General features: G+C 41.3%; 51 protein-coding genes (1 of these 51 running past the window's edge). 25 read left to right on the top strand and 26 right to left on the bottom strand.

Translation table 11 applies throughout. From position 1 onward, the window contains the following. Window positions 1–1,087 carry the 3' portion of a protein kinase domain-containing protein gene (locus AB4128_RS15710; protein WP_372038233.1) on the top strand. Its footprint begins 746 nt before the window's first position, so only the last 1,087 of its 1,833 coding nucleotides appear in the window; its start codon lies off the left edge, out of view; the stop codon is at window positions 1,085–1,087. A 61-nt stretch (window positions 1,088–1,148) separates the two neighbouring features. Here AB4128_RS15710 and AB4128_RS15705 read toward each other — a convergent pair whose 3' ends face one another. The 3 genes from AB4128_RS15705 to AB4128_RS15695 form a co-directional block, all read right to left on the bottom strand. Further along, window positions 1,149–3,527, bottom strand: a complete 2,379-nt coding sequence (locus AB4128_RS15705; protein WP_372038232.1) for a zinc-dependent metalloprotease — start codon at window positions 3,525–3,527, stop codon at window positions 1,149–1,151. A 59-nt stretch (window positions 3,528–3,586) separates the two neighbouring features. Next, window positions 3,587–7,297 (bottom strand): response regulator, encoded by a 3,711-nt coding sequence (locus AB4128_RS15700; protein WP_055022694.1) that lies wholly within the window; start codon window positions 7,295–7,297, stop codon window positions 3,587–3,589. Window positions 7,298–7,616: 319 nt separating this feature from the next. After that, window positions 7,617–9,011 carry a PhoH family protein gene (locus AB4128_RS15695; RefSeq protein ID WP_055022695.1) on the bottom strand — a complete coding sequence of 465 codons (1,395 nt, stop codon included), beginning with the start codon at window positions 9,009–9,011 and terminating at the stop codon, window positions 7,617–7,619. Window positions 9,012–9,356: 345 nt separating this feature from the next. Between AB4128_RS15695 and rapA the strand changes: the two genes are divergently transcribed. Both rapA and AB4128_RS15685 read left to right on the top strand, forming a co-directional pair. Beyond that, a complete protein-coding gene (gene rapA / locus AB4128_RS15690; protein WP_080914878.1) occupies window positions 9,357–12,263 on the top strand; it encodes an RNA polymerase-associated protein RapA in 2,907 nt (968 codons plus the stop codon). 82 nt (window positions 12,264–12,345) lie between these two features. Continuing rightward, window positions 12,346–13,212, top strand: a complete 867-nt coding sequence (locus AB4128_RS15685; protein ID WP_055022697.1) for a DUF3530 family protein — start codon at window positions 12,346–12,348, stop codon at window positions 13,210–13,212. A 50-nt stretch (window positions 13,213–13,262) separates the two neighbouring features. Here AB4128_RS15685 and AB4128_RS15680 read toward each other — a convergent pair whose 3' ends face one another. Together AB4128_RS15680 and AB4128_RS15675 are read right to left on the bottom strand one after the other, a co-directional pair. Then, complete coding sequence (locus tag AB4128_RS15680) at window positions 13,263–13,763, bottom strand: YqhA family protein (RefSeq protein ID WP_055022698.1); 501 nt, start codon at window positions 13,761–13,763, stop codon at window positions 13,263–13,265. 146 nt (window positions 13,764–13,909) lie between these two features. Then, the gene (locus AB4128_RS15675) at window positions 13,910–14,716 is read right to left on the bottom strand and encodes a crotonase/enoyl-CoA hydratase family protein (RefSeq protein WP_372038230.1); all 807 of its coding nucleotides are present in this window, start codon (window positions 14,714–14,716) and stop codon (window positions 13,910–13,912) included. Between the two features lie 374 nt (window positions 14,717–15,090). On the opposite strand from AB4128_RS15675, the gene AB4128_RS15670 reads away from it, so the two are divergent. After that, window positions 15,091–16,086 carry a response regulator gene (locus AB4128_RS15670; protein WP_055022700.1) on the top strand — a complete coding sequence of 332 codons (996 nt, stop codon included), beginning with the start codon at window positions 15,091–15,093 and terminating at the stop codon, window positions 16,084–16,086. 62 nt (window positions 16,087–16,148) lie between these two features. Further along, window positions 16,149–17,114, top strand: coding sequence for a sensor domain-containing diguanylate cyclase (locus tag AB4128_RS15665; RefSeq protein ID WP_055022701.1), 966 nt, complete (start codon window positions 16,149–16,151; stop codon window positions 17,112–17,114). Window positions 17,115–17,287: 173 nt separating this feature from the next. Here AB4128_RS15665 and rraB read toward each other — a convergent pair whose 3' ends face one another. The 6 genes from rraB to AB4128_RS15635 all read right to left on the bottom strand — a co-directional run bounded on the left by rraB (window position 17,288) and on the right by AB4128_RS15635 (window position 21,884). Then, entirely contained in the window at window positions 17,288–17,677 is a 390-nt protein-coding gene (gene rraB, locus AB4128_RS15660) for a ribonuclease E inhibitor RraB (protein ID WP_055022702.1), read from the bottom strand. Window positions 17,678–17,733: 56 nt separating this feature from the next. Continuing rightward, window positions 17,734–18,465 (bottom strand): 1-acylglycerol-3-phosphate O-acyltransferase, encoded by a 732-nt coding sequence (locus AB4128_RS15655; protein WP_055022703.1) that lies wholly within the window; start codon window positions 18,463–18,465, stop codon window positions 17,734–17,736. 208 nt (window positions 18,466–18,673) lie between these two features. Next, a complete protein-coding gene (locus AB4128_RS15650) occupies window positions 18,674–19,444 on the bottom strand; it encodes a metal ABC transporter permease (RefSeq protein ID WP_055022704.1) in 771 nt (256 codons plus the stop codon). 3 nt (window positions 19,445–19,447) lie between these two features. Next, on the bottom strand, window positions 19,448–20,356 hold the full coding sequence (locus AB4128_RS15645; RefSeq protein ID WP_055022705.1) for a metal ABC transporter solute-binding protein, Zn/Mn family: 909 nt from the start codon (window positions 20,354–20,356) through the stop codon (window positions 19,448–19,450). Beyond that, a complete protein-coding gene (locus tag AB4128_RS15640) occupies window positions 20,340–21,554 on the bottom strand; it encodes a hypothetical protein (protein WP_372038228.1) in 1,215 nt (404 codons plus the stop codon). Before AB4128_RS15640 ends, AB4128_RS15645 begins: the two co-directional genes overlap by 17 nt. 90 nt (window positions 21,555–21,644) lie before the next feature. Next, the gene (locus tag AB4128_RS15635) at window positions 21,645–21,884 is read right to left on the bottom strand and encodes an ABC-type zinc uptake system zinc chaperone (RefSeq protein WP_372038226.1); all 240 of its coding nucleotides are present in this window, start codon (window positions 21,882–21,884) and stop codon (window positions 21,645–21,647) included. A gap of 270 nt (window positions 21,885–22,154) precedes the next feature. Here AB4128_RS15635 and AB4128_RS15630 point away from each other — a divergent pair, with 270 nt between their 5' ends. Next, the gene (locus AB4128_RS15630; protein ID WP_259651232.1) at window positions 22,155–22,280 is read left to right on the top strand and encodes a hypothetical protein; all 126 of its coding nucleotides are present in this window, start codon (window positions 22,155–22,157) and stop codon (window positions 22,278–22,280) included. Here the strand turns inward: AB4128_RS15630 and AB4128_RS15625 are convergent. After that, entirely contained in the window at window positions 22,277–22,600 is a 324-nt protein-coding gene (locus AB4128_RS15625) for a hypothetical protein (RefSeq protein WP_055022707.1), read from the bottom strand. The genes AB4128_RS15630 and AB4128_RS15625 overlap by 4 nt on opposite strands. 107 nt (window positions 22,601–22,707) lie before the next feature. Here AB4128_RS15625 and AB4128_RS15620 point away from each other — a divergent pair, with 107 nt between their 5' ends. Then, window positions 22,708–24,333 carry a mechanosensitive ion channel family protein gene (locus AB4128_RS15620; protein ID WP_055022708.1) on the top strand — a complete coding sequence of 542 codons (1,626 nt, stop codon included), beginning with the start codon at window positions 22,708–22,710 and terminating at the stop codon, window positions 24,331–24,333. A 78-nt stretch (window positions 24,334–24,411) separates the two neighbouring features. Here AB4128_RS15620 and AB4128_RS15615 read toward each other — a convergent pair whose 3' ends face one another. Both AB4128_RS15615 and AB4128_RS15610 read right to left on the bottom strand, forming a co-directional pair. Next, the gene (locus AB4128_RS15615; protein WP_372038224.1) at window positions 24,412–25,281 is read right to left on the bottom strand and encodes a MaoC/PaaZ C-terminal domain-containing protein; all 870 of its coding nucleotides are present in this window, start codon (window positions 25,279–25,281) and stop codon (window positions 24,412–24,414) included. Window positions 25,282–25,437: 156 nt separating this feature from the next. Then, complete coding sequence (locus AB4128_RS15610) at window positions 25,438–26,352, bottom strand: TraB/GumN family protein (protein ID WP_372038223.1); 915 nt, start codon at window positions 26,350–26,352, stop codon at window positions 25,438–25,440. A gap of 49 nt (window positions 26,353–26,401) precedes the next feature. On the opposite strand from AB4128_RS15610, the gene AB4128_RS15605 reads away from it, so the two are divergent. Next, window positions 26,402–26,713: a hypothetical protein gene (locus AB4128_RS15605; protein WP_055022711.1), complete on the top strand. Its 312-nt coding sequence runs from the start codon at window positions 26,402–26,404 to the stop codon at window positions 26,711–26,713. A 221-nt stretch (window positions 26,714–26,934) separates the two neighbouring features. After that, a complete protein-coding gene (locus tag AB4128_RS15600) occupies window positions 26,935–28,677 on the top strand; it encodes a GGDEF domain-containing protein (RefSeq protein ID WP_372038222.1) in 1,743 nt (580 codons plus the stop codon). A 46-nt stretch (window positions 28,678–28,723) separates the two neighbouring features. Here AB4128_RS15600 and AB4128_RS15595 read toward each other — a convergent pair whose 3' ends face one another. After that, a complete protein-coding gene (locus AB4128_RS15595; protein ID WP_065109766.1) occupies window positions 28,724–29,254 on the bottom strand; it encodes a DUF3016 domain-containing protein in 531 nt (176 codons plus the stop codon). A gap of 315 nt (window positions 29,255–29,569) precedes the next feature. Here AB4128_RS15595 and AB4128_RS15590 point away from each other — a divergent pair, with 315 nt between their 5' ends. Next, on the top strand, window positions 29,570–29,890 hold the full coding sequence (locus tag AB4128_RS15590) for a hypothetical protein (protein ID WP_055022714.1): 321 nt from the start codon (window positions 29,570–29,572) through the stop codon (window positions 29,888–29,890). 65 nt (window positions 29,891–29,955) lie between these two features. Here AB4128_RS15590 and AB4128_RS15585 read toward each other — a convergent pair whose 3' ends face one another. Next, window positions 29,956–30,465 (bottom strand): DUF4240 domain-containing protein, encoded by a 510-nt coding sequence (locus tag AB4128_RS15585; protein ID WP_055022715.1) that lies wholly within the window; start codon window positions 30,463–30,465, stop codon window positions 29,956–29,958. Window positions 30,466–30,569: 104 nt separating this feature from the next. On the opposite strand from AB4128_RS15585, the gene AB4128_RS15580 reads away from it, so the two are divergent. From AB4128_RS15580 to AB4128_RS15560, 5 genes are all read left to right on the top strand, one after another. Then, window positions 30,570–30,977 (top strand): hypothetical protein, encoded by a 408-nt coding sequence (locus tag AB4128_RS15580; protein WP_055022716.1) that lies wholly within the window; start codon window positions 30,570–30,572, stop codon window positions 30,975–30,977. 91 nt (window positions 30,978–31,068) lie between these two features. After that, on the top strand, window positions 31,069–31,866 hold the full coding sequence (locus AB4128_RS15575; RefSeq protein WP_055022717.1) for a response regulator: 798 nt from the start codon (window positions 31,069–31,071) through the stop codon (window positions 31,864–31,866). A 188-nt stretch (window positions 31,867–32,054) separates the two neighbouring features. After that, a complete protein-coding gene (locus AB4128_RS15570) occupies window positions 32,055–32,327 on the top strand; it encodes an HU family DNA-binding protein (protein ID WP_055022718.1) in 273 nt (90 codons plus the stop codon). 295 nt (window positions 32,328–32,622) lie between these two features. Beyond that, complete coding sequence (locus AB4128_RS15565) at window positions 32,623–33,315, top strand: TorF family putative porin (RefSeq protein WP_055022719.1); 693 nt, start codon at window positions 32,623–32,625, stop codon at window positions 33,313–33,315. 350 nt (window positions 33,316–33,665) lie between these two features. After that, the gene (locus AB4128_RS15560; protein ID WP_055022720.1) at window positions 33,666–33,848 is read left to right on the top strand and encodes a hypothetical protein; all 183 of its coding nucleotides are present in this window, start codon (window positions 33,666–33,668) and stop codon (window positions 33,846–33,848) included. Window positions 33,849–33,878: 30 nt separating this feature from the next. Here the strand turns inward: AB4128_RS15560 and AB4128_RS15555 are convergent, their stop codons facing one another. The 8 genes from AB4128_RS15555 to metB form a co-directional block, all read right to left on the bottom strand. Continuing rightward, window positions 33,879–34,274, bottom strand: coding sequence for a hypothetical protein (locus tag AB4128_RS15555; RefSeq protein ID WP_144430107.1), 396 nt, complete (start codon window positions 34,272–34,274; stop codon window positions 33,879–33,881). 51 nt (window positions 34,275–34,325) lie between these two features. Beyond that, entirely contained in the window at window positions 34,326–35,690 is a 1,365-nt protein-coding gene (locus AB4128_RS15550; protein WP_055022722.1) for a sodium:alanine symporter family protein, read from the bottom strand. 304 nt (window positions 35,691–35,994) lie between these two features. Continuing rightward, entirely contained in the window at window positions 35,995–36,525 is a 531-nt protein-coding gene (locus AB4128_RS15545; RefSeq protein ID WP_055022723.1) for an SRPBCC family protein, read from the bottom strand. Between the two features lie 81 nt (window positions 36,526–36,606). Next, window positions 36,607–36,876, bottom strand: a complete 270-nt coding sequence (locus tag AB4128_RS15540; RefSeq protein ID WP_119967698.1) for a cysteine-rich CWC family protein — start codon at window positions 36,874–36,876, stop codon at window positions 36,607–36,609. 302 nt (window positions 36,877–37,178) lie between these two features. Then, window positions 37,179–38,228, bottom strand: coding sequence for a c-type cytochrome (locus AB4128_RS15535; RefSeq protein ID WP_372038221.1), 1,050 nt, complete (start codon window positions 38,226–38,228; stop codon window positions 37,179–37,181). A 9-nt stretch (window positions 38,229–38,237) separates the two neighbouring features. Next, window positions 38,238–38,957, bottom strand: a complete 720-nt coding sequence (locus AB4128_RS15530; protein ID WP_372038220.1) for a cytochrome c — start codon at window positions 38,955–38,957, stop codon at window positions 38,238–38,240. A 302-nt stretch (window positions 38,958–39,259) separates the two neighbouring features. After that, complete coding sequence (locus AB4128_RS15525; RefSeq protein WP_055022726.1) at window positions 39,260–41,653, bottom strand: bifunctional aspartate kinase/homoserine dehydrogenase II; 2,394 nt, start codon at window positions 41,651–41,653, stop codon at window positions 39,260–39,262. Window positions 41,654–41,706: 53 nt separating this feature from the next. Further along, window positions 41,707–42,867 (bottom strand): cystathionine gamma-synthase, encoded by a 1,161-nt coding sequence (metB, locus tag AB4128_RS15520; protein WP_372038219.1) that lies wholly within the window; start codon window positions 42,865–42,867, stop codon window positions 41,707–41,709. Between the two features lie 222 nt (window positions 42,868–43,089). Between metB and metJ the strand changes: the two genes are divergently transcribed. Together metJ and AB4128_RS15510 are read left to right on the top strand one after the other, a co-directional pair. Next, window positions 43,090–43,407 (top strand): met regulon transcriptional regulator MetJ, encoded by a 318-nt coding sequence (metJ, locus tag AB4128_RS15515; RefSeq protein ID WP_055022728.1) that lies wholly within the window; start codon window positions 43,090–43,092, stop codon window positions 43,405–43,407. A gap of 109 nt (window positions 43,408–43,516) precedes the next feature. Continuing rightward, window positions 43,517–44,257, top strand: a complete 741-nt coding sequence (locus tag AB4128_RS15510; RefSeq protein ID WP_080914860.1) for a sulfite exporter TauE/SafE family protein — start codon at window positions 43,517–43,519, stop codon at window positions 44,255–44,257. A 43-nt stretch (window positions 44,258–44,300) separates the two neighbouring features. On the opposite strand, the gene AB4128_RS15505 is transcribed toward AB4128_RS15510, so the two are convergent. Then, window positions 44,301–45,527: a conjugal transfer protein TraF gene (locus AB4128_RS15505; protein WP_192022065.1), complete on the bottom strand. Its 1,227-nt coding sequence runs from the start codon at window positions 45,525–45,527 to the stop codon at window positions 44,301–44,303. Between the two features lie 120 nt (window positions 45,528–45,647). After that, on the bottom strand, window positions 45,648–46,556 hold the full coding sequence (locus tag AB4128_RS15500) for a LysR family transcriptional regulator (RefSeq protein WP_192022064.1): 909 nt from the start codon (window positions 46,554–46,556) through the stop codon (window positions 45,648–45,650). Window positions 46,557–46,748: 192 nt separating this feature from the next. On the opposite strand from AB4128_RS15500, the gene AB4128_RS15495 reads away from it, so the two are divergent. The 8 genes from AB4128_RS15495 to AB4128_RS15460 form a co-directional block, all read left to right on the top strand. Continuing rightward, window positions 46,749–47,468 (top strand): SDR family oxidoreductase, encoded by a 720-nt coding sequence (locus AB4128_RS15495; protein ID WP_055022732.1) that lies wholly within the window; start codon window positions 46,749–46,751, stop codon window positions 47,466–47,468. Window positions 47,469–47,883: 415 nt separating this feature from the next. Continuing rightward, window positions 47,884–48,213: a c-type cytochrome gene (locus AB4128_RS15490; protein ID WP_055022733.1), complete on the top strand. Its 330-nt coding sequence runs from the start codon at window positions 47,884–47,886 to the stop codon at window positions 48,211–48,213. A gap of 161 nt (window positions 48,214–48,374) precedes the next feature. Then, complete coding sequence (locus AB4128_RS15485; protein WP_372038218.1) at window positions 48,375–50,117, top strand: DUF3373 domain-containing protein; 1,743 nt, start codon at window positions 48,375–48,377, stop codon at window positions 50,115–50,117. Window positions 50,118–50,161: 44 nt separating this feature from the next. Continuing rightward, window positions 50,162–51,565: a tetrathionate reductase family octaheme c-type cytochrome gene (locus tag AB4128_RS15480; RefSeq protein WP_055022735.1), complete on the top strand. Its 1,404-nt coding sequence runs from the start codon at window positions 50,162–50,164 to the stop codon at window positions 51,563–51,565. A gap of 318 nt (window positions 51,566–51,883) precedes the next feature. Continuing rightward, on the top strand, window positions 51,884–53,557 hold the full coding sequence (locus tag AB4128_RS15475; protein ID WP_372038217.1) for an ABC transporter transmembrane domain-containing protein: 1,674 nt from the start codon (window positions 51,884–51,886) through the stop codon (window positions 53,555–53,557). Further along, window positions 53,554–55,650, top strand: coding sequence for a peptidase domain-containing ABC transporter (locus AB4128_RS15470; RefSeq protein WP_372038216.1), 2,097 nt, complete (start codon window positions 53,554–53,556; stop codon window positions 55,648–55,650). Before AB4128_RS15475 ends, AB4128_RS15470 begins: the two co-directional genes overlap by 4 nt. After that, window positions 55,643–56,968 (top strand): HlyD family type I secretion periplasmic adaptor subunit, encoded by a 1,326-nt coding sequence (locus AB4128_RS15465; protein WP_372038215.1) that lies wholly within the window; start codon window positions 55,643–55,645, stop codon window positions 56,966–56,968. The genes AB4128_RS15470 and AB4128_RS15465 overlap by 8 nt, the downstream gene beginning before the upstream one ends. A gap of 8 nt (window positions 56,969–56,976) precedes the next feature. Beyond that, window positions 56,977–57,671, top strand: a 695-nt coding sequence (locus tag AB4128_RS15460; RefSeq protein ID WP_372038214.1) for a hypothetical protein, incomplete at its 3' end; no start/stop codon positions are given.

Below are 57,671 nucleotides of genomic sequence, written 5' to 3'. Positions count from 1 at the left end.
TGCGTTGGCATCAGGGCAGATTAGCCGCTTTGGAAGCAAAGTGATTCCTGCCAGTAGCCTTGGTTTACCCATTGAACTTGCCCGCACTTTGGATGGCATGTTGAGTGACGATCTTGAGCGACGCAACCTTGCGGGCGACTACTTTTTAAAAAGTATGCGGCATAACCATCGTATGCATCTACCAAACATTACCACCCACCCGGTACATGAAGACATTCCGTTGTGGGTATTACCTAAACAAAAACAAGTAGAGACGGTAAGTTACAGCTCAAGGAAGTCATTCCTTAAAGAGCATAACACTCAAGATCCCATCGCTAAAATGGACGATGTGCAGCTTGAAAAATATTACCGTAACTTCCTCGCTGGCATGGGCGATACAGAAAAAGGGTTTGTCGCTGCCGTTGGAAAATTAGCTCAATATCCCATTGTTGGCGGGCTGGCTATTCATTGGCGAAAGAGTGGTGTGTATATTGATTCAAACCTTGCGATTTATGATCCTGAAACCAAAGATGTGCTCATTAAAGCAGTCAATAATATGGTGACTTTGGCGAGGGGAATTAAACGAATAGGGGTGTTTAAAGCCTGCTTTTTTAACGCAAAGGATACCTTACACCTTGAACGCCAACATGCATCAGAACCCTATCAAATGGTGAATGATGCCCAGCTAAGCTTCGAAGTGGGAGATGTTCCTGCCTCAGAAGGTCGCTCACGGTTACACTCCTACTTTGAAGACGGTAAAGACCCTGAAGAAAACTTAGAACTGCCAACCGAAATCATGACTGAATTGGGCTGGATCAACCAAATTCATCATACTGGCTGCATTATTTTTGAAGCCTTACCCAATCACTTAAAGATCCATAGCTATTTACGTTTACTAAACCCACGTAAGCAAGCTGCATTTAGGGCGTCTTTAGATCGAATTTTACATCACGCCACTAAGATACAAGGCCATGGCGTATCAGGATTTATGAAACTGCCTTATAAAAATACTCGTCAGTTTTCACATATCGATCGTAAAAGTGACCACTTTTATCCTAAAAACCCTAAACAAGCAGCGTTAAGCCCAGCTCAAAATGAGACGCCATAAAGCACCTTAGCAAAATTAAAAAGCCCAACGATGTTCGTTGGGCTTTTTGGTCGTTCGCATGTTAAATAGGTGAACCTGGCGGCATGTTAAGCGGTGATTCAATAAACCTAAACTCGTTTGAAGCGATGCCTTTAGCCACTCCTTGTAGAAGCCAGTCAAAATGAGCAGCTTGATAATTACTTGCTCGGTTACTACGACGTTTCAACTGTTTTTCAACATATTGCAGCCTTGCAAGCAATTGCGCTTTAACCTCAGGGGCCGTTTTTTCATGGTGATAGCTAGCAAGAATTTCGTCTAACACGACAGTATTAACGCGCATTTGCACCGCTAATAACTGGCCACGCTGCAGATCTTGATATACCGTTTTCGCTAATAATTTATCGACTAGGTTCACCACTGATAATTGCTCTGAGTCAGTCATAAACCCTTGATTAACCCTATTTAAACGCTCTGGAGCCAATAAACGGTTAGCAATTTGTCGACTTAAGACTTCTGCCATACCTATCGGATCAGTCAGCACGCCTAAAGCAGAATCGAAACTTTCACGAGTCTTACGATAGTTACCCGCTTTAGGCACCAAGATATCGGTAATCTCAGAAGGTACAGACAAACTTTGGGCTGAGATAACATTCAATAAAGCATCTAATGCACTGCGTTGTAATTTAGGCGACAAATAATGCCATCGCTCAGCAGAGCCTTGCTGTTGATAACTATAATCACTGCCGCCAATCCATTTAGCAGCGGCATCAATTTGGTATCGAGTCATAAAGTATACTGGCACAAACACGTCACTTAGCTCACCTAAAGGTTGCTCGCTAAGCAGTGCTTGAGCATTAAATTGCTCAATAGCCACTCTACGAACTTGCTCTAAACGAGTAAGCTCATCTGCTGCAGATGCACCATTGTCCCATAAGCTCGCATAGGCATGGCTTGAAGCCGGTGAACGGGAATCAGCTTCTCCAATATAACGTAGACCTTGTGTTCTCGCTTGGCGAACCAACTCTGTTAAATTCGCTTCATTGCCGTAACCGTAGGCAATGGTAAACTTATCCCACTCCCCTATTCCTTCTGAATAAGGCGCTGAGATATCAATTTTGTCGCCATTTAACGTCGCCTTCGGATGAGGGTAATCCATGACAGAGGCATTATCGTTCGTAGAAGCTGCAAAGTTATGGTCAAGCCCGATGGTATGGCCAATCTCATGAGCTGATAACTGGCGAATACGTGCCAATGCTAGGTTCATCGATGCTTGTTTAGCTGCATTTCTATCTTCCCAGCCTGCGGTTAATCCTCTGGCAATTAAATGATCTTGTTTTACTCGCAAACTACCTAAGGTCACATGACCTTTGATAATTTCACCTGTGCGAGGATCTTTAATGGATGCACCATAAGACCAGCCTCTTGTTGCTCTATGCACCCATTGGATCATGTTATAGCGAATATCTTGAGGATCTGCATCCTCTGGTAACATTTCCACTTTGAAGCCATCAATAAATCCAGCAGCAGTGAATGCATCCTCCCACCAACGAGCACCATCCAATAATGCAGTGCGGATAGGTTCTGGTACACCAGGGTCAAGATAATAGGTTATTGGTTTAATCACTTCACTTGGTTCAATACCAGGCGTGACCTTTTCTAAACGATGTCTCAGTAGATATTGTTTACTGACAGGTGAGTCTATTGGGGCTGAGTAATCATAATATTCACCCGAAAGGTAACCACTCATCGGCTCATAAGCTCGAGGCTGATAGCCCGGCTCTGGTAATGCTACAAACGAATAGCGCATCCTAACTGATACAAACTTGCCATCAGGCGTAACTTGTCTCACTTGCTCGCCTGGCTTGCTACTATTAAAAGTCAGTAACACATCAACATCAGCATTTTTTTCGAAGGACTTCACCCCTTCAGGTAAAATGACAGAACGTGAACTATCAAGATTATAGCTACCTTGTTTGGTGTCAGCTAACCGCTGGCCCACACCATGAAGATCGTTTAGCACTAATTGATTAACGGCCACAAGTGGCGTTTTACCTTCGACCACTTTACCCCGCCATAATACAGATTCTGCAAAGGCTTCTTTTACCGCTAATTGCTCAGCAGGGTTATCACTGCTTGCTCTATAAAAAGTATTTAATTGCTTTAATAAAATGTACGGGCCTTGACGCTCAAACTGAACCATACGAGTTTCGCCAAGTTGACCACGGTCTAAGCCAATGTCATTAGAACCCACACCATGTGGCAAGCTTGTGATGAGTAAAAATGGCTGGTTAAGTTTATTGGCCTCTAAATACAATTCACCAGACTGACTTTGATAATAGAAATTAATAAATCCGGTCGCTTTTTCACTTTGCTTAATCACAGTTTGGGCAGGTGTTGCCGCATATGCGATAACGGGGATGGCACTTAATGCCAATGCAAGTGCAATGCTGTGGCGGTTCATTTAACATTCTCCATTGTGTCAGTCAGCCAAATTTAACGGCTCGTCTTGAGCCGTTAACCTTACGAGGCGCTATGTTTATTTTTATAATCAATCCAATGTTCTAAGGTATCAAACAACTCATTAAGCACAATTGGTTTAGTAATATGAGCGTTCATACCCGCTTGCAGACTCTTCTCTCTATCACCTGACATTGCATGAGCCGTCATCGCAATAATAGGAAGCTGCTCGGTGCTAAAGCGTTTTCTCAGCTCTTTCGCCGCAGTTAATCCATCCATTACAGGCATTTGAATATCCATTAATACGGCATCAAAAGGTTTACTGTCGATAATATCTAACGCAATTTGACCATTATCGGCCATCACGACTTCATAACCTGCACTTTTTAATAGCTCAGTCGCAACCTGCTGGTTAATAAAATTATCTTCAACTAATAAGACTAAACCAGCATCTTTGGTTTGCTCTGGATCTTCTTCAACGACAGGCGCCACATTCAATTTAGGTTCGGCAGCAAATGCGCCAATAATCTCATCGAATAAGGCTGACGCTTTAAACGGCTTTTGCAAAATAGCAAATACACGGCTTTCATCAAACTCAGCCTCAAGTGGCTCTGCTGAATAGGCGGTCATTAGAATAATCACCGGACGTTTTTTAAGGCGTCCATCAGCAACCATTTCATCAATAATATCGATAACATCTGCGCCATCCATTTCTGGCATCATCCAGTCAAGTAGCAATAAATCGACGTCACTGTGAGCTAATACTTCTAATGCCTCTGCGCCACTTTGTGCTGTTTTGACACCAAAGCTAAAGTCACGCATTACTGTTGAATATATCTGTAAAGCGCTAGGGTTATCATCCACTACTAAGGTTGTTAGGTTATTCAGTTGTTCTGGGACAACGAGCGGTTCAACGACATTCTCTTCAGCGATTTCAAAGCTAATATTAAAACTAAAGGTACTGCCCTGATTAGTCTCTGATTCCACTTGCATGGTACCGCCCATCAAGGACACAAGGTGTTTACTGATCGATAAGCCTAAGCCTGTGCCGCCATATTTACGGGTGGTTGAACCATCAGCTTGCGAGAAAGCATCAAACAATTTAGCTTGTTGCTCTTGGCTAATCCCAATACCAGTATCACGCACCCAGAATTTAAGTGTTATACGGTGGTCTCGCTCACCCACATCTTCGCAACCTAATTCAATTTCACCATTTTGAGTGAACTTAACCGCATTGGATAATAAGTTCACCAAAACTTGGCCTAAACGTAATGGGTCACCATTGAGGATAAGTCCTGCAGTGACTGGTGCATAAAGTAACAGCTCAACGCCTTTTTCTTGCGCTTTTTGAGCGTTCATATCAATGACATGATCAAGCACTTTATCTAACGGAAACGACACTCTTTCGAGTTCTAGCTTACCCGCCTCAATTTTAGAGAAGTCCAAAATATCATTAATAATGCGCAATAAAGACTGAGCAGAGAAACCTGCCTTATTAAGATAATCCTGTTGCTGCGGATTCAATTGAGTGCGCTGTGCAAGCTGCAACATACCAATAATTGCATTCATCGGTGTGCGAATTTCGTGACTCATGTTGGCCAAGAATTCACTCTTATACATATTGGCTAATTCAGCATCTTGCTTAGCTTCTAGCAAGGCAACTTCATTACTTTTTTGACGCGTAATATCTTTATGAGTACCGAGCATACGTTTGGATTGGCCGTCATCGGCAAACTCAACCGCTCGACCACGTGATAATACCCAATGGTATTCACCCGATTTAGCCCGCATACGATATTCAATTTCGTAAGTGCCAATTGGCTGCTTAGCATAGCCACTTCGGTACTCTTCAACTCGCATACGATCATCAGGATGAATAAGTGCATCGGTTGATGAAATAAGTGCAGGGAATTCATTAGGTTTATAACCTAGCATAGAATAAAACGCTGGATTACAAATCAATTGTTCAGAATCTAAGTACCAATCCCACAGACCATCTTCTACCGCATCCATCGCTAAATGATAACGTTCTTCAGAAAGACGTAACTGCTCGGCAGATTCATATTCACGAGTGACATCACGCCACACAGAAATCAACCCCAGTAACTCACCACGGCGGTTATAAAACGGCAGTTTTAAGGTATCGAGCAAGACGGTTTTCCCGCCAATGTCCATTTTCTCTTGGTAACGTAACAGTGAGCGATCACTCAAGACTTTTTGGTCTTCCTCTCTGATACGCTCCCCTTGTTCATGGGTGCTGGCTAAAGAGTATTGCCCTATCATCTCGCTTTCTTTACAGCCCAGCATATACTCAGCAGATTTATTACAGCCTAAATATTTACCTTCTTTATCTTTATAAACGATTGCCTCAGGAATGGAGTCAATCAAAGAGCGTAATAATGCAAACTCTCGTTCACGTCGCTCTGTAGTATCACGCAAACGTTGAGTCCGTCGTGCCACTAAGTTATCCAATCGTTTATTTTGCTCTGCCAAATGACGGGTATATTGCTTGTTCTCTTCAAAAATACGGCTTACGAGTAAGAACCAAGGTTCCCAACCTTCAGTGATTTTCTTTGGCGGTGAAATCGGATCGCGTGAGCACTCTTCTAAGTGAGTTAATAAGCGGGATGCTGGATTGACGAATGAACGGCGAGTTTGCCAATGCACAATCGTCACCAACACAGATAAAGCCAAAACCACTAGCAAGAAAGTCAGCTTTAACTTATCCCACGCATCTTGGAACAATACATCTTCATCTTGTAGGTACAGTAAACGCCAAGGTGGGTTTTGTAATGCCACTGAGTGAATGTAATAGCCGTTTCGCAAGATACCATCATGTGCGTCAAACAGTTCTGACTCAGGTAAGGAATGCAGCTCTGAAGGAATACGTTGGCTAATATGATAAACCCGATTCATATCGCTAGCTTCAAAGTCACTGTGAGACAAAATATTGTTGTATTGGTCTAATAAAATCACTGTCCCAGGCATCTTAAAATACATGCGCATTTGCTTGGCTAAAGACGCAAGGGTCATATCCAAGTTAATCGAGCCAATAAAGTCATCTTCTAAATACACTGGTAGACCAAGTGTGGTTAATAGACCACGTTCAGCAAGGTCTACATAGGCTTCACGCCAAAATACACTTCGCTGTGGATTCATTGCTGGCGTCGCCAACTGGAATTGCTTTTTATTGAGTAGCTCTTCTCTAAAGCGAGTTTCGTTGTTAGACCATGGAAACGATGACATGATCCTTTGCTTTGAAATGTAATAAATAGATGAGGCTTTCGGCGCTGCTTCTTTCGCTACAGGAAAAGATAATGACAGCTCAAACAGCATTTCTAATTCCTGATAAAAGGTGTCACTTCGACCATCTAACGACCCCATACCAGTGATCCGTCCCATATTGGTAAAAGGTTCACCACTTTGAGCATAACTGGGTTCTAAGGTAAAAAACTGACCATCTTCATTGAACTTTTCATACTGAGGTAAACGGTCTTTTCGAACTAGCTCCCCCAAGCGTAAATTATCGACAGCCACGTTACGTAAGCTTTTAACCGCACGGATACTCGACTCGAGTAATAAATCAATCTGCAACACATGGCGAAGAACTTGCTCTTCACGTTCTTTGATCAATTGTGTTTTTTGGCGTTCAAATAACGTCCAAGCCGACAATAATGCCATCACAATTACACCGATATATGTATAAAAAACGGCTCGGTTATATTTTCTTTGAATCAGTGCTTTTAAGTGTAATTCTGGCTCTGTCGATTTCATTGAAATCCCTTTGTTTACTCATAGCGTCGATTAATAAAAGACATAAGGAGAAACGCTATGATGGCTCATTGATGCATATTATCAGGAAGGTATGCTTTATCACATAAATAACCTGCATCAATCGTTATAAATTGTGTCATTTTATCGTGTTTATTAACTGCCTCTAAAACATAGCAAATTATCATCATAGATTCATGGTCATTTAGTCAAATAGACAAGGAATTTTCAATATTGTTATCGCTCAATATCGGCGCAATAAAAAAGCCACTTTGCAGTAGCTTTTGCAACAGACCTAATTATGCTTCATCAAGCCAATTAGCTATAAATGCTCCTCGGCAAATTCAGCTAACCTTGAGCGCACGACACCATTTAAATAGATGTTGGCACTGCCATCAAAATCCTTAAAGCGTTCCACAATATAGGTTAGCCCTGACGTGACTGCGGTCAGATAAGTTGAGTCAATCTGCGCTAAGTTACCGCAGCAAATCAACTTAGTGCCTTCTCCCATACGGGTGATCATGGTTTTAATTTGTGATGCCGTTAGATTTTGGCATTCATCCAATAAGACTACTGAGTTTTGAATTGAGCGCCCACGCATAAAATTGACTGACTTAAACTGCACATTCGCTTTTTCCATGATGTAATTCATGCTCCCAGTTGGGTTAACATCATTTTTATGCAGCACTTCCAAAGTATCTGTAATTGCCGCTAACCATGGCGCCATTTTCTCTTCTTCGGTGCCAGGTAAAAAACCAATAGATTCAGCTATCTCAGGCGTGTTTCGAGTGACAATGACTTTTTCGTATTGCTTTTTCTCTACCACAAGCTCAAGCGCTGCTGCCATAGCAATTAAGGTTTTACCACAACCTGCTGGACCGGTGAGAATCACTAAATCAATCTCAGGATCTAATAAAGCATTAAGCGCCATGCCTTGATAAATGTTCTTTGGCTTAATGCCCCATGCTTGCAGATGCTCAAGTCGATCTCGGCCATAATCGATTATCGATAAATGAGTATCAGTTCGGCTTTCGACCTTGCCACAAAACTCAGTTTCTTGATCAATTAAGTACTGATTTTTGTAAAAAGGTTCATTACCCACCTCATCAAGGCTCACTTGATGCAAGGTTTTTCCACCCACTCGGTCAGTTGATACTTTTTCCACGTTCGCCCAAAAGTCACCGTCAAACTGATAAAAACCTTTTGCCAAAAAGCGAATATCGTCAATCAGCTGGTCAGTTCGATAATCTTCAACCCGTTCAATCCCCGCCCCTTTGGCTTTAAGGCGCATATTGATATCTTTTGTAACCAACACAACTTGGCGAGCTTGATTGAGGTTTTGTAAATGCAGTGCGGTATTAATGATGCGGTTATCGTTATTGTCGCCAGGTAACGCCCCTGTGGTGAAATCGATTTGATGGTCAGGGAAAATGGATAAACTGCCGGATACATCAGAGTGTCCTTCCCTACTGGGTAGAGCGACACCATTGAGTATTTGTTCTGGAGAGGTTTTCCCTCCGAGGATATCTTCTAACGCTCTAATAGCAACCCGGGCATCGCGGCTGATATCGTGCTTTCTGTCCTTAATATTATCTAACTCTTCTAACACTGTCATTGGGATTGTTACGTCATGTTCCTTAAACGAATATATCGCTAAAGGTTCATGAAGTAACACATTGGTATCCAGTACAAACAACTTTCTGTTGTCATGTTCCATGGCGCCTCCAGAGTGCTCAATGCAAAGGGTAAACTAAGGGATTAATCCAATATAAACTCCTGAAATAAATAAACTTACATATAATTATAGGTGAACAATTTCGTAAATTGCACAATTAAACTATGCCAGTAAATTTATCGACGCTCAATAGTTAATCAGATGTTCACTGTGTCAGTTTACGAGAAAGAAGATGACATTGAGATGACAGAACTGTGTCAAAGTTAGCCTTGATTACATAAAATTGCCGATCATGAATATTTAAATCGCTGCTAGAATTTAAATCTACTAGCGTTTGTTATAACATACGCGCCCTTTGTTTTAATCAGCCCCAAATGAGAGTCAAAAATGCCGTTTGCTTTAGGTCAACGTTGGATTAGTGATACCGAGTCAGAGCTTGGTTTAGGTACTGTCGTCGCCGTTGAAGGTCGCATGGTAACAGTGTTATTTCCTGCCGCCGATGAGAACCGTCTTTTTTCACGCGATGAAGCACCATTAACACGTGTAATCTTTAATCCAGGTGACTCAATTGAAAGCCACGAAGGCTGGAAACTCACTGTCAGCGAAGTCGAAGAAAAAGATGGGCTAGTTACCTATATCGGTATCCACAGTGAATCTGAAGAAACGGTACGTTTACGTGAGACTTTACTCAATCACAATATCCGTTTTAATAAACCTCAAGACCGTTTATTTGCAGGGCAAATTGATCGCTTAGACCGCTTTGGTATGCGTTACCAAAGTCAGTTACTGCGCCATAAGTTAGCAACATCAGATTTATTGGGGCAACAAGGACCACGGGTAGGCTTAATTCCACACCAACAATGGATTGCTCATGAAGTTGGCCGCCGCTATGCTCCACGTGTTTTACTGGCCGATGAAGTGGGTTTAGGTAAAACCATTGAAGCAGGTTTGATTATTCACCAGCAGCTACTTACTGGCCGTGCTGAGCGTATATTAGTGATTGTGCCTGACACATTACGCCATCAGTGGTTGGTCGAAATGCTACGCCGCTTTAACTTAAAGTTTTCAATCTTTGATGAAGACCGCTGTGTTGAAGCTTATGCGGATAATGACAATCCATTTTACACTGAGCAATTAGTCATATGCTCACTTGAGTTACTTCGTAAAAAACGTCGTTTAGAACAAGCCATTGATGCCGATTGGGATTTAATGGTGGTTGATGAGGCACATCATCTGGAGTGGAGCGAAACAGCCCCAAGCCGTGCTTATCAAATCGTTGAAGCCTTAAGTGAAGAAGTGCCAGGCGTACTGCTACTTACTGCCACCCCAGATCAACTTGGCCACCAAAGTCATTTTGCACGTTTACGTTTACTCGATCCTGATCGTTTCTACGACTACAACGCATTTCTAGAAGAAGAGAAAAGCTATCAAAGTGTTGCTGAAGCTGCTGAAGCACTGACCGCCAACACTAAACTGGCCGATAGCGCCATTAATAGCTTAACTGAGCTTTTGAGTGAAAAAGATATCATGCCAAGCATCAATATTATCCAAGCAGATGATATTGAAGATGATACTAAACAATCTGCTCGAGAAGAGTTATTACAAGAATTACTCGACCGACATGGTACTGGCCGTATTTTATACCGCAATAGCCGTGCTTCAGTCAGCGGGTTTCCGAAACGCTTTTTCAATCCGCAACCATTAGCCATGCCGCAGGAATACATTACTGCTGAACGTGTTAATGCAATGATGGGATCGAAAAAATCACCACAAGATCAAGCTAAGCAATCATTAAGCCCTGAGAAACTTTATCAAGCATTTGAAACTGATAGTGCAAGTTGGTGGAAGTTCGATCCTCGTGTTGACTGGTTAATTGATTTCCTTAAAGAACACCGCAGCAAAAAAGTACTCATCATTGCCAGCCAAGCAGAAACGGCGCTGAGCCTTGAGGAAGCATTACGTACTCGTGAAGGTATTCAGGCCACTGTTTTCCATGAAGGCATGTCGATTATTGAACGTGATAAAGCGGGTGCGTATTTTGCCCAAGAAGAAGGCGGCGCCCAAGCGCTTATTTGTTCAGAAATTGGCTCAGAAGGACGTAACTTCCAATTTGCTAGCCACTTAGTGTTATTTGATTTGCCACTAAACCCAGATTTATTGGAGCAGCGTATCGGTCGTTTAGACCGTATCGGCCAGCAAAATGATATCCAAATTCATTTACCGTATTTGCAAGATACCGCGCAAGAGCGCTTAATGAATTGGTACCACCAAGGGCTTAATTCTTTTGAGCTGACTTGCCCAAGTGGGCATATTCTTTATTCAGAGTTTGCCGATGAATTAACAGCAGTGCTCAATGATGATGACCCTGAATTAATGACGCAACTGCTTAACCACACCCAAGCCAGATACCAAGAGCTTAAACAAGCCATGGAAAAAGGACGTGATAAGTTATTAGAAATTAACTCTCATGGTGGCGAACAATCAAAACAGTTAGTGGAGCGTTTAGCCGAGCGAGATGCTGATACTCACTTAATTGGTTCTGTAATTCGTTTATGGGACATTATTGGTGTCGATCAAGAAGATCGTGGCGAAAACTCGATTGTATTGCGCCCGAGTGAGCACATGTTATTCCCGTCATATCCTGGGTTACCTGAAGATGGAATTTCAGTGACATTTGACCGTGAAACCGCACTTTCTCGTGACGATATTGCGTTTATTTCTCAAGAGCATCCATTAGTGCAAACGGCTCTTGATATGATCACCGATTCAGAAACCGGCACTACCAGTGTTGCGGTGTTAAAGAATAAAGCGCTACCAGCGGGAACCCTGTTCTTAGAATTGATTTATATGGCAGATGTTTCAGCCCCTAAATCATCGCAGCTATACCGCTATATGCCACCAACACCTATACGTGTGTTACTGGACAAAAATGGTCAAAACTTGGCAGAAAAAGTCGACTACAGCAGCTTTGATAAACAACTCAGTGCAGTTAATCGCCATATTGCCAGCAAGCTCGTTAATGCATCTCAGCCTATTCTTCATCCGCTATTAGCAAAAGGGGAAGAGCAAGCACAGGCAGCATTAGCCAACTTGGTTGAGCAAGCTCGTGAAAAAATGACCACACAATTAAATGGCGAGCTCACCCGTTTAGAGTCTTTAAAAGCGGTGAATCCAAATATTCGCGATTCTGAACTCGATTATATCCGTAATCAAATGGCTGAGTTAAACAGCTATATTGACGACAGCCAATTCCAGCTAGACGCAATTAGAATGGTATTAGTCAGTCACGTATAATACACTGCATAGATGAAGCAAAAGCCCTGAACTTCAGGGCTTTTTTGTAGGCGATTTTCATCCAACCTGTAAGAAAGCGGCAATGACACTCATCAAGCAGATCTTATTTACCTTCATCCTCACCTTAAGCATTGGCACGAATACCTTTGCCGAGTCATTATTCGCCCCCGTCAGTGACGAGCAAAAGCAGCAAATCATTGTTCAAGATAAACCCATTGATGTCATAGTTAAGCCTTGGCAAGGCAGAAAACAGCGTGGCAGCGCTATCATTCTTGGACCAACTGAATCAGACGCTACAGGACTGGAAAGCAGCCGTTATATGCGCTTGCAATTACCACTCTCAGGCTGGGCAACGATTAGCATCAAGCCAACCGAAGGCTTATATCGTCCTAATTTTGCAACTGATGCAGATCAAATTAACAAGGCAGGTGAAAAGCAGCTAACGCTTGATGCGCATCAAATGACGCCTAAGTACACCTCCAGTCAGTTATTAGAGCTCAATAATTTCCAACAAAAAGTGATTGAAGAATCTATTGCTCAGATAGAAGGAGTGGCTGCGCAATACCCTGGGAAACGGATTATTATCGCAGCAGATGATAGTGCGGGTATGGTCGTTAATCTACTTCATCAAGATAAATTAACTAAACCTGACTTGCTCGTTATCATTAATCCTTATCGCGAATTTGAACAATTGATTGATGAACAAAACCGAGGCTTGAGTATTGCCAAGCAACTAGCAGGGTTAGACATTCCCGTATTGGACTTGCAATCGGCTAACGGACATAAGGCCGCATTAGCGCAAAGCATAGAGCGTAAAAATAGTAATTTAGTTAAATCAGCAAATTTATATCGACAGTATTTATTACAATTAGATTTGAGCCATCAAGGTGGCTGGGATGAAGCGTTAGATCATATTGAAGGCTTTGCGAGAAAAATTGCTGGTTACTGACAGTTTCAATAACTATTGACCAATAACCAGCAATCTAACACTTGGCGAGGTTAGTCTTTTTTATCTTTACTCAGCATCAAAGACAGTGCGACTAACACCACAATAATTCCCATGTAGAGCAAGTCGAGCATCGACTGAGGCTTCATTTCAGTAAAATAAGAAAACACCTTGATGATAAGCATCATCAAAATCACTTTACCTAGCTTACTTTTGAGCGAATCAATGCTGCTAATCACTAAAATGCGGCCACCGCTTTTGGTGTCATCGGCATTTTTTAAATCACTGATAAACAATTCATACAGACCAAAAGCAAAAATAAGCATGACAGCGCCGAGTAAGAAAGTATCTAAAATCTCAACCACGACCATAATAATGTCATTTCTTATTTCGTGGCTGCCAGAAACGATGTAACTCCAAAGTAGTGCCAATAAATGCACCACATCTTTGATCCCTACAGTAAAGATAACCAGCGCCCCGACAACACAAGCAAGCACGCCAACCATCACTGATAATCGGCTGCTCCATAACAATTTTTCAAACGTTTCACGCATAAGACAATCTCAAGTTGCACAATCAATTTTGGCGCTGATAATAGCAAGCTTTTAGCTCCGTCGGCACTCATCATTTGAGAATTGTTACTCTATGATAGTGAAGTAAATAATCGACTTAATCTCGTACACAGTATGAAACTTGGGATTTACCAACCCGACTGCCTATCTTGATAGGGTTTACCTGACTGCTTAATTTCACGATGACTGGCAATCAAACGATTCTTACCTAAAAGTAATCGAACCTGACTCAAAGACTCTCGGCTCAATAAACTGCGTAACGTCCCCGACCAGTTCTTATTGATACTCAGCTTAATAGCCGCATTAGTATCTGGCGAACGCTGCATTAGCTTTTCTGCATAACGTGTCGCCATCTCTAGCGGGTTATCATGCACCTCTGTGACTAAACCAAATTCAAGCGCTTTGTCAGCAGTGATAATATCTGCGGTATAGGTCAATTGCATGGCCTTGTCTTTAGTCATGATTTGCCTTAACCCAGCAAGTCCAGCCATATCAGGTAATAAGCCCCACTTAGATTCCATGATTGAAAGCTGAGCGTTTTTACTGGCAAATCGAAAATCTGCACCTAATGCGATTTGCACGCCACCGCCATAGCAAAACCCTTCAATGACACATATCACAGGAATAGGAAGCTGCTGCCAACCTAAAGAAACTCGCTGAGCTAAATTTGCATTACCTGGCAACCACTTAAAAAGAAGTTTTAATGCGGGCATCATTGATTTTGAAACACTTTTAACGTCCAAACCAGAACTGAAATTCCCGCCAGCTCCGGACAGAATAACCGCCCTAACAGCAGTGTTTTTATGTAGTTTTTTGATGGTTTTATCGATTGCTTGAAACAACTCAATATTCAATGCATTGTATTTTTCAGGCCGATTTAACGTTACATAGGCAATGCCATTGTCTATCTTTAGCGTAACGAGTTTACTCTCCATGATTCATCCTTTACTGGTCAGTCCAGATCTTAAGTTATCATAAACCAGCAATTTGGCGAATAGTTAACCAAGGTGAGCAAAGCAACAATTTTTACATCCACCTCCAAATACACCCGTTAGTACACAAACGTTACGCCATAGAGCCTTTAGAATGCCATAAATGATACATTTTTATGATAAACGCCAAAATTCTGTCGATTTTTAATGCTAATACTCAACAATAAGTTGTAAAATATTGTTTAATACATTGTAGAAAGACACTGCAACGCAATATCACCATGTTGAACTGCAGGAATTAAAGAGATGAAAACTGTCTTTTTTTGCAACGACTACACTTAAATAATAATAACCCTGTAAAAGGATCCTCTGTCTCTATGACTATTCCTATTTTGATATGCGATGATTCAGGATTAGCTAGAAAGCAAATGGCGCGCACACTCCCAAAAGAATGGGATGTTGAAATCAGCTATGCCACTAATGGAGCGGAAGGTCTTGAGGTTATCCGTGCTGGGAAAGGGGAAATTGTCTTTCTCGATCTCAATATGCCAGTCATGGATGGTTACGAGGTATTAGAAGCGATTCAGCGAGAGGACTTACCCGCCCTCGTCATCGTGGTATCTGGCGATATCCAAATCAAAGCTCATGAGCGAGTCAAAGCATTGGGTGCTTTGGATTTCATCCAAAAACCGGTCAGTGCTGATGCCATCAGTAATATCCTTGAAGAGTACGGCATTTTGACCTTAGCACTTAAAGATGCTGCTGATGACACGCCGATGTTTGAGGTTGATTTACGTGATGCCTGCCAAGAGATTGCTAACGTCGCAATGGGCCGAGCTGCGGATCTACTGGCCACGTTATTGGATGTGTTCGTGATGCTGCCAATTCCAAATGTGAATGTTCTCGAAGTCAGTGAGCTCACTATGGCGCTTAAAGCTACAGAAGAAAGCTCAAAAATTTCAGCTCTCTGCCAAGGATTTATTGGCGCAGGTGTGGCTGGTGAAGCGTTATTGTTATTCCATGATTCTAGTTTTACCGATATGGCCAAACTCATGGGCCATAAAGATCCTCAAGATGCAGCCAATGAAGTCGAAGTATTAATCGATACTGGCAATGTTCTGATCGGCGCATTTCTCAATGGCATCTCAGAACAACTGGATATGAAATTTAGCCAAGGACATCCAGTCGTATTGGGCAGACATTGCACAGTCAATGAATTGATTCATGATAATTCGGAAAAATGGCAACGCACCCTAGCAATGGAAATCAACTATCAAATTGAAGATCATAATGTTCAATGCGATTTGCTGTTGCTTTTCACCGAAGACTCCATCCCAACACTTAATTTTAAGTTGGGCTATTTACTTGATTAATCATGATTTTAGCGATTTATATTCGCTAGTCATTAAAATAATAACAATGTTGGATGTTACTCATGTCTACTGATCAAAATGCAATGAACGAACTTCACTGGCTCATTGATATGGTGCAAACCATAGAAGTTGGGCTAGTCGTATTAGATCGTAATTACAATATCCAACTTTGGAATGGTTTCATGGAAAACCACAGTGGAGTCTCGCCAAATGGCATCAAAGGTAAAAACCTTTTTGATACATTTAGCGACCTGCCAAAAGAGTGGTTAACCCAAAAAATGGAATCGGTTTTCCTACTAAAGAATCGTTCGTTTATCAGCTGGGAACAGCGTCCATATGTGTTCGAGTTTAAAAACTACCGTCCAATTACAGGCCGGGCTGATCATATGTACCAAAATATCACCTTGCTGCCTCTGGCATCACTCACAGGGAATATTACTCACATCAGTATTATTATTTATGATGTTACCGATGTCGCTATAAACAAATTACAGCTTAAATCTGCTAACGAACAGTTGGAGAAACTGAGTCAGACTGACAGTTTAACCCAGTTATTTAACCGTCGTCATTGGCAAGCTTGTTTTGAAAAAGAGTATGAACGCTATGCGCGCTACGGTGAAAGTGGCAGCATGATCATGATAGACATTGATAACTTTAAACAAATCAATGATAAATACGGCCACCCTGCGGGCGATAAAGTGATTCAGAGTATTGCCCATATACTTAAACAGTCTTTGCGTGAAACAGACTTTGCAGGCCGTTATGGCGGAGAAGAGTTTGCCGTTGTCCTCACTAATACTAATGCTGATGAGTCTAAGTACTTTACGGAGCGATTACGTAAAAAAGTTGAAGCATCACAAGTGGTGTATAAAAACCAAATTATTAAAGTCACCATTAGTATTGGGGTAAACGCGTTATCAGAACAAACAAAAAACAGTGCTAGCTGGCTTGCTGGTGCGGATAAAGCTTTATACCAATCTAAAGAGAATGGCCGTAACCAAACATCGGTGTTTAAAGAAGAGTCTTAGCACCTCGCTAGCGATTAATTGTATCGCTAATGATTGACAAGCAATGATAAAACCATTCTTTAGATAACTAGCCGACAATAAAAAACCACTCAAATGAGTGGTTTTTTATATTTAATCAGCGATTTATATTTAATCAGCGATTTATATTTAATCAACGATGAAGATAGTCGTCGTTATTCTTCGTCGTACTCTTCATCAAGTTCGTCTTCATCACCAATAAAGAATGTGCCCCAACCGTCATAATCTACTTTTTGCTTTTGAGCTAAAATCATAAGCTGCTCACATGCTTTATCCAGTAAGTCAGCCTCTAAAGCATGATTTGCAATCGCGTCAAAGCAGAAAATTAACGAACCATCTTCAAGTTGCATTTCTTCAGCATCATTAACTTCAAAGCCAAGCTTAAATGCATCAACAGCCGCTTTTTCTAAACGATCAAAATTAGTCGAAGAAAAGTGATGCTCAATCGTGTATTCAGCATCAGCCTGCGAGCCATCATCAAGTAATGCTTGAATGATTTCACGGTTCTCAGCAAACTGCTCTTTTAGTAGACCTTCAATAGACATGGAGTAACTCCGTTAACAAAAATTATGCGGCTAATGGTCAATTATACTTGATAAACCTATTGAGGTTTAGCCATTAATGCAGATGCTTCTTGATTTAATTCAGCCAATCGAGCCGACATTGCTTCATGTACCTTAGCACATAGCTTTTTCACATCCGCTTTATCAACACCTGCAGTCGACATAGGAGCCATCATCTCAACAATCACCACACCATTGTTCCAACGATTTAATTTAATGTGATTTTGACAAGAGGCAAGGACCGGTACGATTGAAGCTTTCGCTGCGATAGCTGTATGAAAAGCCCCAACCTTAAAAGGTAACAAGCCACGTCCACGAGAACGTGTTCCCTCAGGGAAAATCCATACAGATAATAATTTGTTTTTCATTTTCTCGACCGTTTTAGCCATAGTATCAAATGCACTATGACGGTTCTTACGGTCAATAAGAATATTGCCTGATAACCAGTAAATTTGTCCAAATAGCGGCATCCAAGCCAAACTTTTCTTACCTAAACTCACCGTTGCTTTAGGCACAGCAGAAGTGTGGGTAAATAAATCAAAGTTATTTTGATGATTAGCTAAATAGATTTTAGGCTCTTTAGGGTTTTCTTCTGCTGCGTGACGCGTGATCACCTTGATACCTAAAATAGGAGCAACTGAAGCAAAAATACGTGCAATAACATGTACATTGTCACGATGCATAGGTCTAACAAGACAAAGGATTATTGCGAAAAAAAACGCCAGTGTTAATAACACTGCAAGAATAATTGAACGAGCAATTAACAGCACAAGCAGACTCCTGCGAAGAAAGTGGCGACAGTATAGCCAGCACAGTAGCTGGACTCAATGGTTTGTTTAATTTCAGTTTACATTTGTAAGCTAAAATAATTATACACTAGCCCAGATAAAAGAATGGTGCGTTAACATTAACGCACCATTAATTCTGTACTTAGTGACTTCAATCGCTAGTCTTATACGCTTCAAAAACCGCTTTTAATCAGACATTGCTAGTTTGATTAAAAGACAATAAAACACGCATAGTAATAGCACTGAACGCTAAGGCTGCCACTATTGCGGCACCACTAGGCAAATCATAACTGGCAGAGAGTATAAGCCCTGCTAAGTAGCCAACAAATCCAACCACATACGTCAGCACAAGTTGCCCTTTACCATGGTATTTATTCAGTGCTAAGGCGGGCAAAATTAGCGTACTAAAGACTAAGTAAACGCCAACTAATTCAACCGACAAGGTAATCACTATCGCAAATAAGAAGTAGAACCCTGCACCATCAAGTACTTGTGGCCTAATGACCACCAGTAACAATATCGCAGCAGACACCACACCTGGTAATACGAGTTGCGACCAGTTAACCCATAATATTTGCCCTGACATTAATTGTTTTAAGAGCTCTGCGCCATGAGGATCGTTAGACAATAACAACATCGCGGCCACAGCACTCAACACATAAAAACAACCAATAATAGCTTCAAGCTCATCAGCAAAACGTTTTGAAAGCCAGGCAATAAAACCCGCTCCCGCTAACGCAAATAAAGCAGGCATCCATACATGAGAAAAAGGCAGCTCTTCTAATCTATGATCCATATGCGACACAATGGCACCTAAAGCCGCCACTTGTGCAATGGCTAAATCAATAAAGATGATGCCACGTTTTAGTACCTGACGACCTAAGACCACATGCGTAGACAGCACCAATATCCCCGCAACAAATGCGGGGAGGAGTATTGGTAGCAGCTCGAGATCAAGCATAGGCTATTGCACCTCTGTGAGTAACGAAATCACGCTATCATAGAGGCTAAATAAATCCTTGCTATCATCATTACCACCAACAGACATAGGCAACATTATCACTGGTAAATCCGTTCTTTCTCCTAGCCAATTGGCACCACGATCATCCTGATACGAAGTGAACAATATAGCCATGACATCGCCTTCTTGGCTGCGACTAACCAGCTTAGCAAGATGACTACTGCTAGGTGGGATCCCTGGCTTTGGCTCTAAATCAGCAACTTGCTCCATTCCTAGCCAGTTGAACAAGTAACGAAAGCTTGAATGGTAAGCAATCACTTTCTTACCTTTAAGCCCTGCTGCTTTTTCTTCCCACTGAGGAATCGCTTTTTGCCACTTTTCACTAAATGCAGCAAGGTTTGCTTGGTAACTCGTCGCCGAGTCAGGATCAAGCTGCGTCATTTTGGCAGATAAGGCATCTGCTACCTGTAGCAACCTGCTAGGGTCAAAATGCAAATGTGGGTTACCTTTGGCGTGAACATCTCCCATTGAGCGGTCAACATTCTCAAGTTGATCTAGCGTCTCAATATGTTCAGCCGCATAAAACAAACCATTATCTGTTGAACGCACCTTATTGTTCGATGCTTTCATTTGCAGCATAGGTAGCCAACCTATTTCAAGGTCAGCACCAGCACAAACCACTAAGTCTGCTTGACGCATTTTGGCAATTAGGCTTGGTCTAGCTTGTACTTGATGCGGGTCTTGTAAAGCACTCGTCGCCGAATACACTTTCGCATCAGGTGCTAGCTCTTGGCTTAAGGCTGCATATTCAGGCTCACAAGCAAACACATTCAATTGTGCGTTTGCTGAACCCGCCAAAAAGGGACTAAATAAAGCACCTATGGCGATTAGCGTTTTAGAATTGATGCGCACCGTGAGCTCCTAATGTCATGACATACTGTAGGGTTACGATATTATCGTCTTCAAAACCATCAAAGTTGGTACCCTTCTGATTAGTATATTGTAGACGTACTGTCGAGAAGTGACTGTGATGCCACGCTAAACTAAGCTCGGTTTCTTTTAGCTTTTGCGCATCTAAATGATCGCCATGAGCTTCGAATGTATCAACCTCACCGTAACGTAAACCCGCTGACCAGTTAGGAGAGAACTGGTAAACACTGCTTAAGTACCAACCTTCATGGTAATCGTTATGACTTTCTTCACCGTGATCATCATGCTCTTCATGATCATGTACCTCTTCAAATGAGAAGATATCATTCACACGGAAGTACTCACCGCTCACTGTTAAGTGTTGATACTTATAGTTGCCGTTTGGAGCCCATTTGTAGACAAAGTCGGCGATATAAGTGTTTTCGCCCGTGTAAGATGCACTATGAGTGTGACCTTCATGATCATGATCGTCATCAGCAATCACATCATGTTCGTGCTCATCTTCCCCTTCTACAACACCTTGACCATTTGAGTTACGTAAATAGCTTAAGCCCACCTGCCATGAACTTGATAAGCCAATATCACCACCAAATTTAGTGAAGGCTGAATAAACCCCTACCGTATCGAAATCGCGCTCGCCATGCTCATCTTCGGCGCGCATTTTGTCACCTTTGAATGCTTCAACACCCATTGTCCAATATAGATCAGTTGGTGCTACATACGTTAAACGAACACCATCATCAAAATAATGGCCGCCCATAAATGCACGATAAGCACCTGGACGATCAACGAATGCATCTGTGTGTAAATGTTGGTTATTTAAGTAACCGATATCAGATAAAAAGCGACCAGCACGAATCCCTAGACCACCCGGTAATCCCATGGTTTGAATGAAGGCTTCTTCTAGTTCAATTTCAGTTTCACCGTCATGAGACTCTAAAATGGCAGTCACTTTACCGTAGAACATGTCATCGATGTTGGCACTGATAGCAAGCTCTGTTTCGCCTAAACCAAACCCTTCACTGCGGCCACCTAAGCCACGATCGCCTGTTTGATAAAAACCATCTAAAACGGCACTTATATTAGGATTTGTTAGGCTAGAATCTTCAGCAAAAGCATGAGTAGAAACCAAGGCACAAGCAGCTGCAACCAATGAAAGACGTTTGTTTGAGTAAGACATTTTTTCTCCAAAATACAACAAGTAGTCGACCATCATCTTGAATAGTCGAAAAATAATTTATCCGTAAAAATTTGTTGGGTATGTATAGAACTAGGAGAAAACGGGTGGTGCTCGGCTATGGTAAACCGTTTGATGGGCAAAATATGAAGCAACAATGGATTCAATAGCCAGTTCGAAAGTTTGACGAACTACGGCAATATTGACATCCGTGCTTGGAAGCGTTTTTTGCAATTGGTGTTGATGAAAACAAAGCGTACATTGTGTACTTGCTCCATCATGCAAATGCACAGAATTATGTGCAGAAGCCGCAAACGACAATAACACGAGCATGGCTGACAGCCAGATCGCTATTAATTGTCTTGTTCGCATTGAATGAGGCAAAGAAGTGTTCTCTGTTTAACAAAAATCGCGACTATCTTAAAAAAATTTGAAAAAAAAGCAACCAGAAGAATGTTACAAATCACTTTTTCTAAATTTTTGTGACTTAACATAGCAACTTATACAAATCCTCGTTAAGCTATTTAAGATTAGCTTAAGCTGTCAAAGCTAAAATATTAGTCATATATTGCTGCAAAGTCAGCCAAGACAGAGGATTTAACTATGATGAATTTACTCAAAGATAACATCGGTATTATATTAACTATGGTCATTATTGGTGTCGTTGTGCTTGGCGGTATTTATTACGTTGAAGCAGCATTAGAAAATCAAGTTCAAGTTGTAGATTAATCTTCTATTGTTGCGTCATCATCTGGCGCATCAATCACAATGAGATGATCCATTAAATGCGTTACCCCTGTAAGAATCAGTGAAATCATGATAATAGGGGTAACGATATTAGCAACACCATCGACAAAATACCCAACGAAACCCGCTATAACTGCTGCATAAAATCCCAATACTTTCAGTACAGTTAATATCACATGACGGCCTAACCATGCTCGACAATGGTAGCATTGTATTTGCGCTGAAAACCCATTGCCACGGCTCGCTGTCACTTTCGCCAACGAAATAGGTTGATGACAATGTGGGCAGGCTATTCTTGCCATATTAAATTTACCTGAAAATAAAAAGTGCGTAAGTCTATCAAATTATCGTCAAACTTCCCGCAATAACTTATCATTAGCTTTCTACTATACTGACAGGAAGTTTTACCATGCCAAGAATTCTGTTTATTATTTGCTGTTTACTCAGTGTAATTTGCTTTTCTGGTACCAGTTATGCGGCGCAAGTTAGCCCTGAGACTGACAAAAAAATTCAACAACTACAAAAAACCATCGATACCGACATTATTTGGCTTAAAACTGCTAAAGGTGAACTTAAAGATGTCAGCGAATATCGCATCCGCAATAAAACCAACTTATTAAGAGAAGAGTTAGCAACGCTAATCAATCAACCAGACCCTGATTTAGCTTACTTGGTTCCACAAGTGAATAAGCAGCTGGTGTTTCTTGATAAAGTCGGTCAATACCTAGATGCAAGAACGGGTGAGTTAAAGCTCGCTTTAGGCGGTGATAATGATGTAGAAATCATGCGTGATATTATCAAACGTGAAGAAGATCGTGACCATTACTTGCAAGCAGAATTAGAAACGATTAATTGGGGTAAGACGCTTAACATTAACGTTGATAATGCCGAAGCTGCGTTAACTGCAGAAGTCTTACTAAGAGCTGATTATTTCGAAAGCTTAGTTACCTATACTCAAGTACAGCTTCAAGAAGCGGTTGCTGAAGCTTCTGATGCTGGCGCTGACATTACTGCTGAGCAAAAGAGCAAAGTGTCATCTTTAAAAGATCGTTTGGCAATGCACACCGCAAGCTTGAATATTGCCATCGAAATGCTTGAATCACTCGGCCAAGACACCACACAGATTAAACAAACATTATTCAGTGTCTCTGGCGATATTACTCAAGATGTTCTGAATTTTGATGTGGCTTCTAGTCTCATTGAAGAATGGATGACGATTGCGAAAAACCAAGCTTTGGAAAACGGTGCAGGCGTAACATTTAAAGTGATTATTTTCTTGATCATTTTATTCCTAACAAGCTTAGTTGCTAAGCTCGTTCGAAAAGTGGTGCGCAAAGCCGTTAACTCATCAAAACTTAACTTCAGCATGCTGTTGCAAGACTTCTTCACATCCATTTCAGGTAATGTGATTTTTGCCTTAGGTTTATTAATTGCACTGTCACAACTTGGCTTTGAATTGGCACCATTATTGGCAGGTTTTGGTATTGCGGGTGTGATTATTGGTTTTGCTTTGCAAGACACATTATCTAACTTTGCATCGGGTATGATGATCTTAATCTACCGTCCGTATGATGTTGGTGACTTGATCAATGCAGCTGGAGTAACAGGTCGTGTTAGTCATATGAGCTTGGTATCAACAACGGTTAAAACCCTAGATAACCAACGATTAATCATTCCAAATAATAAAATTTGGGGTGACACCATTAACAATATTACTGTTGAACAAGAACGCCGTGTTGATATGACGTTTGGTATTGGCTATGGCGATGATATCCCTAAAGCTGAAAAAATCCTTACCGACATTGTTATGGCTCACCCAAAGGTCAAGCAATTTCCTGAGCCTACGATTAAGCTTCACACCTTAGGTGAATCATCAGTCGACTTTGTGGTGCGCCCTTGGGCAGATCCTATCGATTACTGGGATGTATACTGGGATATTACCCGTGAAGTGAAAATGCAGTTTGACGCTCAAGGGGTTAGCATTCCATTCCCACAACGGGATGTACATATTTACCATGAAAAAGCGGCTGATTAAGCCTATTTAATTGATACAAAAAGCCCGAGTGAATAACTCGGGCTTTTTCTTTGCGCATATACAGGTGTACCACAAGCATTAATCTAGGTAAGTCATATTACCAAGCAAATGCGGACGACGACCTTTAATATCACGCATTTCAAATCGTTTACCATTTTTCATACTTTCAAAAGCAAAAGTGACTTCTGATGGCATAAAGACAGGTAACTTGAATTCAACATCGACTTTAAACGGCCTCTCACCAATAAACTGCATTAATGCCGCTAATGAACGAGCTTTTGACCACATGCCGTGAGCTAATACGCGCTCAAAACCGAAACGTTTAGACACGATAGGATGAAGGTGAATCAGATTATAATCCCCAGAGGCTTTAGCATATTTACGCCCTAAATCTTCAGGTAATGCCCAAGTTTGCACATCTTCCCATGTCATATCTGAAGCTCTAGGCGGTCTTGCTCTGCGCCCTTTGGACTCAATGCGATATAAGTAAGTTGATAATGCTTCCCACACCAATTCCTGTCCTACATACACCTTTGATACAAGCTCAAACTCAAGACCTGCATCTGTGGTCTGACTGCTTGTCAGCTCACACTGCACATCAAACGTTTCATCGGCATTGATGGGTCTGTATAGACTAATGCTGTTCTTGAGGTGGATCATACCTAGCAATGGAAAGGTGATCGCTTTATGGGTAAAAATGCTGGCATGAAGTCTAAAAGCTAACACGTATAAAAACGTAGGAGGTAACACTTTGCCATCAAAACCAAATTGGCAAACATCAGCATATTGCTGAATTTTTTTATCACTGAGGTGAATATTACTGACCTGCACATTGATGTTTGGCAACGGTTGCTGATCCCAACCAGGCTTGCGCGATAATAATATCTTTCGATACAGAGACAGCAACGATGGCATCGAAGCTAATTCTATAGAGTAGTCGTGACTCAAGAGAGTTACCTTTTGTTTATTAACTGAAAAACGCAGTATTTAGCAAACCTAAACACTGCGTCATTAAATGTTTCAATGCTGCTATTATACATCTAGATTGATAACATCAGTCAAAAAATGCCAATTTTTACTCTTCAAATGGAAAACAACATTACATTATCGATACTCATTACAGGTCATTTTCCAACAATCGATCACATCGGCACCTGCATTTCGTAACAACTCGGGCAAGGCTTGTTGGCCTACGACATGCCCAGCGCCAACAATGACGAACAAGCGTTGATAATGACTATCTTGTAAAATCTCGATGATTCTTTGCGTCATCGTGTGGTTTCTTTGCCAAAGCAATTTAGTTAATAGCTCATCAGATTCTTCTGCTTGATGCTCCATAATATCTGCGAGTGCTTGATGATCGCCCGATCGCCATGCTGATATCAGCTCAAGCATCTCGCCATCGGTTGCGTTAATCGCTTCATCCAATAATTGCGCTTGAGTTTTATCTGAAAAAGAAGAAATGAGGTCGAACTGAAATTCAACACTTTCAAGCTCAAGTAATGGCTTGGCCGGATCACGAGCCACAAATGTCACATCGACGCCTGCTTCAGGTGAAAACCCCAATTCAGCAAAGCGCCCAACACCGATTTGGTTTGCCTGAAGCCAAGTAGCAAGTGGCTTCAAACCGTCGCACATGGTTTGGTTTTTACCGCAAAAAGCCGGATATAAACTCGCTATGTCGGCTTGTTTTCCTTTCGCAAAGCCATACTGCTGCAATAGTTGTTGCACATTCGCTTTAGTCACATCCGCTTCAATCACTAATGCATCTGACTCGACAAAACTTTGTTCTATTTGCAAAGGTAAAGGATAAAAGTCGGCTTTGCCAATATGAATAGAGCCCAATAAGTATATTTGTTTATTTTGATAACTGGCTTTGAAGAAAGGTGGTTTATCAGTTTCTGCTGCACTCGCATTAACAGCTAAAGCTAATGCAAGTACAACCCCAACGAAAATTAATCTAAGCCTCGTTAATAATGTTGCGGTGATTTTTAACGGTAATTCACTTGTTAGTCCCATGCCAGCCCCTTATAATTTAACTTAATTTTTATGATGTAATGAGGCTATCATGCCGTATACCCAAGTTATCCAGCAATTAAAAGAAAGTCTGCAAACAGGATATCGTCAAGCCATTGATGCCGATAAAAGACTCGACGAACTGCGTCAAGCTGGCCATGGTAAGTTTGTTGCAATCTTCACTGAAGAACAAGGCTTTACCCAAAAAAGTAATCGCTTTTTACCTTATGTTCAAGAGCTCGCAAATGAACTTGAAGAGCTTCAAGGTCTCAGCCATATACCTCCAGAAATGTTAGAAGCTCATGTAAAAAAAATTGGGGCATTACTGCAAACTTTGCATTTGTTTAAACAAAATACTAAGTAGCACCTACCACTTGTTAAAAACGCAGCCCACGGGCTGCGTTTTAGCATCAATCAACTCCGCTTTGGTATTTTCACATTTAAACAATCCACTCCTTTGAAAAATGAGCTTGAATAGATTTCAAGTTTATCTGTTAGTTTTGTGCATACATTTGTTATCAAAGACATATTTTTGTCATTTTTCTGCCATAGACTGATGGAAAAAAATGCAATGGAACTGATGTAATGAGTGTTATAGATTTAGAAAAAGAACTCGAAAAAATAATATATAAACAATCTATCAATGCTATCTTTCAGCCTATTTTCAACATATCAACTCAAAAGGTTCATGGTTTTGAAGCGTTAAGCCGAGGGCCAGAACATAGCCCACTTTATTCTCCAGTACCTTTATTTAAAACTGCAGAACATCTTAATAAACTCAGTGAATTAGAAACACTCTGCCGCAGTATTTCTATTAATGCTTTTAAAGCGTGTCAGCTTAAAGGTAAGTTGTTTATCAACATCTCGCCAAAAGCGCTACTCGATCCTGACCATCCTAAAGGGCTAACCCTGCAGCTGATTAAACAAATGTTGCTAAAGCCTGAAGATGTGGTTATCGAACTATCAGAGCAATACCCAGCCGATGATATTGATTTATTAAAAGACTGTTTGAACCACTATCGCAATCAGGGCTTTCTCACAGCAATTGATGACTTAGGCGCAGGGTACTCAGGATTACGCTTATGGTCTGAACTGTCTCCTGATTATGTCAAAATCGATCGCCATTTTATTCATCAAATTGACAGCACGGCAGTAAAGCAAGAATTTGTGCGCTCGATTGTGGAGCTTTGTCAAAATCTGACTTGCAAAGTCATTGCAGAGGGAATCGAAACCCCAGAAGAGTTAACCATGTTAAAGCAGTTAGGGGTAACTTATTGCCAAGGTTATTTATTGGGTAGACCCAACATTAAACCCAATACGCACATGGACTCAAACTTGGTGAGCATGCCTTTGCCGCCGCAAACACGTTATTGCGAAACAGCAGAAAGTTTATGTTCATCAGCCAATATCGCGCCACCTGAGACAAAACTGAAGCAACTCAGTGAGCAATTTATTGCTCAACCAGCACTGCAAGCAATTGTCATCGCTCAACATGGCCATCCTGAAGGCATCGTCAGTCGCAATCATATTCTGGAATTATTTAGCACACCCTATGGCCGAGCCCTTCATGAAAACCATCCGGCGAGTGCAGTAATGGACAGACAAGTATTGCAGATTGATGCAAGTGAACCTTTGTCAGCGGTAAGCCAACTGCTTACCTCTGAAACCGCCACTACCGTTGCACAACAATTTATTATATTACGACATGATAAATTAATCGGGATTGGCCACACCAAAGATCTATTACAACGCATAACCGAACATAGAATTAAAGTCGCTAGACATGCTAACCCGCTTAGCAACTTACCTGGAAATGTTCCTATTCAAGAAGAGTTAAAACGCTTACGATCCCAGAAAAAACCATTTTATTTAGCATATTTTGATTTATGCCACTTTAAACCTTATAACGATATTTATGGTTTCTCACGAGGTGATGAAGTCATCATGCAAGTGGCTAACTTACTAAGTCATCATCAAAATGAACGCTGCTTTGTCGGCCACATAGGCGGAGATGACTTCGTGATGATTTGCACTTGCCAAGATGCACTCACTCACGGTAAAGCCATCGTAGAACACTTTGAACAAAATAAACGCACTTTTTATTCAGCAGAACATTGGCAAACTCAAACGATGCATGCCAAAGATCGCCAAGGTAATATGGTCGATCACCCTTTAATTTCACTATGTGTTGGTGTACTACCACCTGCGATGACCCATGATACAACGGATCATGAATTATCAATGCTCAGTGCTGAAGCCAAAAAACAGGCTAAATATGTACAAAGTAAGGTTTTCACCTTAGATGATAGGCAACAAAAAACGGCTTAATAAGCCGTTTTTATTGTATTGATTGAAGCTATCTCAATGGCGCGATTTATAGCACTGGCTCTACGGTTTTCTTTAACCAATCTTTCAACATACGAGTTTCATACTCAAATGGTCGTTGATTTCTTGTAGAATTAGCACCGTACATGAAGTTCATATCAACTAGCTTTTCATCTCCGGCAATAACAACGTTATCGCCTTCAGTGATACGGTAAGTAAACGTCATTCTAGGTGGGTACAAATCTTTAACGATTCGTAATTCATTAGCAGACGTAGCCCCGAACGTTGGTCTTAAGTCGCCTGCTAAGTCCACATCTGAAACTACCATTTCGAGTTTCTGATTTGGCTTGAGTATCTTCTCAGCTTCTTTATTGATATTTTTAGTCATGGTATCAAAAAAGCGTTGTTCAAAGCGCGACTTAACTTCTGTAGCCGTTTTTAAATCACGATAATTTTTAGGCTCTTGCCATTCAACTTTAACGATGCCCTCTTCTGTGACTGGGTTTTCAATCACTTCTTCATCAGCGATAGCAACATTACACATTAGTGCGCCTGCAATAAGTAAATGTTTAACTTTCATATATAGTCTCCTGGCAGTGAATTTGTCGCAATGTATTCATTGCATCTCAATATAATAAGCCCAACCTGTATATAAGCTTAACGCAAAGCGACTTCCTTTGCTGTAAGACATTCACCTTTATACAAGCAAGTAAAATAGGGATAAATATTATTAGCTGCTTTTTTGTTCAGCTTTTGTTCAGTCAGTGATTGCTAATATACATCCCAAGCAAACGTACTGCATCATATCAACCCCATTAGATGATTGCGTCACTGCCATTAACGCTCAAGGAATTAGCGCAACAATAAACCTACGAGTTTTAACTGGAGTAATACTATGAACTACATCACTATGAACAACGCTAAAGTAACTATGACTAAGAAAATAACCCTTGCTGCGACCTTTTTCGTCACAATGGCATTATCTTCTTCAAGCTTTGCTCATCAATTTGATGTCGATGCAGAAGGCCAACAAGCGATTCAAGAACATCACCAGTTAATGAACCAGCACATGGCTTCGGCAGAACAAGAGTATACCGCTGAACTTGAACGAGACTTTAATCAGCAGCTTGAAACTGCAGAGCATAACTTCATGGAAAAAAAATGCGCTAATCGTGGATTAGACTTTGATGACGAATCTGAAGTGTGTGAAGGCTAAACCTTAAAGGTTAGTTACCGATATGAAAATGCAGCCTAATGGCTGCATTTTAGGTTTTCTGAACGTTAAAATGGAAATAATGCACTGAGTTTTGGATAGTTCTTTTTAAGATCTTTCTTCTTGGTACTAAACTTTTTACCCTGGGGAGTATGCTGCCCGGAAGGAACAAAAGGTAATTCATTACCTGTTCTGTCTTCATAGAGTTGCCCTGCTATCAAGTCAAAGTCCTCAATAAAAGGGTATGCATAATCATCTTTTGTTGGCCACAAAGTCAGCTCTCCTAAACAATCGGGATCAGCAATCACCTTGTTATACCAGTCCTCACCCAGAGAAAGTAAAAAGCCTCTAAACTCTGCGAAAGCATAATCAGAATCACAACCTGTGATAATGTACGCCGCTCCCCATATATTCCAATGATAACTACGGCGCATCTGCTGTCCGAACATTTTATCAAATGCGGCTAATGCGTCATCATCAAGCTCGGTTAGCTTAGCCGTCAGTTCACTGTGGCACTGCTGCTCTGATTGTTGCGGCTCAGTACGCGTCACTAAGTCCCAAAATTCAGCTTCTGTCATGTCACTTTTCCTAATCTTTTTGGAAACTATTCACCAAAATATCTCAACTCGCGTTATTCTACACCACAACGAACTCATTGCTTTACTATCAATAACAATACCTCATGAATAAATTCAGTACCGTTAACAATCCGCTCCCTCGCAGACTTATCATATTGATGGCATTTTACGTCTTATTGTCTATTCTGGCTTTGCTACGTTCATACGCCATTCAAGGAATCGATCTGTTTACGATTGGCGTAATACCAGTACTATTTGGACTCGTTAAACGCACTCACTGGGCCAGTTTAGTGTTAAAAATATACCTCGCAATCCAAACATTGGCGATGTTAGCTTTATCCACAACAGCTATTATTGCCTATCAAATCACCCCTGAAGATGTAAAAGTCGAATTCAACGGAGTGAGTATACCTGTACCGGCTATTGCACTGAGCGCTGTGCTCATTTTGGGGTACCAATATTGGGTCGCGTTTAGCCAAAAAACCACGCAGTATTTGAAACCTGATTGTTAATGTCTTGTGCAAGAATAGCTATATTCACGTAGAAGCTTAAGGTAAAATGCGCCCATAAGACGCATTTATAATAAATAAGAAGAAGTCATTTATGGGCCACCTATCCCCCAGTGAACTATCAATTTTATTGCTAGAGCCTTCAGATACTCAGCGTAAAATTATCACCGCACGCCTACAACAAGAAGGTGTAAATAGCATTCAAACTGCATCAAGTATCACTGATGCGAAAGACATCATCTCAAGACACACTCCAGATTTAGTCATCAGCGCTTTGCACTTTTCAGATGGCGAAGCGACCGACTTGCTCAGTTTCATCAAGCAAAGCACTCAATTTAATGACATTCAATTTATGTTGGTTTCTAGTGAGTGTCGACGCGAACAACTTGAAGTGTTCAGGCAATCAGGGGTCGTCGCCATTCTACCGAAACCATTCGATGCCGATCACCTAGCGACTGCGCTCAATTCAACCATCGATTTAATCAGCAACGATGAACTGGATTTAAGTCATTTTGATGTACAAGATATTCGTACATTAGTGGTCGATGATAGCCGAATGGCACGTAATGTCATTAAGCGAACCATTGGCAACTTAGGCATTAGAATCATTAGCGAAGCTGAAGATGGGGCGCAAGCAATAGAACTCATGCAGCAACAGATGTTTGACCTAGTCATCACGGACTACAACATGCCGAGTGTCGACGGTCTAGCACTGACCCAATATATTCGCAATGAAAGTCAGCAATCCCATATCCCAATATTAATGGTCTCATCTGAAGCCAATGATACACATCTTAGTAATGTATCAAGTGCGGGAGTGAATGCACTTTGCGATAAACCTTTTGAGCCTAAACTGGTTAAGCAGCTGCTATATCAACTATTAGAAGATTAACTTTATTACTGTGGCACTCGTCATTTTCGCCCCAAAAGCTGGGCAAAGGGGTCATTTACGTCGTAAATGTCACCAAAATGCCCTATTGCTACACATTTATCAGATAAAATGCTTTCAAAGCCCCATGGCTTATGGCATGTTAATCTAGTTTTAAATAAACACATCTATGGAAAGCAGAGAATATCAACATGAACAAAAGTGAATTAATTGCAAAAATTGCAGAAAATGCTGAGTTAACTAAAGCAGAAGCTGGCCGCGCACTAAAGTCTTTTGAAGAAGCTGTTACTGAAGCCATGAAAAATGGTGACAAAATTTCTATCGTAGGTTTTGGTTCTTTTGAAACCTCTGTACGCGCAGCTCGTACTGGCCGCAACCCACAGACTGGCAAAGAAATTCAAATTGCTGAAGCGACTGTACCAAAGTTCAAAGCGGGTAAAACATTAAAAGATAGCGTTAACTAAGATTAACTGCTTGAAAATAAAACCTCCACTTCGGAGGTTTTTTTATGTCTATTGATCACCTTTCTATTAGAAATTCGCCTCAGAACTGCACAAAAAAAGTGCGCCCCTGCCTCAATACCATGCAACATTTTTGCTACATCATAGTGCGAGAGAACATAAACCATTAATAGTAAAGCATTTATAAACATGGCACATCATTAGCAATAACTCATACAGATGAAATCAACATTGAACCTTGCTGCCCGATAATCAAGCAACAGGTGAAATGAATAATAAAAACTTTGAGGGAATGAAAATGAAAAAAACCTTATATAAAGCTATTGCGCTATCTACAGGCTTATTATTATCTGGTTCTGCATTAGCAGAAGTCACCGGTAATATCGGCGCGACGTCAAACTACCTGTGGCGTGGTGTAAGCCAAACTGATAACGGTGCAGCTGTACAGGGTGGTATTGATTATGCCGCTGATTCTGGCTTTTATGTCGGTGGTTGGGCTTCAAACGTTGATTTTGGTGATGGCACAAGTTACGAGTTAGATATTTACGCAGGTTACGGCGGTAATATCACTGAAGATTTAAGCTACGATATTAACTACCTTTACTATGCCTACCCAGACTCTCCTGGTAGTGTTGATTTTGGTGAAGTCACTGTTGGTTTAGCATGGAAATGGTTAGATGTTTCTTATTCACACACTGTCAATGGCGGCGATGATATTGCTTCTGATCCACTTGATTCAAAAGACATGATGTATGCACAAGCTAACCTCACATTCCCACTAACTGAATCACTGTCTTTAGGCGTGCATTACGGTTATTCAGATGGCGATATCATTACTAGCTGGTATGGTACTGATAGCTACTCAGAATACAATGTATCGTTAAGCTCTGATACTGATTACGGTACTGTTTCATTTACTGCATCTGATACAGATTTAGATGATGACGACGCAAAAATTGTACTAGGCTACTCGTACAGCTTTGGTTTATAAGCCATAGTCATTCAATCTGGCACCAATGCGAACTAGCTTAGGTCGGCATCGTGCCAATTGTTACACCTCAAACGCCACTCTAATGAGTGGCGTTTTTGTGTGTCAAAGAAACTTTTTGATAACTGCGTTAAGCAAAAAAATAAATAACTGCTACATTGAATTTATAGGAGTAAGTAAACCTTTGGGTGCAATTTGAATGCATATTCTTCGTGGTTGTTTTACAAGAATATCGCAAGCTTCAGCGCTCAATACCCATGATATCAAAGCACGGCTAAAGGCTACCTTTGATATTTACAGCTTATTTGTCACACAGGGACACAACAAATAAGCATGAAATAGAGGGTAGAATAATGGCTAATATTACTGAAAGCATTCCTAACGATACAGAAATCGACGCAATGGTATCACCAAGAAATAAACGTTCAGCTGAAATTATTGAACGAAAACGTCAAGTTAAACGACGCTTAGATGACTATCTTGAACAAGCAGAATTACGTAAAAGTTTAGGTGACGACTTAGAAGATGATTTTTAAACTTCACTTAACCTTACTCAGCTTGCCAAATTAATCCCACGACTTAAGGTAATACGCTAAGCCTGCGCACTCCAGATATACTGTGCAAGTCGGATACTTCTGCTCACCACATTCAGTGATAACCAGTGCATTGCCGCCCCTATCAGCCGTTTGACCTCTTAAATCGTTTTTCAATGCGCTTAGACTTGGAATCGGGTAACGCAAATGATCTGCCGACACACTGCAAAAAGAAGTAAAAACTTCACCTAATGGGTCGTTTTCGTGACTATAAAGTTCACTTGGTGAATACAAATCAACGGTTGAAGCCTCAACCTTAGCGACTACATACTCTTCTGCATTGGTGCGAAATTTAACGCCATTACAACCAGCAAGCACGACACTCAGCAAACAGATTGTATATACGCTTATAATGTTATCTATCTTCATAAAATCCCTTTTTGTTGGCATACACATCCCAGTGTATGCCTAATCCATTTTTTATCCTTGCGCATTTAACTGCTTTTGTTTAGCAAAGTATTCACGGGTTAGTGCAAATACCACAGGGCTTAACAATGCTAATGCAATCAAGTTTGGAATAGCCATCATGGCATTTAATGTATCTGCAAGTAACCAAATAAACTCAAGCGAACTCACAGCACCAATCGGTACCACTAAGGTCCAAATTAATCTAAATGGCTTAACGACTTTATCACCAAATAAATACTGCATGCATTTTTCACTGTAAAAGCTCCAACCTAGGATGGTCGTAAAAGCAAATACAGCTAATGCAACGGCAACAATATAATTACCCATAGGCAGTGCATGTGAAAACGCAAAAGATGTTAACGCAGCGCCTGTTTCACCCGAAGTCCATGCTCCCGAAACAATAATAGCCAAACCGGTAATCGAACAAACAATAATCGTGTCGATAAACGTACCTAACATCGCCACTAAGCCTTGTTTAACAGGCTCATTGGTTTGCGCAGCAGCATGGGCAATAGGCGCACTACCTAAACCTGCTTCATTTGAGAAAACACCACGAGCGACACCAAAACGAATAGCAGCCCACACAGCGGCACCAGCAAAACCACCTTGGGCAGCAACAGGGTTAAATGCACTATGAATAATTAACTGAAATGCGGCTGGTACTTGGTCAGCATAAACAACTAACACGGCTAAGCCAGCTGTAATATAAAATAGGGTCATTAAAGGGACAAGTTTACCGGCAACGTCTGCGATGCGTTTGATACCGCCCATCAATACAGCACCCACAAGCACCATCAGCACTAAACCAGTAATCCAGTTAGGCACACCAAAGTTGCTGCTCATTGCGTCAGCAACTGAGTTGGTTTGCACAGTGTTACCTATACCAAAACCAGCAAGAGAGCCTAAAAGCGCAAATAACGTGCCTAACCAAGCCCATTTGCTGCCTAAACCATTCTTGATGTAATACATGGGACCGCCCACATGATTACCATTTCCATCTTTTTCACGAAATTTAACCGCTAAGACAGCTTCTGCAAACTTGGTAGCCATACCGACTAACGCCGTACACCACATCCAAAATAACGCGCCTGGTCCACCAAGAAATATCGCGGTTGCAACACCGGCAATATTACCTGTACCAATGGTTGCCGAAAGTGAAGTCATTAAAGCGTTAAACGGACTAATTTCACCTTTATGTTTATCGTCGGATGAATCTCGACCAGACCACAATAACTTAAAGCCTGTGCCTAATTTTAGGATTGGCATTAATTTCAGTCCGATAGACAGAAATAATCCCACTCCTAAAATCATCACTAACATGGGAACGCCCCACACTATGCCATTAACTGTATTTACAAATGCCGTCACTTGTTCCATTGAAAACCTCATAATGCGTTAATTATTTCTTGTTATTATTTTTAGCTGTTTCTCTTTTGATTCATCCGCTATTTCACTCAATAGGGCTAAGTCATTTAAAGAAAAATTAAGATTACCTGCATTACACACAAATTGGAAACATCATCATTAAAAGCAAAGGTATTAAATGCAATAATCTCAATAAATCAGTCAATTGATTAGGCTAAATAAATAAAAAAGGCACTACTAATATTGTAGTGCCTTCACAGTTTGGTGTTTATATCACCCTAGAAATATCAAGCAATGCAATAAAACTTACGCGCATTCAATCCAAAATCAACTTTAAGCTATCTAAGCCTTGCTGTAAGTCATTGCCTATAATCGTTTCAAAATCCATGAACAAAAACATCAAATTCATCGGATAATCGAGATGCCCTTTAAACCCCCAATTAAGTCGAGTTTGATTGTCTGACAAGGATTCAGTGGTCATATATGCTGGCTCAGTTGCTTCAAAAGGGCTTAAAAATCTAAGTTCGAAATCAATCCTCTCTCCCTCAACAATCGCCATTATCTCTTGTTCACCGACGCCAACATCTGGATTATCACTTGCCCAAGCTGACACAAATCCAACCGTTGCATCTGTCCCACGATAGGTTTTTTCCATATCGGGATCCATTTGTGCCCATTTACTAAAATTATTTTGATTCTTGAGGTGTTTTACATAATCAAACACAATCGCTTTAGGTTGGTTAATCACAATTGTTCGCTCAACTGAGTAATCTTTTTTGATAAAGATCGCCGCGATAAATGGGATTGCAATTATGATAGCAACAACTAGGAGTATTTTTTTTATCATGGTGTTTTTCCTAATTAAAGTAATGATTAAGTATATCAATCATTCCTGACACCACAATTTTATTTTAACATAATAGCAACACTACTTTTTGCAAAGAGATTCATAGCAAGACTGACACACACAAGCTTTTCCCCTCAATTGCGCTTTAACAGCAGCAGAAATGGTGCCACGAGCTGAAAGAGAAAGACACCAACACGCCTCAATAGATAAACCTTTGCTGACTGCACAAGCATTTGGCTTATTGCAGATAGGACAAATTAAAGGTTCAACAACATTAGCTTGATTCAGTGATATCCCCTCTTGAGTTACTTGTTCTTGAGGATGATAGATTTCAACAATTTGTGTCTTCACAGGATTAACTCGATAGTAGGAATATTAACGATTGGTTCGCAGGCAACGCTAGATGTAAACGCTAGATGTATAAGCAAGGATAATACGATACAACTTTCTATGATATTTATTTTATGATTGATGACGAAATTGAGTGTGGCACTACACTATAAAAATAGCACAGTAGATAATAATGCAGCTCATATAATCCTCTGCCTTAGCAGTAGAGGTGATACCTCAACCAAATACGTTTTATTATGCTACTGTACTGCGTTGCCATTTATTCAGCGTTTCTACTTTTCCAATGACTTTTCCAATCAGGCTTACTGACTAGCCTCAGGGAAATTAGGATAAGCCTTTTCGCCTAAAAGTACATTTTGAGGTTTTTTTCCATAATAACCATCATGTTGATGAAAACTGGCTTTCGTTTGCTCTATCTTTCCTTTAAAGCGCGGATCTTGAGGTCGTTCCTGGGCATTAATGTATGCTGCTACATCCCAAGCATCTTGGACTGAAAGCTGAATACTCTTTCCTAATGGCATATTCTCATAAATAAAGTTAGCCGCTGTATTCACTCGATGCATACCTGCTCCCCAGTTATAGCTCTGCGGCCCCCATAATGGCGGAAGAGCACTTACTTTTGCCATCTTTACTCCTTGACCATCTTGACCATGGCAAGCCTGACAATGTGCAAGATAGACTGAGTTACCTCGCTCTATTGAGTAGGGTTTTTCCGGCTTATCTAACTTAGGAAAGCCGCGACCAGGCAGCATCGTTAACGCTTTTTGATCAAGCTTCGCGCTAATAACCTCAGGTAATGGAAACTCAGGACGATTACCTCCTTTTAGCAACTCAGCATCTGACAATACTGATACATCACCAGTGAGATTAAATTGATTCATCAAGCCACTCATCGCTAACCAATATGAATAAGCCGACAGAGCAACTAACACATCGCTACCTGATTCAGGGGCTTTGCCATTCATTGAGTAAGTAAAACAACCTTGAATACGCTCCTGATAGCTATTCACTTTGTCATTTTTTTTACGATAGGCAGGATAGGCCATATAAGCCGCCCAAAGTGGCGAAGCATTCGCTTTATTTCCGGCGTTCATATGGCAATTTACACAGTTCAATTCATTGCCAACATACTGATTGCGCATTTGCTGACTATTCACAAACAACTGATACCCCTTTGTGATTTTGTCGCCAAACTCTCCTTTAGGAATCGTAGATAACGCACTCGGTGTTAAATATTGGGCATTAGCATCTTTTGGAACAGAAGGAAGTTGAGCTTGCCTATCGGGTAATTCCGTCGCTGATAATCCCATACTGAGCAACACACCAGCCACCGAAAAGTAATATAGCTTCATAGTATGTCCTTATTTCTGAGCCGAAAAGTATTGAGTTAATGCATCAATTTCTGCAGCGGTGAGCTTTTTAGCAATATTGCCCATCATGTTGTCAACATCCCCTGTACGGGTGCCTTTTTGCCATGCCAATAATTGATTTTTAAAGTAGGTGGGTTCTTGGCCAGCTAACCGCGGAAATTGACCTGCACCAATACCTGACGGACCGTGGCAACTGGTACATGCTGGGATCTCCCGCTCCCAATCACCTTGAAAAGCCAGTTTCTCGCCTATATCGCTAATGACAACTTTATCGCCTCGATACTGCAAACTAATTGCTGCGACTGGTTTTGCAGCAAAAAAATCTGAGACTAATTTAATGGTATCGCCCTGCACCGTCATAGCCATTGCCATCATCGTCGGATTTTGACGTTTACCAGACTGAAAATGAGAAAGTTGCTGGGCCATATACTCACTAGAAAGGCCTGCTAATCTAGGGCCTGCTACCCCCAAACCTTCACCGTTTACGCCATGACAACTTAAGCATACTTGAGCCGCTGCTGGTACGGTTTCAAGGAGCTCTTTAGGTGACGCTTCAGGAATACTGGCTGAAACACTAAGGCTTAACGTACTGCCAATTAGCGCCGCCCAAAACCTAGATACACTATAGTTTGCACTTTGTGCCCATTGCGAAGTAACTGTATTGGTGGAACGCCATGAGTGAACTTTGTAAAACCAGAGATTTTTATTCATATATCAGCCTTTTGTGAATAATCCATTTCCTATGCTTTACTCAATATAGTCAATAAAAGAACAGTTAGGTAGGATGTTTTTTATACAAAAGCAAGATGCAGATAATTAAGTTCATACTGCTGAATTTTTTCATTAATAATGACTTGGTTTACTGCGATATCTCAAAAACATTAAAGAAAATAACGCACTTGGGTAGCACAAGGCTCAACCACTGCATTACTGTCCCCAACAAAAAAGGCTTACTTCGTGTAGAAATAAGCCTTTCATTTACACTAACCATAAGGTTAACAAGCAATTAAAAGTTACTCTTGCAGTAAATCCTTACAAATCTGTACCAGATCGGATTGAACGGCTGCCGCTGTGACTTCTCTGCCAGCACCAGGACCACGAATAATTAGAGGATTACCTTGATAAAACGCACTTCGTATAACAAAAACGTTATCACCAGGGGTTAAATTGGCATAAGGATGATTTGCATCGACCCATTGGATACCTACTTCAGCATGCATTTTGCCATCAACCTTGTCCAAAGAGGCGACATAACGAAGCACTTTATTTTGCTCTGCCGCTGTAGTGAACTGCTGCAACATACTCTGATCAAGTTCCGTGATACGTGCTAAAAAATCATCTAAAGATAAGTCTGCCAATGCAGCAGGCACCAGTGAGTTTAAGACAATATCCTCTAATTCAATTTCAAAGCCAATCTCACGAGCTAAAATCAATAGCTTACGTTGCATGTCACGACCAGAAAGATCGTCACGTGGATCGGGCTCGGTAATCCCTAACCCTCTTGCCTCAATCACCAATTCTGAAAAAGATTTTTGACCATCATAATGCTCAAACAACCAACACAAAGTGCCTGAGAAAATACCGCCAACCGCCTCAATACTATCACCACTATTACGTAAATCATTCAGGGCGTGTTGTATTGGTAAACCTGCACCACAACTTGCGTTATAACGCCAAAATAGTCTGCGGTTACTCAGCTGTTGTTTCAGCTCTCGGTAAAATGGTAATGGCCCTGAACCTGCAAGTTTATTAGCACTAACAACATGAATTCCACGGGCAAATAATTCAGGGTATTGTAAAGTTAAGCTGGCGCTGGCACTGATGTCTAGCACGACTAACTCATCACAATCGAGATGCTCTAGTTGCTCGAATAGACTCGTATAATCCCAAGGTTTAGCAGTCGTATCAAACTTATCTTGCCATTGAGTAAGATCAATTCCGTCAGGGCAGATAAGTGCTTCTTTAGAGCTCAGTAATCCCACTAATTGCACAGTGGCTTCAAGCTCACGATTAAGTGCTGTTGAAGATCGTTGGAATAAATCAATCCAAGCTTCACCGATATTACCGACTCCCAACAGCAGCACGCCAATACGCATTCGTGGACCTGCGCAGCGGCGATGTACTTTTTGAGTGAGTAAGCTCACCTGAGATTTTGGCACTAAGGTCACTAAGCTTAAATCATCTTGATAAAGTGGTTTTGCATCACGACTGAGTAAGCGAGCAAAACTGCGACGATAGTGCTCGGCATCAGCGCTAACCAAGGCGACTAATCCAAGCTCATCGCTCACATGAATATCACTGACATTAAGCGCTTGGGCGTGTAATTCAAGTAAGGTATGCACTTGCTTTTGATTTTCAACAGTAAAAGCAAGTTCAACTTTATGGTGGGCAGATGTCCAATGAGCTAAAGGAAGGATCCCCTGTTGCGCTAATAATTCAATCAGGTTTTCTGTTGGTGATTGCAGCTTAATTTTAAACAGTACGACCTCATTTAAACTCGTTACAACCGGCGCACTTGCCGAAGAGCTTTGCGGCGCAATCAAGGTAAAATCAGTATGAGATGCATAGCTAGAACGAACAGCCAAACTGACATTGGTATCAAATAACGGTTGTAATGTCCTGCTGTGAAGGACAGGAGAACCTAAATGAGCCAATCTATCCGCTTCCGCCAATGACATACTATTGAGTAACTTGGCATCATTGATTTTATTCGGGTCTGCATTAAACACCCCTTCAACATCAGTCCAAATAGTTACTCGTTCTATATCTGCTAAGCTCGCAATTAAGGTGGCGCTGTAATCAGAGCCATTTCGTCCAAGTAACAGAGTATCACCTTGCTGGTTAGCGCAAATAAAACCAGTAATGACTAATCGCTCATTGGGATGTGCTTCAAGCAGTGCTTGCACTTTTTCACGTGATTGCGCTAATCGAATATTAGGAACTAAGCCTTCGTCAGCAACGAGAATTGAACAAGCATCAACATTGATTGCAGCAACACCTGATTCACGTAAAAGCGCAGCCATTAAGCGCGCAGACCAACGTTCACCAAAGCTGAGCACTTGGTTTAATTCGAATTCATTCCGCTGTTCAAGTGATAACAGGCTGATCAGTTGCGCCTTATCCGTTGATAAACGCTCACGTAAATCTCGGGCTTGTTCGTTAGAGAGCAGCTGCTCAATTAAGTTTTGCTGGTAGCTGATGAGAACTTGTAATTCTTCTTGCCATAATTCGCCCGTTTCCCGAAGCGACAACAGCTTGTATAAAAAGTTAGTGCTTTTTCCCGCAGCTGACACGACGACAAGATCGTCGCAGTTTCCATGAGTCAACAAAATATGGGCGACACGGCGATAACAATCTGCATCAGCAAGACTTGAACCACCAAACTTATGTAAATGACTGCGGGTCATTTTGTACTCCTTAAACCACTAAACTTTTGTGCAAAACGCTGACTGACACGGAACTATAATGCGGCAACTGCAGCGAGCCCGGCATTGATGTCATTCACTAAATCTTCTGCGTCTTCAATCCCGACAGATAGTCTCAGTAATGTATCTTTAATACCAGCTTCATAACGTGCTTCAGGCACCATTGCTCTGTGGGTCATTGTTGCTGGGACGGCAACTAAGCTTTCCACTCCGCCTAAGCTTTCAGCAACACTGAAAATCGATAATGCATTTAAAAAGGCAACCACTTCTGCTTCGCCACCTTTAAGCTCAAAACTTAACATAGCACCAAAGCCTTTTTGCTGTTTGGCAGCAATATCGTGACCTGGATGGTCTTTTAAACCGGGATAGTACACTTTTTCAACGACATCACTAGATTGCAGCACGTCAATCACACGCTGAGCATTAGTTTGGTGCTCACGGATCCGCACGGCTAAAGTTCTAATACCACGCAGTGTTAGGTAACTGTCAAATGCAGAACCTGTTAGCCCTAAGGTATTTGACCACCAATGTAATAGCTCACCAAGCTCTGCATCTTTAGCGACAACGGCGCCGCCAACAACATCACTGTGGCCATTAATGTATTTAGTCGTTGAGTGCATCACGATATCAGCACCAAGTTCTAATGGCTGCTGTAAAATTGGAGATAAAAAAGTATTGTCGACAACAACAAGTGCATCAACAGCATGGCTTGCTTCAACGATGGCTTTAATATCCACAACCCGCAAAAGTGGGTTCGAAGGTGTTTCTAACCAGACCATTTTAGGCTTTTGTGCTATCGCTTCAGTGAGTGCTTTCTCGTCAGTTTGATCAACAACCAATAATTTAAATTGGCCTTTGTTGGCAAGATTTGTGAACAGTCGGTAACTACCACCATAACAGTCATGCGGTACCACGATTAAGTCATCAGGCCCAAGTAAACTTGTCACTAAGGTAATCGCGGCCATTCCTGTACAAGTTACAATCCCTGTCGCACCATTTTCTAGTTTAGCGATTGCCTCCCCTAGTACACAACGAGTCGGATTACCTGAGCGGCTATAGTCGAATTTCCTTGGGTTGGTGTGTCCATCAAATGAATAATTTGTTGAAAGGTAAATCGGCGGGACTACCGCGCCATACTGAGTATCAGATTCGATACCTTGGCGAACTGCTAATGTAGCTGCGCGATGTTTTTTCATTGTAAGCTCCTCAAGATTGACACACTATAGAGTACACACCGTAGAGATGTCTAGATGGCTAAATGTACCTAAGCAAAGTTAGATCGTCAACACATATTAGACGTTTAGACGTCTAAACATAAAGAAATCTATTTGCATTCGTTATAGAATAGCAGCAATAATTTGACTGTAATAAATAAGCAGTTAAAATCTGCCACGAATCTATCGTATAAAGGTGAGTTAATGACTGAATGGAATGGCGACTATATCAGCCCATATGCCGAACATGGCAAAAAAAACGAACAAGTTAAAAAAATTACGGTATCCATTCCGTTAAAAGTGCTTAAAGTACTAACTGATGAACGTACTCGTCGTCAGGTGAACAACTTGCGCCATGCCACTAACAGTGAACTATTATGTGAAGCATTTTTGCACGCATATACTGGTCAGCCACTCCCTAACGATGAAGATTTATCTAAAGAAGGCCCGGATAGCATTCCAAGTGAGGCTAAAGCTCTTATGGATAAAATGGGCATCGAGTGGGAAGATTTAGACGAATAACCGCTATTGAGCTTACTTTTATGTAAGCTCAATTTTATTCTGCATTTCTATTCTCATAAATTTGTCGCACCAAATTTGCACCGACCTTAATTAAGTCAACGAGCACAGAATGGCATTTATCGATCCGCAAACCTTGATGCTTGCATCGGTTATCATATTTCTGGGCGCACTAACTCAGGGGCTAATAGGTTTTGGCTTAGCTGTGGTCGCCAGTCCACTGCTTTACATTATTGACCCTCAACTTGTTCCTGTTCCAGTTATTGCATGTGGATTTTCCATTGCATTAATAACGTTATTGCGAGAGCGAACCCCGCTCAAGTTTAATGGCTTACAATACGCCTTGCTCGGTCGAGTCCCTGGTGGTTTTCTTGGTGCTGGATTATTAATTTTTGCCCCACAAGCAGTATTAGGGCTAGCGATAGCCTTTATTGTGGCTGCTGCAGTCATTCTTAGCATCTATAAAATTACCGCACCAGTAAATAAGATCACTTTGTTTATAGCAGGGGTTTTATCAGGAGTATTTGGCAATATCGCTGCAATTGGTGGCCCACCTCTAGCAATATTACTTGCCGGAAAAGACGCACCACAGTTTCGTGCAGCCTTATCTATATTTTTTGTCTTTAGTTCTATGATTGCGATGTTAATACTCATTGTGGCGGGACTCGTTGAGCTAAAACATGTTTGGCTTTCATTGATGTTATTGCCGTCGGTGTTTTTGGGTAGCCTAGTGGCAGGAAAGCTAACCAATAAAGTCGACAAAGAAAAAACCAGAATGGCAACATTAGTGCTGTGTGGTCTGAGTGCTATCGTGCTAACAATTAAGTCAACGTTAGCTTTATCTATCAGTTAATCACGCCATAATTAAAGTCGCTGACGATCTGCTAAGTCAGCACTCAAAAGTGGTAAGAGGTTTGTAATACTGCCCCTACGGCGTCATCTTCACCATAGCTACCACTCATGTCTAACTTAAATGCTTGCCCAATCGCAAAACCTGTACCAAATGAATATATATCAACACTGTTGTCTTTTAAGTCATGTCGATAACCCATTCTCAACGAGAGCCAATCAGTGGCTTTTAGCTCACCGCCTACACGCCAATACTGCACAGGATCAAACTCTTTAAATCGGGTTTGGTCGACTAAATCAATATCTGTGGTCAAGGTTACCGATGACCAATCGTAGGCAGCGCCTGCGGTAATTAATGGTTCCACTTGGTAGTGAAACTCTCGTCCTTGCGCTTCAACCGTTTTGACGGTTTGACTGAATAAGTTTCTGGCAGATAGCCCAATAGTTAATTTTTCAATAGGTTCAAATGCGACACCAACGTCCAAATTAAAGAGATTTTCATCGTTACGATATTTGTCGTCATCAAAATCATCAGCGTCGAAATTGTTAGCATTAACTGAGTAATGGTAAGTATCAATTCGTTGAAACTTCGGTGAAACCCCTACCCTGACAGGCATATTTACAATCGACAAAGGAAAGCTGAGTGCCACACCAAAATCAGTCACACTACCAGCTAGCACAACGCCTTGAGAATCTAGGTCAGTGATTTCAGTTGGCGGGTTATTAGGGTCAAGCACGTTCAAAGTATCAATGTCTGACTGGGCAATATCGGCCACACCCACTGCGTCAATATAACTTTTATAAAAAACCGCCATCGGCATACGTTGATTTGGTATCACCAAGGCTGCACCAATTCCTGCTGATACATTCGCCACATTGCCTTTGAGTGATTCTAAATCTAACACTAAGTCGTCTCGAAAGGCTTCAACCTCGGCGGAGTCACCGTTATTGATTGCCGTTTCAAGGCCATCATAAGAGTCCTGTAACGAATCAAACTTATCAATCATATTATCGCTATCGGAGCCTTCGGCGCCAACTGTTGGCAGTAATAAAGAAAATGCTTGGGTCTTGTTGATTTCATCATTGGTATAGGTGTTATGTGGAGTAAGAATGGCCAATAAAGCAGGATTAATGAAACTAGCGCCAACTCGATTAGAGGCAGCAACACCAGTACCGCCCATACTGTCGCTGCGAGCTTCAAAATAAAGCCCGCTAGCTTGCACATTGTTGGCAAGCAAGAGTAAACAGAAAGGTAGCGCTAGTCTTGATAGCATCCCAGTTTTCCTATTTTTATTGTTTAATAAAGATAGTAGAAATAATCAAAAAAGGATGTCATATCAGCAAACTAAATTTTCATTTTTACCTTGTTTCAACTAACTGCATTGACTAAATTTTTATAAATCAGGCAGATAAGATTTGAAACCTTCATGGGTAAACTGTATAAATTTTTTCAGGCGCTCAGGTTGAAATTTGTCCTTGTGATAAAGCACATAAAACGGTGTGTCGGGTATTTGCCAATCTGTAAATACTTCGACTAATTTCTCAGTTTGTATCTCTTGATGGCAATATAAATATGGCAACCTGACGATACCATTACCAGCTAATGCGCTAATCTTCATTGCTCGGCCATTTTTACACCGAAACTTACCTTTAATCGCAACATCAATATGCTCTTTCACAGCTCCCTGTTGACTAAAACGCCAATGATTAATCGAACCAACGATACAAGCATACTTATTGAGTTGGCTCGGATGTGTCGGCTGTCCATATCTTTCAAGATAGGCAGGTGACGCCAAGGTACAGTTTTTAATATCAATAAGCTTTCGTGCTATTAATCCTGAATCCGATAAATCGCCCATTCTAAATACCACATCAAAATGATCTTCAATTAAGTCGACTCGTTGGCTACTGAAATCGAGATCTATAGTGATATCGGGATATAGTTGGATAAAGTCATTCACTAAGGGAACGATAATGTCTTCCCCTAAAAAACCACCCACACAATTGATATAAATATTACCTGATAATTTTTCCGCACTATCTACTGTGGTGGCCACAGCTTGCTCAATTTGATGTAATGCTTGCTGGCATTGTTGTAAAAACATCGCGCCTTGATCTGTCAAGCGCTGCGTCCTGGTGGTGCGAATAATCAAACTGACACCTAGAAATGTTTCTAAACTCAATAATTGTTTAGATAAGTGCGAGCGTGAACAGCCCAATACTTCCGCAGCTTGAGTAAAGTTACCTTGTTCTGCAATCACCACAAAAGCACGGATATCCACTAAGTTTATTTCTGTATTCATTTAACTCTCAATATCCATTTGCAGATAAGATGGTAACAGTTCTGCAGTAACCACCGCCTATATACGTCAATGAGTCATCGCTAACGCTGGCTTATTAGAAGTCATACGTAAACAATTGTGTTCTTTATCGATTATATATCAACAATAAATCGCGCTCTATAATTCTCTCATTAACAAAGAGAGGTCGAAATCATGAAAGAACTTATCGTAATTACTGGTGCATCTTCAGGTATTGGTGCAGCAATGGCCAAAGCATTCAGCGCTAAGGGACATCCATTATTATTATTGGCTCGCCGTCTTGAACCCATGCAGGCATTGCAACTTGAAAATAGCTTAGCAATTAGCGTTGATGTGACAGATACTGAAGCGATGAAAGCAGCCATTACTGAAGCTGAAACACAATACGGCCCTGTTGGCTGTTTAATCAATAACGCTGGTGTGATGTTACTAGGTCAAGCAGATGTGCAAGATCCACAAGAATGGAGCAAGATGCTCAACATCAACGTAATGGGCGTACTGAATGGTATTCATGCTGTTTTAGCCAGCATGAAAGCCCGTAAAACAGGTACTATCATCAACGTAAGTTCAATTGCTGGCCGTAAAACCTTTCCAAACCATGCGGCTTATTGTGCAACTAAATTTGCTGTACATGCATTAACGGAAAATATCCGTGAAGAAGTTGCTATGGACGATGTTCGCATGGTGACCATTGCACCAGGAGCGGTAGAAACTGAGTTATTAAGCCACACAACAGATCAAGCGATTAAAGATGGCTACGCAGACTGGAAAGAAGACATGGGCGGCGTAGTCGCACCAGAAGTCATTGCTGAAACAGCTGTATTTGCCTACGAAATGCCACAAAGTGTTTGTGTTCGTGAAATCGCGCTTGCCGCAACACGTCAGCAACCATAAGAGCTTACCGACAACATCAATAGACACATTGATCAATGTGCACTGTAACTAAAACAGTGCACACTTTCTGCTGTATCCTTCTCCATATTTACTTTTATGCAACCACCAAATATCACTTTAGAGATAGTTAAATATTAAAAGTGTGATCTAAAACCTGCCTTCAAAAGCGATTGCAAGCATTAAACAATACTCCCCCCTCTTAACAAAAAGAAAAATACCATTATTTATCAATAACAAACAATATACACCTCAAAGCATTAGATTTTTATCAATTATATTTTTATCAATTAGATTTTTTTAATTTACTTGATCGAACTCAACAATTCCTTTTTTGACAACTGTTAAATTTAATAACAAGCCAGATACATAAATATCCAAACCCATTAACTCAGTACAAGGTAAGACAAAGGAAATGATGATGAAAACAATAAATAAAATACTCGTATGCGTCACCCTCGCTTTATGTTTTGGAGCACAAGTTCAAGCTGCTGATGGAGGTAATCCTAAAAAAGGCAAACACCTCTATAAAAAAGAGTGCAAGGCTTGTCATGGCGTAGGCGATGAAGGTGGAGAGATAACCCCAATGAGCAAAACAATGAGCCAATGGGACCGTTTTTTTAAGCGTAATAAACACAAAGCAAAAGCTGAAGTATTCAATGCCTTGGATGAACAAGAACTATTAGATATCCAACAGTTCCTATATGACCATGCAGCGGATTCAGACCAACCACAAACCTGTGGTTAGGTAACCCAGTTATACTATAAAACACTTTTAATTCAATAAATTAATGAAAGATGGGAATTTTCTCAGGGCTTAATGCTGCCTAAATTCAGCAAAACAGAGGATTTCCAACATCAATCGAAGGCAGTTTATGTAAGAGCTGCTCATTCGAAAGGAGAGATGTTATGCGTACTCTAATTTCACTATTAGTTGCTAATGCTTTGATGTTATCAGCAAGCGCTTATGCTAATGATGTTGATATACAAAGAGATAGCCTTAATAAAACCGATGCACAAAAAATAGCAGAGCTTAAACAACAGCTTGTCGATATCAATGATGAACTTGATGATATCAACAACCGAGTCGATAAAAATGAGCGTCACACAGCATTAGATAGAATAGAAATCACTGGCGACTTTAGAACTAAAGTTCATTCACTTCACTACCAAGATGTCACTTGGAACCCTGCCATTAATGTCGACTTTAACGATTTTGGTGCCAAGGCGATGTCCGGCGAGTTTGGAATGCCCGATGATGCTAACTCACCATTGGCAAAAATGATGGCGGCTAACCCCAACTTAGCGACGGCTTTTCAAAATGGACAGCTTCAAGGCAACTTGCCTTACGTATTGTCGCCCAAGTCCGTACAAGATATTGATAACGACCTATATTACACCACTCGTTTAAGACTGAACCTTAAAGCCAAAGTATGGGACAACGTCAGCTTTGCTGGTCGTCTGAGTATGTTTAAGAACTGGGGAGATTCAACAGGAGTACAAGTATTTGACTCTTGGCGGTCGTTTACTATGGATGGCACCAATAGCGGCAACCCAAGCGGCGACTGGCTAAGAGTTGAACGCGCCTATTTTGATTGGAAAAATATTAATGGTTCACCACTGTATTTATCCATAGGGCGTCGACCTTCAACTTATGGCCCACCAACCCAGTACCGGGAAAATGAAAAACGCGGCGGCACACCTTCTGGTCATTTAGTTAACTTTAATTTTGATGGCGCCACTATGGGTTATCACCTAAGTGATATCACTGGTGTTGAAGGCCAAGTGGTTCGCTTTTGTTACGGTCAAGGATTCGAATCCCAATGGGGAAATGGCGAAATGTTTGGCGATATCGTCACTAAAGACACTCACTTAGGTGGCTTTAATATTGATGTTGTTAACGACGGTAAAAACTTCCTTCAACTCACCTTGTTTGGCGCAAAAGATGTCAATGATGGCTTTAAAGGCACTATGGCTTTTCCAACTCAATTGGCTGAAATATTTGCCCCAACCATGTATCAAGACATGCAAAAGTTTGAGGACTTCAACTTCGTTACTCGAGTGCAGCCTAGTGATGTCATTGGCGATATGTTCTTAGGTGGCATTGGCTTCGCTCGCGAAGAAGATAATGACGTGAAGTGGTTCGTATCTGGAGGATGGACCCGCGCCGATGGTAATGGCAATGCTGGTATGTTTGGCGGCATGCTAACTGATGCTGTTTTTGAAGCTCAATTAAATGCAGATTCTAGTGAAATTATCATGATGCCTTCAGCCGCTGAAGAAAATGATGCCAAAGACGGCTACGGAATTTATGTCGGCGTACAAATCCCAGCACCTTACGGTAAAGTTGGCCTTGAATATAACTATGGTTCTGAATATTGGACTCCTTTCACCCAAGCTCAAGATGACCCTATTGGCAGCAAACTGGCTACCAGAGGACATGTGGCTGAAGCCTATTACATGTTTGATATCAATCCGAGAATGTTTATTAAACTCGCAGGGCTCTATTACGACTTTGAATATACAGGCAGCGGCACGCCTGTTGGCAAACCACAAAAAGTGGATGATGTTGTTGCAGGCAAAGCCTACTCAATGCTGCCAGTCGTCGATACCGCTTACGACGTTAATGCATCTCTTACCGTTAATTTCTAATGCTATTAACTTCCCTCAGCGATCACTGAGGGTTGGAGTCCTATATGAAAACACTCTTAATCAGCTTAATTTCAGGTGGATTATGTTGCTTTAGCTTATTTGCCAGTGCTGCTAATCCACATAAAGACTATATAGAAGGGCCTTTTACTCAAGGCAGTGAAGTCACAAGTCAATGTATCGAATGTCATGAAGATCATGCTAAAGACGTGATGAAATCTTCTCATTGGACATGGGAGCTTGAGCAACAACTGCCAGGGCGCACCGTCAAACGTGGCAAAAAAAATGCCATTAATAACTTTTGTATCGCCGTCTCAGGCAATGAGCCTCGATGCACTAGTTGTCATGCCGGTTACGGCTGGAAAGATGATAGCTTTGATTTCAATGACATGACCAAAGTAGACTGTTTAATTTGTCACGACACAACAGGTACTTATGTTAAAGATCCTGCAGGTGCAGGCGAAGTGCTCGCCAAAGTTAATCTTGAACGAGTGGCCCAAAATGTCGGTGCCCCAGTTCGAGATAATTGCGGTAGTTGTCACTTCTATGGCGGCGGTGGCGATGGGGTTAAACATGGCGATTTAGACTCTTCTATGTCTTACCCTGATAAAGTCACTGATGTGCATATGGATACTGATGGAAATGACTTCCAATGCCAAACTTGTCATACAACTGAGAGTCATCAAATCAGAGGTAATGCCATGGGAGTATCACCAGGAGGCATGAGTGATATTGGTTGTGAAAATTGCCATGAAGCCGCTCCACATGACAATAAACGACTCAATAGCCATACCAGCAGCATCGCATGTCAAACCTGTCATATTCCTGAATTTGCTAAAAATGAACCCACCAAAATGAGCTGGGATTGGTCAACGGCAGGACAAGATATTGAGCAAACTAAAGATGAGTACGGCAAACATACCTACATGAAAAAGAAAGGTAACTTTGTTTGGGCTAAAAATGTTCAACCTCAATATGCTTGGTATAACGGTAAGGCTGATGCCTATATGGCTGGCGATAAAATGGATCCTAAGGTGGTCACTAAATTGACTTACCCTCTAGGTGATATCAATGATGAAAAAGCCAAGATATATCCATTTAAAGTGCATACTGGTAAGCAGATTTATGACAGCAAACAAAACATTTTCATCACAGCTAAGGTCTTTGGTAAAGGCGGTTATTGGAAAACCTTTGATTGGAATAAAGCTGCTGAACTTGGTATGCAGGCCAATCAAGCGATGTTAGATAAAGGCATAAAATACAGTGGCGAATATGGCTTTGCTGAAACTGAGATGTGGTGGCGTATCAATCATATGGTTGCCCCAACAGAGCAAGCTTTAAAGTGCAATGATTGTCACATTAAAGGCACTCGCATGGATTGGAAAGCATTAGGCTATGAAGGCGATCCAATGAAAAATAAGTCGATTAAGAAACATGCAACAACAGACTAAATAACCCGACTTGAGGAATAAAGAAGGTCTAAACTTGAAAACTGCCCAATGCAAAGAGGGCAGTTTTTTATATAGAGTGCTACAAATATTCCTTTCCATTGCCCCTTCCACCTTTATCTCAATCTATAACTCTATAAACCGAACAACCAACATAATTATTCTCAATCAAACACGCCCTTTTCCCAACGTTCAACTTTCGAACTATAACAAACGTTAATTGTTGAATTAATAACCTTTAGCATTTAACTTGGAGGTAATTCGCACAAAGTGAACTACGCTTTATGGATAACAGTTAGTGTTTATAAGGAAGTTGAATAAATGCGGGAAAACTTCAGTTTACTTTCCAAAAATAAAGCCTTTCCAGAGCTTTTTTTATCGTCGACTTTTATTAATTTATTGTCGCTCGCCTTGCCTTTCACCATGCTACAAATTTATGACCGAATTTTACCTAATCAAGGTTACGGGACTGCGACTATTTTAGTATCAGGAGTCGCCGTCGCTATTTTGCTTGAACTGTTACTTAGGTATGGTCGTAGTTGGATTCTTGCAGCATCAGCAGCCAACTTCGAGTTATCAACAACATCTGATGTCGTTGATAAGCTCATGAAAGCTAATTATCGCCATGTTGAAGCCATGGGTACTGGTCGTATTGCCAACGGCCTCGCCAGTATTTCTAGTATGCGAGAACTTTACTCTGGACAAGCTATTGTTGCTTTGATGGACTTCCCTTTCGTCCTGATTTTCCTTGCCTTAGTCGCCTATATAGGCGGCCCTTTAGTCTTTATTCCAATAGCCGTATGGGTTGTTGTAGGCGCATTAGTTTATTTTATTGGGAAAAAACTCGCAGTTGCGACTCACGCACTGGCACTGTCTGATGCCGAGCGAACTAGAATGCTTATACTGGTTTTATCTGGTTTAACAACCGCGAAAGCCTTATCACTTGAAGATCGTTTATCGGGCATTTATAACAATATCAATTACCAGCGTCTTGATAAGCAGCAGCAAGTCGATTGGCTATCGGCAAAATTACAAGAAGTGATTCAAGGGGCATCCCAAGGCACGACTCTCATTTTAGTCATGCTGGGTTGTCTCGAAGTATTAAATGGCTCACTGACAACAGGTGGACTTGCCGCTTGTTCAATTTTGGCAGGCCGCGCCGTTGCACCATTAAGTGCAATTATTAGCCTGCGTTCAAGATTAGTCAGCGCTAAAACTGCAATGTCCCATGTTAACGACCTTACCCAAGTTCCAGCTGAGTCGTTTAAAGCCACAAAGGTTTATCACCAAAAGCTCCCTTTAGGCCCAATTACATTTGAGAATGTCACTAGTAATAATCTTGGCACAACCATCAATAATTTCACTCAATCCATCCAACCCAATAGCTTAGTCAATTTACAGTCTAATCCTTTAAGCCACGCTAGCCATGTGCTCAGTATTATTGCAGGGTTCCAGAAAGTATCTTCAGGCCAAGTCTGCATTGATGATATTGCAATTGAAGAACACGATGGCAAGGAATTCAGGCAATCAATAACCTATGTTGCCCCCTGGCCTACACTCTTTGCCGGCAGTTTATTAGAAAACATGACCATGTTTAGAGCTGAATACGAACCTCAAGCAATGGCTATTGCCGATGCATTAGGGCTGACCAGTAAAATTGCCGAACTCCCCAATGGTTATCAAACCCTGGTCGGTGACAGTGATAGTCAAATGCTCAATAAGGGGGCAATCAAAATCATTGCGATTGTTCGGGCTGTTGTGCAATCACCTTCAATATTATTGCTAGACGAACCCATGATATCGCTAGATGCTGATGCCCAAAGTCGGTTACTTAATTTGCTCGAAAAACTAAAACAGCAAATGACCATTATCACTGCATCTCACTTCCTCGAACTGGCAAATATTAGTGATAGTAATATTGAAATCATGGGCCATGCACACAATGCCCCCGACACAGAAAATGAACTTAAATCGAATCAAGAGGTGAACTCATGAGCACTTCTGATGTAGAACTTAAACCACTTGTTGTTGAGCTGTTTAAGCAATTAGGTCTTTATACTCAGGCCAGTAATATTTCCAGCGATAACAATACCATTCAACTTAATACCCTTGGGTTATCACGCTTACTTAAAAAGCATCAAATTGATTTCACTGTCACCAATAATTCAGCCAAGCATCTTCATCTCTCGATTCACCCATTCTTGGTCATTCCACAAGATAAGGCTGGCTTTATTGTTAGAAGACAAGCGAACGTTTTCGAGAAATTTCAAGATAACCAATGGCAGCGATTCGATCTAACGCAAATAGATGACTCTGCATATATATTCTTAATTGAGTCATTGCCGACAACGAAGAAAAATGTTCAAGCTTTCGCAGCACATATGAGTAAGCGAACGAAGTGGTATCGTCCTGTATTTTGGTTAAGTTTATTGGCAAGTTTGACTGGGTTAGCCGTACCTCTTTTCACAATGGCAGTATATGACCGTGTTATTGGAGGGCAAACTCCTGCCATTTTACCCAGTATTGCCTTGGGTGGATTATTAGCCGTAGGCATACTCGTTAGTACTCGACTTGCTCGCGCACAAATATTAGCAACCACCAGTAATCGATTTGCCAGAGACCTATCAGAAATTACCTTTTATCGACTACTGCATATGCCGCTCATGGTGTTATCTAGAGTGGGTATATCCAACCATATTGCCCGCATGCGAAATGCAGAAAAAGTCAGAATGCTGTTATCAGGCCCGGGTGGTGGTGGATTGGTCGACCTACCTTTCACCCTCATTGCGTTATTCGCCATTATGTTTTTAAGTGGCTGGTTAGTGTTAGTGCCAATTGGCATGTTGATTCTGTATTACTTGGTCATGAAAGTATTGAGCCGTTATGTGCAAGCAGCATCACCCACCATCAGTGGCGAATATCAAAATGCCATGAGTGAATTATCAAAAAATTTACTGCAACTAAAAGCCGCGGGCGACACTGAAGCTTGGCAAACAAAATTCATTCGCCAAAGCCAAGAAAACAGTCGCCAAAACTTCCTTTATGCAAAACGCAATGGTCTTAATGCCGCTGTGGCTCACTCTTTGAGTCTATTTACTGCGTTGATAACCGTTTTTACAGGTATCTTTTTAGTGTTAGATCAAACCATATCGCCAGGTGCACTAATTGCTTGCGTGATGATGATTTGGCGCATTACTGGTCCTGCACAATTAGCGTTTTCATCTAAGCAAAAGTTCACCATGATGGACATTGCTGTGAAACAGTTTGATCGTTTCATGCAAGCAAGCACTGAACAGTCAGAGTTAAGACTAGATACGCCCGATAATGCCAAGGCTCCTTCGATAGCGTTTCAGCATCTCACTTTGCGCTATAAAGCTGAGGGGGAAGCAGCATTATCAGGTGTGACATTTGATGTTGAACCGGGCGAACTGGTTGCGATTATTGGCCCCAATGCCTGTGGTAAATCAACACTATTACTCAGCGCGCTTGGCGTACTTGAAGCCCAAGCTGGCTTTGTGACCTTAAATGGCAAGAACCTAAAACAGTACGATACTGAGCAGTTTCGTCACTGGGCAGCTTACAGCCCATCACAACCTGACATATTCCCGGGTTCATTAGCCGAAAATATCAGAATTGCTAAACCCGGCGCTAGCGATGAACAAATCATTACAGCGCTGGTCAATGCTGGCGGCGAAAGCTTTTTTAAAAGTATCAATAATGACTTAACCGTCGACTTATTGGGCGAGAATAATGCCATGCTCTCAGCCATTGAAGGCAGTTATATCAATTTAGCCAGAGCCTTCATAAAGCAATCGCCATTCATATTATTAGATGAACCCTTGCCTCACCGTAACCCTGCGTCTAAGGCTAAATTGATTGAAACCTTACTAAACCTCAAAGGTAAATCCACCGTATTGTTTACTAGTCACGATCAAGATTTAATTAAACATGCTGATAAAGTCGTCATTCTCGATAAAGGCGCTGTTGTATACGCAGGGCCTATTCCAGATAAAGCTTCTGAATCTCCCCAAGCTTCAATAACATCACCTTCAGACCAAGCCATGCAGGAGTCTCCAACTAATGGATAATCGTCAACTAGCTAACAGAGTGTGGCCTGAACATGAATTTGCTGAGGCCATTGAAGCACCTGCAGAACGAAAAATGATCCGCAATGTCATTTTAATCATCACTGGATCAATTTTATGTATGCTGATTTGGTCTGTTTTTACTGATGTAGAAGAAATATCAAAGTCTAAAGGACAAGTCGTGCCATTAGGTCATCGACAAGTGATCCAAAGCCGTGCAGGTGGCACCATTGCGTCAGTAGTGGTTGAAGAAGGTGATGTGGTTAAAAAAGGCGATATTTTAGCAAGCTTTGTGTCTATCGACAGCTTATCAGCTGAAGAAGAGTTAACCAGTAAACGTGCCAACCTTATCATGCGAATCGAGCGTTATGACGCCTTTGCTGAACAAAGAGAGGCTGACTTTAGCGAATTTGCCATCGAGTACCCTGAGCTACTGCGACTTCATACTTCCGCTTTAAGACGAATGAATGAAGAGCGTATAGCAATGGAACAATTGTCAGAATCCGATATCGCCAAAACCCAAGCAGAACTTGATGGTCTCAAAGCAGAAATACCGCCACTGAGCGATCAAATACAAACTGCTGAACAAACCCTGAAAATGATGCTGTCAGTCACAGCAGAACAAGCGGTCTCTAAGTTACGCATTTTAGAGTCTCAACAAAAACTTGATTCCTACATGCGTGAACTCAAATCAATGGAAAGTAAGCAGCAAGTGCTGTCTAAAAACCTCATCAATTTAGAGCGACAGCTTAAGCAAAAACAGGCATCGCTATTTAAAGAAGTCGGCGAGAGACGTACTGATACCCAGGCAGAATTGCTCGGAGTGGTCGCAAGGCTTAAATCTTCTGATTCTTTAGTCTCCCAAAATACTGTCACCGCCCCAGTTGATGGCATTATTCAATCCATTCCAACAAGTTCAACTGGCAGTGTCATTCAACCAGGAGGCACTGTTGCAGTGATAGTTCCTATGACTAAAACAGGGTTAATGGAAATTAAACTGTCCCCAAGAGATATCGGCTTTGTTCGAGTGGGTCAAAGTGCTCGTATCAAAATTGATGCCTTTGATTACAGTCGATACGGCGCGCTTGATGGCATCGTCAAACGCATCTCTCCCAGCACTGACTCAGATGAAAAAGGCGGCGTTTTTTACAAGGTGCAACTGTCCATCGAAAAGCCCTACTTTTTTGACACGCCTGGTCAATTTGAATTAATCCCAGGCATGACAGGAGAAGCAGACATAGTGACTGGGGATAAAAGTGTTTTCCAATATTTATGGAAACCCGTGTTTACTAATATTAATGAAGCATTCGGTGAGAGGTAGAGGTTAGCATGACTCAAGACAACCAAGGCAAGACTCCACCTAATAGTGAGCAAAAAACGGATACTAAACAGGTCAATAAGCCCAACACGGCTACGCAAACTGAACAAGTTAAACGAGATAAAAAAGCAAAGGTTGCGGCCAATAAAATTGACGTTGAAGCCAAAAAACTCCTAGCAAAAGAAGCTCGAGATACCCCACAAACAACTGTCGGTATTAATCAGGATCTTGTTGCCGATAAATCGGTTAGCTCTTCACTAGCGCATGGGAAAACAAAACCAAACTTACCCTCTGATCAAATCCCACAGAGTGTTGAATCGCCAGTAACCAATCAAACCACCGAAGCGACAGAGACTATCACTGCCACTCGCCAAATTGCATCGGCAGAACAGTCAGATGACGCTTTAGAGGTTACTCAAGCAACGCCTGAAAATAAACTAATCAAAGAGACAGGTTCAACCGAAACAACAGGAATTGGAAATGCTGAGCCGTTTAAAGCAGGCAATACTGCAACAGAAGATATCAGTCAATTTCGAGCAGCCCAAACGAATATTACTCAGAAGAATGATCAGCAGCCCGATCAAGATTCGACTACTCCCAATCCTACAACGTACGCCCAAGTCACTCAGCCAACGCCACTCCATCCTGGACCACAAACTCCAAGTACCCATGGCCAACCACCAATTACTGGCACTGGCACTGGCAC

Origin of the sequence: Shewanella sp. 10N.286.52.A9, from assembly GCF_041468985.1 — a bacterium.
GTDB lineage: Bacteria > Pseudomonadota > Gammaproteobacteria > Enterobacterales > Shewanellaceae > Shewanella > Shewanella japonica.
Note: the sequence above shows the minus strand (reverse complement) of the source record. Positions and strands in the feature narration are given on the sequence as shown.

What these genes read in the sequence shown, in the direction of transcription:
- AB4128_RS15670 (WP_055022700.1), top strand. Translation starts at nt 15,091, where the DNA reads ATGACTATTCCTATTTTGATATGCGATGATTCAGGATTAGCTAGAAAG.
- AB4128_RS15650 (WP_055022704.1), bottom strand. Translation starts at nt 19,444, where the DNA reads ATGCTTGATCTCGAGCTGCTACCAATACTCCTCCCCGCATTTGTTGCG.
- AB4128_RS15585 (WP_055022715.1), bottom strand. Translation starts at nt 30,465, where the DNA reads ATGACAGAAGCTGAATTTTGGGACTTAGTGACGCGTACTGAGCCGCAA.
- metB (WP_372038219.1), bottom strand. Translation starts at nt 42,867, where the DNA reads ATGAAAAAACATCGCGCAGCTACATTAGCAGTTCGCCAAGGTATCGAA.
- AB4128_RS15600 (WP_372038222.1), top strand. Translation starts at nt 26,935, where the DNA reads ATGAGTGTTATAGATTTAGAAAAAGAACTCGAAAAAATAATATATAAA.
- AB4128_RS15665 (WP_055022701.1), top strand. Translation starts at nt 16,149, where the DNA reads ATGTCTACTGATCAAAATGCAATGAACGAACTTCACTGGCTCATTGAT.
- AB4128_RS15470 (WP_372038216.1), top strand. Translation starts at nt 53,554, where the DNA reads ATGAGCACTTCTGATGTAGAACTTAAACCACTTGTTGTTGAGCTGTTT.
- AB4128_RS15630 (WP_259651232.1), top strand. Translation starts at nt 22,155, where the DNA reads ATGATGAATTTACTCAAAGATAACATCGGTATTATATTAACTATGGTC.
- AB4128_RS15580 (WP_055022716.1), top strand. Translation starts at nt 30,570, where the DNA reads ATGAATAAATTCAGTACCGTTAACAATCCGCTCCCTCGCAGACTTATC.
- rraB (WP_055022702.1), bottom strand. Translation starts at nt 17,677, where the DNA reads ATGTCTATTGAAGGTCTACTAAAAGAGCAGTTTGCTGAGAACCGTGAA.
- AB4128_RS15590 (WP_055022714.1), top strand. Translation starts at nt 29,570, where the DNA reads ATGAACTACATCACTATGAACAACGCTAAAGTAACTATGACTAAGAAA.
- AB4128_RS15570 (WP_055022718.1), top strand. Translation starts at nt 32,055, where the DNA reads ATGAACAAAAGTGAATTAATTGCAAAAATTGCAGAAAATGCTGAGTTA.
- AB4128_RS15485 (WP_372038218.1), top strand. Translation starts at nt 48,375, where the DNA reads ATGCGTACTCTAATTTCACTATTAGTTGCTAATGCTTTGATGTTATCA.
- AB4128_RS15625 (WP_055022707.1), bottom strand. Translation starts at nt 22,600, where the DNA reads ATGGCAAGAATAGCCTGCCCACATTGTCATCAACCTATTTCGTTGGCG.
- AB4128_RS15505 (WP_192022065.1), bottom strand. Translation starts at nt 45,527, where the DNA reads ATGCTATCAAGACTAGCGCTACCTTTCTGTTTACTCTTGCTTGCCAAC.
- AB4128_RS15635 (WP_372038226.1), bottom strand. Translation starts at nt 21,884, where the DNA reads ATGCTCGTGTTATTGTCGTTTGCGGCTTCTGCACATAATTCTGTGCAT.
- AB4128_RS15680 (WP_055022698.1), bottom strand. Translation starts at nt 13,763, where the DNA reads ATGCGTGAAACGTTTGAAAAATTGTTATGGAGCAGCCGATTATCAGTG.
- AB4128_RS15490 (WP_055022733.1), top strand. Translation starts at nt 47,884, where the DNA reads ATGATGAAAACAATAAATAAAATACTCGTATGCGTCACCCTCGCTTTA.
- AB4128_RS15685 (WP_055022697.1), top strand. Translation starts at nt 12,346, where the DNA reads ATGACACTCATCAAGCAGATCTTATTTACCTTCATCCTCACCTTAAGC.
- AB4128_RS15525 (WP_055022726.1), bottom strand. Translation starts at nt 41,653, where the DNA reads ATGACCCGCAGTCATTTACATAAGTTTGGTGGTTCAAGTCTTGCTGAT.
- AB4128_RS15610 (WP_372038223.1), bottom strand. Translation starts at nt 26,352, where the DNA reads ATGGGACTAACAAGTGAATTACCGTTAAAAATCACCGCAACATTATTA.
- AB4128_RS15620 (WP_055022708.1), top strand. Translation starts at nt 22,708, where the DNA reads ATGCCAAGAATTCTGTTTATTATTTGCTGTTTACTCAGTGTAATTTGC.
- AB4128_RS15545 (WP_055022723.1), bottom strand. Translation starts at nt 36,525, where the DNA reads ATGATAAAAAAAATACTCCTAGTTGTTGCTATCATAATTGCAATCCCA.
- metJ (WP_055022728.1), top strand. Translation starts at nt 43,090, where the DNA reads ATGACTGAATGGAATGGCGACTATATCAGCCCATATGCCGAACATGGC.
- AB4128_RS15510 (WP_080914860.1), top strand. Translation starts at nt 43,517, where the DNA reads ATGGCATTTATCGATCCGCAAACCTTGATGCTTGCATCGGTTATCATA.
- AB4128_RS15675 (WP_372038230.1), bottom strand. Translation starts at nt 14,716, where the DNA reads ATGGAGAGTAAACTCGTTACGCTAAAGATAGACAATGGCATTGCCTAT.
- AB4128_RS15495 (WP_055022732.1), top strand. Translation starts at nt 46,749, where the DNA reads ATGAAAGAACTTATCGTAATTACTGGTGCATCTTCAGGTATTGGTGCA.
- AB4128_RS15640 (WP_372038228.1), bottom strand. Translation starts at nt 21,554, where the DNA reads ATGTCTTACTCAAACAAACGTCTTTCATTGGTTGCAGCTGCTTGTGCC.
- AB4128_RS15550 (WP_055022722.1), bottom strand. Translation starts at nt 35,690, where the DNA reads ATGGAACAAGTGACGGCATTTGTAAATACAGTTAATGGCATAGTGTGG.
- AB4128_RS15705 (WP_372038232.1), bottom strand. Translation starts at nt 3,527, where the DNA reads ATGAACCGCCACAGCATTGCACTTGCATTGGCATTAAGTGCCATCCCC.
- AB4128_RS15480 (WP_055022735.1), top strand. Translation starts at nt 50,162, where the DNA reads ATGAAAACACTCTTAATCAGCTTAATTTCAGGTGGATTATGTTGCTTT.
- AB4128_RS15565 (WP_055022719.1), top strand. Translation starts at nt 32,623, where the DNA reads ATGAAAAAAACCTTATATAAAGCTATTGCGCTATCTACAGGCTTATTA.
- AB4128_RS15465 (WP_372038215.1), top strand. Translation starts at nt 55,643, where the DNA reads ATGGATAATCGTCAACTAGCTAACAGAGTGTGGCCTGAACATGAATTT.
- AB4128_RS15695 (WP_055022695.1), bottom strand. Translation starts at nt 9,011, where the DNA reads ATGGAACATGACAACAGAAAGTTGTTTGTACTGGATACCAATGTGTTA.
- AB4128_RS15575 (WP_055022717.1), top strand. Translation starts at nt 31,069, where the DNA reads ATGGGCCACCTATCCCCCAGTGAACTATCAATTTTATTGCTAGAGCCT.
- AB4128_RS15535 (WP_372038221.1), bottom strand. Translation starts at nt 38,228, where the DNA reads ATGAAGCTATATTACTTTTCGGTGGCTGGTGTGTTGCTCAGTATGGGA.
- AB4128_RS15500 (WP_192022064.1), bottom strand. Translation starts at nt 46,556, where the DNA reads ATGAATACAGAAATAAACTTAGTGGATATCCGTGCTTTTGTGGTGATT.
- AB4128_RS15555 (WP_144430107.1), bottom strand. Translation starts at nt 34,274, where the DNA reads ATGAAGATAGATAACATTATAAGCGTATATACAATCTGTTTGCTGAGT.
- rapA (WP_080914878.1), top strand. Translation starts at nt 9,357, where the DNA reads ATGCCGTTTGCTTTAGGTCAACGTTGGATTAGTGATACCGAGTCAGAG.
- AB4128_RS15605 (WP_055022711.1), top strand. Translation starts at nt 26,402, where the DNA reads ATGCCGTATACCCAAGTTATCCAGCAATTAAAAGAAAGTCTGCAAACA.
- AB4128_RS15475 (WP_372038217.1), top strand. Translation starts at nt 51,884, where the DNA reads ATGCGGGAAAACTTCAGTTTACTTTCCAAAAATAAAGCCTTTCCAGAG.
- AB4128_RS15530 (WP_372038220.1), bottom strand. Translation starts at nt 38,957, where the DNA reads ATGAATAAAAATCTCTGGTTTTACAAAGTTCACTCATGGCGTTCCACC.
- AB4128_RS15560 (WP_055022720.1), top strand. Translation starts at nt 33,666, where the DNA reads ATGGCTAATATTACTGAAAGCATTCCTAACGATACAGAAATCGACGCA.
- AB4128_RS15700 (WP_055022694.1), bottom strand. Translation starts at nt 7,297, where the DNA reads ATGAAATCGACAGAGCCAGAATTACACTTAAAAGCACTGATTCAAAGA.
- AB4128_RS15595 (WP_065109766.1), bottom strand. Translation starts at nt 29,254, where the DNA reads ATGAAAGTTAAACATTTACTTATTGCAGGCGCACTAATGTGTAATGTT.